34 protein-coding genes are annotated in these 41,469 nt (G+C 56.7%); 12 read left to right on the top strand and 22 right to left on the bottom strand.

The annotated features are described in order from the left end of the window. Window positions 1-86 precede the first annotated feature (86 nt). Genes IAE33_RS19795 through IAE33_RS19785 form a run of 3 tightly spaced genes read right to left on the bottom strand, consistent with a single transcriptional unit; the run spans window position 87 to window position 4,654 of the window. Window positions 87-1,469, bottom strand: a complete 1,383-nt coding sequence (locus IAE33_RS19795; protein WP_442967393.1) for a TolC family outer membrane protein — start codon at window positions 1,467-1,469, stop codon at window positions 87-89. Window positions 1,470-1,504: 35 nt separating this feature from the next. Further along, entirely contained in the window at window positions 1,505-2,830 is a 1,326-nt protein-coding gene (locus IAE33_RS19790) for an HlyD family type I secretion periplasmic adaptor subunit (protein ID WP_201164753.1), read from the bottom strand. Between the two features lie 12 nt (window positions 2,831-2,842). Further along, window positions 2,843-4,654 carry a type I secretion system permease/ATPase gene (locus tag IAE33_RS19785; protein WP_201164752.1) on the bottom strand — a complete coding sequence of 604 codons (1,812 nt, stop codon included), beginning with the start codon at window positions 4,652-4,654 and terminating at the stop codon, window positions 2,843-2,845. Window positions 4,655-5,184: 530 nt separating this feature from the next. Between IAE33_RS19785 and IAE33_RS19780 the strand changes: the two genes are divergently transcribed. The 6 genes from IAE33_RS19780 to IAE33_RS19755 all read left to right on the top strand — a co-directional run bounded on the left by IAE33_RS19780 (window position 5,185) and on the right by IAE33_RS19755 (window position 15,072). Continuing rightward, window positions 5,185-6,063 carry a hypothetical protein gene (locus IAE33_RS19780; RefSeq protein WP_201164757.1) on the top strand — a complete coding sequence of 293 codons (879 nt, stop codon included), beginning with the start codon at window positions 5,185-5,187 and terminating at the stop codon, window positions 6,061-6,063. Window positions 6,064-6,080: 17 nt separating this feature from the next. Beyond that, window positions 6,081-7,523, top strand: a complete 1,443-nt coding sequence (locus IAE33_RS19775) for a DUF4214 domain-containing protein (RefSeq protein ID WP_201164751.1) — start codon at window positions 6,081-6,083, stop codon at window positions 7,521-7,523. 145 nt (window positions 7,524-7,668) lie between these two features. Further along, window positions 7,669-10,140 (top strand): glycosyltransferase family 2 protein, encoded by a 2,472-nt coding sequence (locus tag IAE33_RS19770; RefSeq protein ID WP_201164756.1) that lies wholly within the window; start codon window positions 7,669-7,671, stop codon window positions 10,138-10,140. After that, on the top strand, window positions 10,137-12,563 hold the full coding sequence (locus IAE33_RS19765) for a glycosyltransferase family 2 protein (RefSeq protein ID WP_201164750.1): 2,427 nt from the start codon (window positions 10,137-10,139) through the stop codon (window positions 12,561-12,563). The genes IAE33_RS19770 and IAE33_RS19765 overlap by 4 nt, the downstream gene beginning before the upstream one ends. Window positions 12,564-12,565: 2 nt before the next feature. Continuing rightward, window positions 12,566-13,981 carry a glycosyltransferase gene (locus IAE33_RS24820; RefSeq protein ID WP_201164749.1) on the top strand — a complete coding sequence of 472 codons (1,416 nt, stop codon included), beginning with the start codon at window positions 12,566-12,568 and terminating at the stop codon, window positions 13,979-13,981. Further along, entirely contained in the window at window positions 13,978-15,072 is a 1,095-nt protein-coding gene (locus IAE33_RS19755) for a hypothetical protein (RefSeq protein WP_201164748.1), read from the top strand. Before IAE33_RS24820 ends, IAE33_RS19755 begins: the two co-directional genes overlap by 4 nt. Before the next feature lie 149 nt (window positions 15,073-15,221). On the opposite strand, the gene IAE33_RS19750 is transcribed toward IAE33_RS19755, so the two are convergent. Together IAE33_RS19750 and IAE33_RS19745 are read right to left on the bottom strand one after the other, a co-directional pair. After that, window positions 15,222-16,127 carry a glycosyltransferase subfamily GT2 protein gene (locus IAE33_RS19750; protein WP_236406989.1) on the bottom strand — a complete coding sequence of 302 codons (906 nt, stop codon included), beginning with the start codon at window positions 16,125-16,127 and terminating at the stop codon, window positions 15,222-15,224. Continuing rightward, the gene (locus IAE33_RS19745) at window positions 16,102-17,100 is read right to left on the bottom strand and encodes a hypothetical protein (protein ID WP_201164747.1); all 999 of its coding nucleotides are present in this window, start codon (window positions 17,098-17,100) and stop codon (window positions 16,102-16,104) included. The genes IAE33_RS19750 and IAE33_RS19745 overlap by 26 nt, the downstream gene beginning before the upstream one ends. Before the next feature lie 679 nt (window positions 17,101-17,779). On the opposite strand from IAE33_RS19745, the gene rfbB reads away from it, so the two are divergent. The 4 genes from rfbB to rfbC are packed head-to-tail and all read left to right on the top strand — an operon-like array spanning window position 17,780 to window position 21,193. Next, window positions 17,780-18,856 (top strand): dTDP-glucose 4,6-dehydratase, encoded by a 1,077-nt coding sequence (rfbB, locus tag IAE33_RS19740; protein ID WP_201164746.1) that lies wholly within the window; start codon window positions 17,780-17,782, stop codon window positions 18,854-18,856. Next, on the top strand, window positions 18,853-19,758 hold the full coding sequence (gene rfbD, locus IAE33_RS19735) for a dTDP-4-dehydrorhamnose reductase (RefSeq protein WP_201164745.1): 906 nt from the start codon (window positions 18,853-18,855) through the stop codon (window positions 19,756-19,758). Before rfbB ends, rfbD begins: the two co-directional genes overlap by 4 nt. Further along, the gene (gene rfbA, locus IAE33_RS19730) at window positions 19,755-20,645 is read left to right on the top strand and encodes a glucose-1-phosphate thymidylyltransferase RfbA (protein ID WP_201164744.1); all 891 of its coding nucleotides are present in this window, start codon (window positions 19,755-19,757) and stop codon (window positions 20,643-20,645) included. Before rfbD ends, rfbA begins: the two co-directional genes overlap by 4 nt. Further along, window positions 20,645-21,193: a dTDP-4-dehydrorhamnose 3,5-epimerase gene (gene rfbC, locus IAE33_RS19725; RefSeq protein ID WP_201164743.1), complete on the top strand. Its 549-nt coding sequence runs from the start codon at window positions 20,645-20,647 to the stop codon at window positions 21,191-21,193. Before rfbA ends, rfbC begins: the two co-directional genes overlap by 1 nt. A gap of 30 nt (window positions 21,194-21,223) precedes the next feature. On the opposite strand, the gene IAE33_RS19720 is transcribed toward rfbC, so the two are convergent. Continuing rightward, window positions 21,224-22,156 carry a KpsF/GutQ family sugar-phosphate isomerase gene (locus IAE33_RS19720; RefSeq protein WP_201164742.1) on the bottom strand — a complete coding sequence of 311 codons (933 nt, stop codon included), beginning with the start codon at window positions 22,154-22,156 and terminating at the stop codon, window positions 21,224-21,226. Between the two features lie 465 nt (window positions 22,157-22,621). Between IAE33_RS19720 and IAE33_RS19715 the strand changes: the two genes are divergently transcribed. Together IAE33_RS19715 and IAE33_RS19710 are read left to right on the top strand one after the other, a co-directional pair. Then, on the top strand, window positions 22,622-22,864 hold the full coding sequence (locus tag IAE33_RS19715) for a hypothetical protein (RefSeq protein ID WP_201164741.1): 243 nt from the start codon (window positions 22,622-22,624) through the stop codon (window positions 22,862-22,864). Window positions 22,865-22,949: 85 nt separating this feature from the next. Further along, window positions 22,950-23,213 (top strand): DUF3077 domain-containing protein, encoded by a 264-nt coding sequence (locus IAE33_RS19710; RefSeq protein ID WP_201164740.1) that lies wholly within the window; start codon window positions 22,950-22,952, stop codon window positions 23,211-23,213. A gap of 117 nt (window positions 23,214-23,330) precedes the next feature. Here IAE33_RS19710 and IAE33_RS19705 read toward each other — a convergent pair whose 3' ends face one another. The 16 genes from IAE33_RS19705 to IAE33_RS24655 all read right to left on the bottom strand — a co-directional run. Continuing rightward, window positions 23,331-25,397, bottom strand: a complete 2,067-nt coding sequence (locus IAE33_RS19705) for an ArnT family glycosyltransferase (RefSeq protein WP_201164739.1) — start codon at window positions 25,395-25,397, stop codon at window positions 23,331-23,333. A 57-nt stretch (window positions 25,398-25,454) separates the two neighbouring features. Then, window positions 25,455-25,793, bottom strand: coding sequence for an EamA family transporter (locus IAE33_RS19700; RefSeq protein ID WP_201164738.1), 339 nt, complete (start codon window positions 25,791-25,793; stop codon window positions 25,455-25,457). Continuing rightward, window positions 25,790-26,833, bottom strand: coding sequence for a glycosyltransferase family 2 protein (locus tag IAE33_RS19695; protein ID WP_201164737.1), 1,044 nt, complete (start codon window positions 26,831-26,833; stop codon window positions 25,790-25,792). The genes IAE33_RS19700 and IAE33_RS19695 overlap by 4 nt, the downstream gene beginning before the upstream one ends. Window positions 26,834-26,900: 67 nt before the next feature. Then, window positions 26,901-27,290 carry a GtrA family protein gene (locus IAE33_RS19690; RefSeq protein ID WP_201164736.1) on the bottom strand — a complete coding sequence of 130 codons (390 nt, stop codon included), beginning with the start codon at window positions 27,288-27,290 and terminating at the stop codon, window positions 26,901-26,903. Then, window positions 27,287-28,237, bottom strand: coding sequence for a glycosyltransferase family 2 protein (locus tag IAE33_RS19685; RefSeq protein ID WP_201164735.1), 951 nt, complete (start codon window positions 28,235-28,237; stop codon window positions 27,287-27,289). The genes IAE33_RS19690 and IAE33_RS19685 overlap by 4 nt, the downstream gene beginning before the upstream one ends. Beyond that, the gene (locus IAE33_RS19680; protein WP_201164734.1) at window positions 28,237-29,874 is read right to left on the bottom strand and encodes a DUF6311 domain-containing protein; all 1,638 of its coding nucleotides are present in this window, start codon (window positions 29,872-29,874) and stop codon (window positions 28,237-28,239) included. Before IAE33_RS19680 ends, IAE33_RS19685 begins: the two co-directional genes overlap by 1 nt. A 34-nt stretch (window positions 29,875-29,908) precedes the next feature. Further along, window positions 29,909-32,434, bottom strand: a complete 2,526-nt coding sequence (locus IAE33_RS19675; RefSeq protein ID WP_201164733.1) for a glycosyltransferase family 4 protein — start codon at window positions 32,432-32,434, stop codon at window positions 29,909-29,911. Further along, entirely contained in the window at window positions 32,434-33,855 is a 1,422-nt protein-coding gene (locus IAE33_RS19670) for a class I SAM-dependent methyltransferase (protein ID WP_201164732.1), read from the bottom strand. Before IAE33_RS19670 ends, IAE33_RS19675 begins: the two co-directional genes overlap by 1 nt. Next, on the bottom strand, window positions 33,848-35,068 hold the full coding sequence (locus IAE33_RS19665) for an ABC transporter ATP-binding protein (protein ID WP_201164731.1): 1,221 nt from the start codon (window positions 35,066-35,068) through the stop codon (window positions 33,848-33,850). The genes IAE33_RS19670 and IAE33_RS19665 overlap by 8 nt, the downstream gene beginning before the upstream one ends. After that, on the bottom strand, window positions 35,065-35,859 hold the full coding sequence (locus tag IAE33_RS19660; protein ID WP_201164730.1) for an ABC transporter permease: 795 nt from the start codon (window positions 35,857-35,859) through the stop codon (window positions 35,065-35,067). Before IAE33_RS19660 ends, IAE33_RS19665 begins: the two co-directional genes overlap by 4 nt. Window positions 35,860-35,861: 2 nt before the next feature. Beyond that, window positions 35,862-37,223 (bottom strand): phosphomannomutase, encoded by a 1,362-nt coding sequence (locus IAE33_RS19655; RefSeq protein ID WP_201164729.1) that lies wholly within the window; start codon window positions 37,221-37,223, stop codon window positions 35,862-35,864. 126 nt (window positions 37,224-37,349) lie between these two features. Then, complete coding sequence (locus IAE33_RS19650) at window positions 37,350-38,792, bottom strand: mannose-1-phosphate guanylyltransferase/mannose-6-phosphate isomerase (protein WP_201164728.1); 1,443 nt, start codon at window positions 38,790-38,792, stop codon at window positions 37,350-37,352. A 317-nt stretch (window positions 38,793-39,109) separates the two neighbouring features. Then, on the bottom strand, window positions 39,110-40,543 hold the full coding sequence (locus tag IAE33_RS19645) for an MBL fold metallo-hydrolase RNA specificity domain-containing protein (protein ID WP_201164727.1): 1,434 nt from the start codon (window positions 40,541-40,543) through the stop codon (window positions 39,110-39,112). 102 nt (window positions 40,544-40,645) lie between these two features. Continuing rightward, the gene (locus tag IAE33_RS19640) at window positions 40,646-40,909 is read right to left on the bottom strand and encodes a lipopolysaccharide assembly protein LapA domain-containing protein (RefSeq protein ID WP_201164726.1); all 264 of its coding nucleotides are present in this window, start codon (window positions 40,907-40,909) and stop codon (window positions 40,646-40,648) included. Window positions 40,910-40,928: 19 nt separating this feature from the next. Then, the gene (gene ihfB / locus IAE33_RS19635) at window positions 40,929-41,225 is read right to left on the bottom strand and encodes an integration host factor subunit beta (RefSeq protein WP_003252675.1); all 297 of its coding nucleotides are present in this window, start codon (window positions 41,223-41,225) and stop codon (window positions 40,929-40,931) included. 29 nt (window positions 41,226-41,254) lie between these two features. Then, window positions 41,255-41,469: hypothetical protein (locus IAE33_RS24655; protein WP_236406988.1), on the bottom strand; the 215-nt coding region annotated here is incomplete at its 5' end.

Here is a 41,469-nt window from a genome sequence, read left to right as displayed (position 1 = left end):
ATCGAGCGCCGCCCGCGCGGCGCATCGCGAGCTGCGCTCGCTCCTACGTTTTTTTCGGGCCAATTAGGCCTGCGCCATGTGTGCGCTTACCCCTTGGCGCGCGCATCCAACCGAGCTACATCGCCCCCGGGCAAGCTGGTTTCCGGCACCGGGCTCAGCCACACATTCACGTTATCCACACTTTCCTGATTCAACTCCCCCGCCCAGCGGTTCAAAAGGAACAGGTTGGTGATGAAGTCATACTGGGTTTTAAGCAGGTCGCGCCGGGCCTTGAATTCGTTCTGCACGCTGGTCAGCACATCCACCGCGTTCACAACGCCGAAACTGAACGCCTTTTGTGCCGCGACGCTGGATTGCTGCGCAGAAGACAGCGCGTTGCGGTTGGCGCGGATTTTCTCTACAGCAGCCTGGGCGGTGAGGTAGGCAGTGGTGGTTTCTTTCACCACCTGACGGCGTACGCCTTCAAGCTGCTCTTCCGCTGCCAGTTGCTCATCGTACAGGCCGCGCACCCGGGCAGAAGTGGAACCACCGCTATAGATCGGGACTTTCACACCCAGCGTGGCCACGTAGCTGTCGCTGCGAGGGGCCTGGGTATTGTCGTAGCCCTGGTCGCTCTGCTGAGCGCTGAGGCTCAGCGTCAGCTGCGGGTAATGTTCGCCCTTCCCTTCGCGCACTGCAGCCATGGCCGCTTCGGCACCGCTTTTGGAGGCTTTGAGAGACGGGTTGGCTTCAACCGCCTGAGTGATCCACTGCTGCAGTGGGCGCGTGGGCGCCTGCAACGCCACATCGTTACGCACACGGCTGAGCGGTTCGGCGATCGGCCGGCCAACGATCTCGGCCAGCGCCTCACGGCTCACCTGCACTTGGTTGCGCGCTTCTACTTCCTGGGCTGCCAGGAAGTCTACACGCGCCTGCATGTCCAGCTTGTCGGTGATCTTGGCCATCTGCCGGTCGAACATGCTGCTGACACGGTCCAGGTTTTTCTGGGTGGCGCGGCGCTCGGCTTGGACCAGGGCCAGCTCATCGTCGGCTGCCAGGGCTACGAAATAGCGCTTGGCGAGGTCTACTGTCGCTTCGGCCAGCGTGTCTTCGGCCTGCTGGCCCTTTTGCTCGTTGACGCTTTTGGACTTCTGGTAACGCTCCCAGGCCGGCTTGTTGTACAGATACTGGGTAAGGCTCAGGGAGTAGGTTTCGTTGTTGTAGATGTCACGATCGACCTCGTTTTTGCGAAGCACGCGACTTGTGTTCGCATTGGCCGACACCTGCGGCAGCAACTGACCGAGAGCTTCGCGCTGCTGAGCGGTAGCGGTGCGCGCGCGGGCGTAGGCTGCGAGCACCCTCGGGTCTTCCAGGCGAGCCTCGCGATACAGACCCGCCAAGTCCAGCGCATAAGTCGAGGCCGAAACTGCCTTCGGCTGCTCACCGGCCGTTACCTTCCCTTCGGCGGCCACAGCTTGCCAGGCGACCATGCACATCAGCATTCCAGGTAGCAAACGCAGCACAATCATTCCTCGATTAGCGATTCGGCGAACATATTTCGGGCAGGTCTAAGCAGGTATTGCAGCATGGTGCGGTCACCGGCGTTTATCAGGACATCAGCCGGCATGCCGGGATGAAGTTTGCGGCTGCCAAGCTTCTTCATACCGTCCTCAGTCACTTGCACTCGCACTAGATAGTAGGTGTCGCCGCTACGCTCTTCGGTCAAGCTGTCCGCTGAAATGCGAACCAGCTTCCCCTCAATCACTGGCGTGGTGGCTTGGTTGAACGCCGTAAAGCGAATGTCAGCGGTCTTACCCAGCTCCAAGCGATCGATATCGCGGGTGGCTACTTTGGCCTCCACCACAAGTTCCGACTGCGCTGGTACGATATCCAGGATGGGGGTAGCCGCGCTAATAACACCGCCAATTGTATGCACCTTCATATCAAGCACCATCCCGCTCTCTGGCGCTCGAATCACGATACGGGATAGGCGGTCACGCAGAGCGGCTTCTTTCTCCTGAAAATCGAAGACCTGTGCCTGGACATCCGACAGCTCCTTCGCCACGTCAGAATCAAACTTCTTTTTCAACTGGACAATCTGCAGTTCGGTCTCGCCGATCTGCAGTTTAGTCTGGGTAATACTCGACTGATGATCAGCAACGTCGGTTTTGAGCATGTCCAGTTTGCGCTCCTGTTCAAGCATGCGCTGGTTATCTACGAAACCTTCGGCCAGAAGCTCCCTGAGCTGCTTGATTTCACCGGTATAGGACTTTTCCAGCCCGCTTTTGGTACGGATCATGTCGTTCAGCCCAGTAATTTGCTGTTTCATCTGCTGAATGCGCTCGCGGTTAACCGAGATCTCACCTTGCAGGGAATTGCGACGCGCCATGAATACCTGCTGCTCACCCGCCATCGCTTCCTGGGCGCGATCAGAGTCAGTACCTTCCATAGTTACCGGCGGTATGGAATCCAGCCCATCACGTTCGGCGCGCAGCCGCGCTTCTTTATACCTAGCCACGATCAACTGGTTACGGGTGGACTCGTATTCGGCGCTGAGCTGGGACTCGTCCAGCACAATCAGTGGGTCGCCTTTCTTGACTAGGTCACCCTCACGAGCGAGCAATTCTTTTACGATGCCCCCTTCCAGGTGCTGCACGGTCTTTCGGTAGCTCTGCACAGTAACGACGCCTGAACCATGCACAGCATTGCTCAACGGAGCCAACGCTGCCCAGCCGCCGAAAATACCGAAGGTGATAAGCACAATAGTTAGGCCGATACGACGAATGCCCCGATCAGAGGTGGGCATGTCATCGAAATTGTGGTCGAACGTGCTAATTGCTTTACTGCTCATCTAGAAATCCTTTCACGCGCCAGTGCTGGTCGAAGGGGCAGGCGCAGGCGCCGGTGCCGCAGGTGGGGCAGAGCTGGGCGCATTAGAAGATGCTGCTGGCGGCTGCGGCCCTGTCGGCGGAGCTACGCGCTGTTGCGCCTTGGCCTGCTGGGCAGCCAGCTCGGCAATGACGCGATCGCGCTCACCGTACAGCGAGATAGTGCCGCCTGCCATTACCAGGATGCGATCCAGACGCGTGAGGATGTTGGGACGGTGCGAAACGATAAATACCGTGGCTCCGGTTTCTTTCAACTTTTGCAGGGCAACGCCAAGGGCACGCTCCCCCACATCGTCGAGGTTGGAGTTAGGCTCATCGAGCACAATCAGGCGCGGGTTACCATAAATTGCACGTGCCAGGCCGATGCGCTGGCGCTGCCCACCCGAGAGGTTTACGCCTTCGCTACCGATAACCGTGTCGTAGCCATCAGGCAGCATGAGAATCATCTCGTGCACGCCAGCCATCTGCGCCGCGTTTACGACCTTGTCGGGGTCAACCTTGTCGAAGCGCGCGATGTTTTCACTAATGCTGCCTTCGAACAGCTCAATATCCTGAGGTAGATAGCCCACATACGGCCCAAGCTCCTGCTTGTCCCAGCTGGCGATATCTGCGCCGTCAAGACGTACCACGCCATGCTGCGGTGGCCAGATGCCCATCAGTGCACGAACCAGCGTGGACTTGCCAGCAGCGCTGGGGCCGACGACGCCGACTATAGACCCAGCAGGTGCTACGAAACTGATACTGCGGATTACGGCTGCTTTGGCACCAGGAGGGGCGACTACCAAGTTCTCTACCTGAATGTGCCCTTCTGGCGCAGGCAGGGGCATACGCTCAGGCTCATTTTTCAGGTCGTCCATTACTTTATTGAGGCGGTCATACTGAACCTTGGCGGCCACGAAGCCCTTCCAGCTGCCGATCATCTGGTCGATAGGTGACAGCGCACGCCCCAGCAACAGCGAGCCCGCCATCAACAGCCCAGGGTTGATTTGATGAGTAACCACCAGATAAGCACCGATCGCCAACATTATGGACTGGGACCAGATACGGAACGTCTTGGACGTAGAGCTGACAATCCCACCCTTATCGCTGGCACCGGACTGCAAAAGCATGATGTTACGCTGACGCTTGGCCCAACGGTTCATTAGCGTGTCCAGCATGCCCATGGACTCGATAACTTCTGCATTGCGCAACGTTTTGGTGGTGACCACGTTGGACGCGACGTTTTCCTTGTTGGCGGTGGCCAGAGCGCTACCTGTCACTTTGTGGTTTACCACCGCCAGCACCGCCAACACCAACCCGCAACCTAATGTCATCCAACCGAACCACGGATGGAACAGGAACATGACAACAGTATAAATCGGGAACCACGGCGCATCGAAAAACGCGAAAAGCCCAGGGCCCGTGAAGAACTGCCGTAACGAGGTAAGGTCGTTGAGCGACTGAGCCGTAGCGTCAGCACCACCGCTGTTAAGTGCGCGCTTGAAGCTGGCCCTGTACACATCACGGCTTAAGAGAACATCCAGGCGGTTACTGATGCGCACCATAATCCGCGACCTCACCCACTCCAGCGCACCCATGGTGATCACCAATAGGGTCATGATGAGGGTGAGCATGACGAGCGTGGACGTACTGCTGGAGGGAACGACGCGGCCAGACACCTGAATCATGAAAAAGGTAGGCACCAGCATCAGCGCGTTGACAAAGAAACTGAAGAAGCCTACCGAAAGGAAGCTGCTTTTGCAGGCTTTGAGGGCGGCTTGCAGATTGTTTTCGGATTGATAACTCATGGCGTCCGTACTGAGAATGGCGAAAGCGGCGGGCAGTGTACCACCCGGCCGGGAGGGCAGCGTGTCAGATTGTTCCCCTGGCCACTTCGTTCAGCGACGAACTGCACCTTTTAGATGAAATTTGCCGAACAGGGTTGTTATGGCTTCCCAACTACGACTAAACGGTGACCAAGCGACAAACGGCGGCAGCTGCCAGAGCCGAGGAAAACCGGCGCCAAAAAAACCACGATCACCAGAAAAAAACCACCCCCTCAAGATAATGCTCTGACTCCGTAGAACTTTTTGGAGCGCCAAACTCTCCAACCGAAACGATCAGGTATAGCCAGAACTGCGCTACCGATCACCGCGGTTATAGCTAAGTTCCGCACACATATGAAATTTTTTTTAGATTTCTTGGTTGACATCCCCTCCCCCGGGCGGCATCTTCGCCTCTCGCAGGGAGCCTTCAATGGCCGTTTAGTGTATGCACGGGTTTGAGCACGTTAGCTACCAGTGTCACTGCTTAAAAGGAGCTTAACAACGCCATGTCTATGCCTTCGCACACCCTTGATGGCTTGAAAATCAGCTCTCGGGTCACACTGCTCGAACCGGGCATGTACATCTTCAGGTACGCCTCGCAGCCCCCGGCAGACAAGCCCGTTTGCATCGCCCTGCAGCAAGCGCCCCTGGGCAAAGGCTCTATCGATTTCTTCCCCGCCGAAGGCGTCAGCAAGAACATGCTGACCAAGCTGGGCGACACCATCGTTGCGCGCGTGAAAGCCGGCGTAACTACTGTGCTGATCACTGAATACCACATGTTCGACGCAGTGATTGACCCGGTTGACCTGCGCATTGATCGCATCGACACCTCGCCGGCCATCATGCGTACGTTCGCCGTGGTTGCCACCGAACCCGCCCAGGCGCTCCCCACCGACGCTACCCCGCTTCCCGTTACTATTACTGCACACATGCAGCAATCGGGCGAAGTTGAGTCTGCGCATGGCTATGTGGGGGCACCTAACAGCAACGAATTTATCGAATGCTTTGCAATCGACCTGCCGAACAAGCCTGCCGGGGTCGACCTGCTTTATACCTGCATGGTGGCCGGCTCCGGCCCCAGCCGCAATGTATCCACCGGCACCACCGTGGGTGCCCGTGGCCAGGGCCTGCCCCTGATATGCGTAGGCTTCAGCCTGGTAGGCCCCCTGCGCAAGCACTACGAATTAACCGGCCTGCTCGCATTTGGAAGTGCGGAACCTCAGCGCCTGGTCACCAATCAGATGATGCACGGCCCCACCGGCAATGAGCCGCTGGTGGCGTTGCACCTCGCCGTAACCCCCGTAACGAAGATGAACGCTGCCCGCCTTAAGTCTCCGTGGGAAAACTCTGCGTCACAGCAGAATACTATTGCAGCAGGCCAAACGGCTTGAAGTAACAGGAAGACATCATGCAATACGATAGCCCTCAATCGAGCAGCGATCTGCAAGCTACCCTGAGCGCAGACAGCGCCAACCTGTCCAACACCACCCTGGCGGCCATCAACAGCCTGCTGAACCTGGACACCGTTGACACCGTCGGCATCGCCGGCATCACCGGCAACACCGTTCAGCTGCCAACCACCGGCACTGCCGACATCGTCCTGGGCGAAGTCGAAGGCGCCAAAGGCGACCAGGTTTCTGTTGACCTGTCCGCTGCAGAAGCTGCTGGCGTCAGCGCTTACGTGCTGCAGAGCGATGCCAACCTGGTTGTTGACCTGCAAGGTCAAACTGCCGCTGGCGACGTTCAAACCCTGGCTGCTGCCATTGCCCCAGCCGCTGTCGACACCTCGGCCATCGAACTGGTAGTTGCTACCGGTAACGGCGACGACGTGATCACCGTCAAAGGCGACCAGAACACCCTGATCGATGCTGGCGACGGCAACGACACCATCGTGACTGGCAACGGTAACAACACCGTTATCGCTGGCAACGGCAACAACAACATCACCACCGGTTCGGGCGATGACACCATCATCCTGAGCGGCAGCAACCACGCTGACATCGTCAAGGCCGGCGCTGGCTACGACATCGTGCAGCTGGACGGCTCGCGTGATGACTACACCTTCACCGTTGGCAACAACTACAACGTCAACCTGACCGGCAACCAAACTGCCTCGATCACCGACGCTGAGTTCCTGACCTTCGTGAACGGTGACACCACCGAAACCGTAGCACTGGCTCACAGCGACGAAGAAGCTGCTGCCCTGCGCCTGTACCAAGGCATCCTGGGTCGTGACGCTGACGCTACCGGCGCCAAAGACTTCACCGGCCTGGTAAGCGAAGGTACTTCGCTGACCGACATCGCCAACCAGTTCCTGAACTCGGCTGAGTTCGCTGGCGCTGCTTCGGCCCAAGACATCAACGAGCTGTACCAGGCTATCCTGGGCCGCGCTGCTGATGCCGATGGCTCGACTGCATGGCAGGCCGTACTGGCCAATGGCGGCACTCTGAACGACGTAGCGGCTGGTATCGCTCTGTCCAACGAGGCTATCCAGCTGGATCAGTCCAACGGTGACTTCGTCCGCGAACTGTACGAGAACGTACTGGGCCGTGAAGTTGAACAAGAAGGCCTGGACGCTTGGGTATCCCAGCTGTTCAACGGCACCAGCCGTGCCGAAGTGGCTGCTGGCATCGTTGGCTCGGCTGAGGCTGCTCAGAAGTCCAACAGCGACTTCATCGACTCCCTGTACCAGTCCGCACTGGGCCGCGAAGCTGATGCAACTGGCAAAGCTGCTTGGGAAGCTGTCCTGGACAACGGCGGCACTCACGCCGACGTGGCCCTGGGCATCGTTGGCTCCAACGAAGCCATCGCTCACATCGACAACGTCGTTGTGCTGCACGGCCAGGTGTAACTAGCCCTGTCGTAGCGAAGCGTATGCCCGGCCGCAAGGCCGGGGGTATGTGCAAGGGGGCGGCTTTCGGGTCGCCCCTCTTTTTATTATCTGTAGCCAAGCCAAGCTTATGTCCAGACAACTCGACCATGGGCGAGAGACGCTCATGGACATCTTCCACCGCCACCGTCAGGCCAACGAGCACGACGCGGCGGCAACTGCACTCGAACGTGCGTTGCAGATTCCCGAGTACCGGGGCGAAGCACTCGTATGGAAAGGCATCGCGGCGTTGCCGCAGACGCCCGAGCTGGCTTTTTTATTTTTTGCCAATGCCGCCAAGGCATTGCCCGAACGGGCCGATGTTCACGCCCTGGTGGGGCGCAGCCTTCTGGCACGAGACCAATGTGAGATGGCCACGCGCTACCTTACGAATGCCTGGAAACTGCAACCCAACGATCTCGCCCTGCGGCTGACCCTTTGGGAGGCCCGTAGCCGGTCCGAAACGCCTGCTGAGTTGCGGCGCATGATTCTGGCCCACTTGCCCGATATCCATACTGGTAAAGAGCTTGGGTTGGTACTCAAGCTGCTGTCGGCGCAGACCGACGCTCCAGGCACCATTGGTGTTGTGCGCTATCTCCCGGAACAAAAGGAAATCCAGGGCTGGGCGATCGACTTGCAGAATCTGCACGTGCCCGCAGCGCTGCAGATCGAAGCCAATGGCGCTCACATCAACGCGACTGCTAGCGCCAGCCATCCGCTGCTTAGCGCTGCGGGGCTGCCGGCTACCCACGGCGGATTGCGGGTGAGCGTGCCGAACCCCACTCCGGCGGTGCACCTTCAGTTTGCCAACGGCACGCCCCTGCTTGGCAGCCCGGTTTACGCAATGCCGGTCTTCGTTCCACCTGCCAGCGTAGGTGGCGGCGAAAACAACCCAGTGGACGTCCTGATTCCGGTCTACAACGGCCTTGAGGAAACCCTGGAGTGCATCAACAGCGCGCTGGACGCTCGCAAGCTGAACCGCACCCCGCATCGCCTAGTGGTCATCGAAGACAAGACGCCCGTCCCTGCGCTGGCCAAGGCACTCAAGGTGCTTGCTGCCAAGGGCAAGATCACGTTGATCAACAACGCGGTGAACCTCGGTTTCATCCGTACCATGAACCGCGCCATGGCACTTAGCCCGAGCAAAGACGTGGTGTGGCTTAACGCTGATACCCGTGTGCATGGCGCCTGGCTGGATCGGTTGCGTGAAGTGGCTTATAGCGACGAACGCATCGCGTCGGTAACGCCATTCACCAATAATGGCGAGTTGATGAGCTTCCCCCGTAGCCAGATCTGCCATGAGATGCCCAGCGCCAAGGCCCAGGCCGAACTGGATGAACTCGCTCGACAGGTGGCCAGCCCACCCATCGAAATCGAAACAGGCTGCGGCTTTTGCCTGTACATCAAGCGGGCTGCACTGGACCAGGTAGGCTACCTGGACGAAGTACACCTGGCGCGGGGCTACGGTGAAGAAACCGACTGGTGCCTGCGAGCCCGTAGCCACGGCTGGCGCCACATGGGGGCGCCTAACGTATTTGTGGCGCACCAGGGCGGTATTTCGTTTGGTGCCGAGAAAGTAATGCGTGTGGCGGTGAACAACGCAACATTGCGCAAACGGTACCCCGATGCATCCAGCCGCTACAAAGCATTTTGCCTGCGCGACCCTATTAAGCCTGCCCGCCAAGCGCTACAACGTGCGCGCCTTGAGCACTTGGCAAGCAAACCGGCGAACGAGCAAAGGTTGAGCTGGCAGGCTGGGGTGGACACAACGCTCTACGTTCACGATGGCTCCAGTAACGATGCCGACTTCAGCCTTGCTTATCACCAGACCAGCCACCGTCGGTATGTATTGCTTACTGCCCCGCTGCACCCTCTGACGTTGAATTTGGAATTCGAACTGCCAGACGATTTCAATCGTTTGGTCGAATGCCTGCGGCAGCTACCCATGCAGGCAATCGTATTCCAGAATCTCGCCCGCTGCCCGCTGAGCTTATGTGACCTGCCGGCTATGCTGGCCATTCCGTATAGCATCCAGTGCAGCGACGACCGCCTGCTCGATCAACGCAGCGGTTATGACTGGCAGCGTTTTGCGCACAAGGCTGCGAACGTTCAGTTGCCGTGGTCAGCGTTGCGGCCCAGTTACAGCAATTCGCTGCCCGATGCCAAGCTGACAACCAGGGTCGCCACGGTACCAAGCGCTTTCCCATCACATCTGCCTCAGTCGCTCGTAATTGGTGACAACCTGCGCGATGCAACCATTGCCCACCGCTGGCTGGAGGTTGCAAGGCATATCAAGCGCACGAAATTGTCCACCCGCCTGGTTGCACCAAGCGATGGCCCTTTGCTCAAACAGTTCCAAGCCAGCGGAACCGTTCATGTACTACCCGACCTGGATGGCTTCACCTTGGCCGAGCGAGCCCAAGCCGCGGGATGTGATGCTGTGCTCAGCCTGGCTGAAAACCCTGGCAGCGACTGGGCGGCCCCTGGCTTGGCAGCCCAGCTGGGTATACCGCTGTTCGCCCCCTCCAATTTGCTGGCAAACGAAACAGGGGCCGCTGCCCTTACCTCTTTGCCTTTCACCCCGAGCCTGGCCCGATGACCGAACACCTTCTGGATCAACCGCAAACGGCTCAGCCCGTCACCCTACCCGCCTTCAGTGGCGCCATTCTTGGTCTTCAGGGGGATGTACTGCACGGCTGGGCAATGGACAACACGCAGCCGGAACAACGCCCTGTCATCGAGGTGTTCATCGATGGGGCGAGCGTTGCCCTAGGACGCGCCGACCAATATGAGCCCAACGCCCCAGCGGGCGACCAGTACCATGGCTTTGCCGTGCAATTGCGTCAGCGCTGGCTTGATGACGCACGGTTGATCACCGTACACATCGCCAACCAGGCATTCGTGTTGGAAGGGCAATTGTCGCTCCCGGCAGCTCCTAGTGAGGACAGCGCCTCGATTGCGTCCCAGGTCTGGCATACGGGTGGCCTGCGTGTCGGAGGTTGGTGCTGGGACCCGAAGGCACCTGATCGACACGTGGAGGTTACGGTTCGGGAGGGCGAGCATGTGGTTGGTCGGGCCGTGTGTAATGAGCACAACCAGGCTTTGGCGTACCGCGCCACCAGCGACCATGGCTTCTCCATCGACCTGCCTTGGGAATTGGCCGATGGCAAGGTGCATGTGCTGGAAATCATCAACGACCTTGGCCAGCCACTAGCAGGTAGCCCTATTCGCTTGTGCTGCTGGCCAGAGGGTGTAGAAGGGCTGCTCCAAAAATTGGATCCGGCACACGACGCCGCAACGCTGGCCCTGCTGACTGAGGTGGCCAAGGACCAAACCATGCGCCTGCCGAAAAGCGCAGGCTGGCATCACTACCCGCAATGGTTCGAAGCATTCCAACGTCTCGATTCCCTTCCGGTCCCGCAACTGCAAGGCAAGTTGGGTGTGCTGCTGCTAAGCGATGGCGATGTTGCACGGGAACAAATAAGCCTTGAAAGCCTACAGGCATTCGATACCAGCGAGCCACTAGTGGCCATTGCCGGCTCTGGTAATCTGTTGCCCGCGCTGGCTCAACTACTCGAAGACGGCTGCGATCGTATCTTGCCTGTGTGGGCGGGAGACCGTCTGGCGTCGCTGGCTCTGGCGCACCTGAGTGCCTTGCTCGACGATGGCAGCGCATGGGCATTTGCCGACTGCGACCGCGACGGCCCGCAGGGCGAGCGCAGCTTCCCGTGGCTAAAACCTGTGTGGGATATCGACCTGTTCATCGGTGCCGATATCTTCACCCCTGGGGCGATTTACGGCGCGAGTATCGTCAAACAAGCCTTGGCGCTGCTTAGGGCCCGTGGAACCGACACGCTCATAAATTGGGACGACCTGACAGCCGGCATCGCATTGGCCACGGAAAAATCCGCAGAACGCGTTACTCACCTCCCCCGCGTTCTTTACCACCGCGCCGCAAACACCCCCGCTAGCCCGGAGCAAGCCCAGCCATCCCTACAGCGTCTGCAAGCAGTTGAATGGTTGTGCCAGCAGTTGGCCCCTGGCGCCACGGTGAGCCAAGTAACTGACTATCCGGCACTGTTGAGAGCCCACTGGCCACTGCCTGCGCGGCTACCCCGGGTCAGCCTTATCGTGCCGACACGGGATCAGTACAAGCTGCTCCATGCCTGCATCGAAGGGCTGCTGAACGATACGGATTACCCCAATCTGGAAATCATTGTCGTTGATAACGAGTCCAGCGACCCGCAAACCCTGACCTATCTGACCGAACTGACCACGCGCGGAGTAACCGTTCTCCCCCATCCCTATCCGTTCAATTACTCGACAATCAACAACCGTGCAGCAAGCGTCGCGACTGGCGGGCTGATCGGACTTGTGAACAACGATATCGAAATCATCGAAGCAGGTTGGTTGAGGGAGATGGTTGCACAGGTACTCCGACCTGGGGTTGGCGCTGTTGGCGCAAAGTTGCTTTGGCCGAATAGAATGGTGCAACACGGGGGTGTTACAGTTGGAGTCAACGGTCTGGCGGCGCACAACGGCAACAATTTGGACCAGCGAGATGCCGGCTATCTGGGCATGAACCAAATTACCCGCCGGCAAAGTGCTGTAACAGCAGCATGCTTGCTACTACACAAGTCAGTTTTTGATTCGGTAGGCGGATTGGATGAGAGAGCGTTCCCGGTCGCGTTTAACGACGTAGATCTATGCCTGCGAATTCAGCAAAAAGGCTTTCATGCAATCTGGAGTGCGTTTGCACAGCTGATTCATGCGGAGTCAGCGAGTAGGGGTAAGGACGGCACACCTGAGAAAAAGGCACGTGCAGCCAGAGAGCAAAAAACATATATAGAAAGGTGGACAGATGTAAGCTTCTGCGACCCTTTCTATAACCCGTCGATATCCCTAGACTACTTGAGCGGTCCTTATGGGGCGCTGGCACTGCCACCGAGATGTGCCATAAAGAGCCGGGAAAGCGTACGATTTTTTTTCACAACTAACTCAGCCGCCAGGGCAAAGGATTAATCGTGACAATCAAGAAAACATCAAGTCCCTTGCAGTCCAAGTCGTCTAGCGTGTCCGGCGCACTTAAAGATGCCCGCACTGCGAATAGCGAGCCCCCCAAGCTCGAACAAGTGGCCCCACAGGTTGCAAACGTTGCCGCAAAAGTGAAATCCTTGAAATTTATACCCTCGCTCGACCCAAATAAAAAGTTTGTCGAGCAACTAATGCGCGACAGACAGGACTTAGAACCTGATTATATTTACCGATGCATCATCAATCAGCAAAAATATTTTGACAAGTATCCAGACGTTCAACACAGCGGCATGCTGGCTGCTGACCATTACTTTACCTATGGCTGTAACGAATCCCGCGAACTCAAACGACCTGGGCTATTGAGCAACACTCAAGAATTCAATATCGATCACGAAGCCACGCTATTTCTATCGAGCGCCCCACGTCGTGATGGATCGTTTGTATACCGATGCCTCTTTCAATCTAAGAAACTGAAAAAGAATCTCGTTTATCACGGAAAAACTGAAATCTTAAAGCTTGTTCGCGCGATCTTCAATTGCAAAGAATTGATATTCTCCCGACCTGAACATAATGAAACCTCTCTGTACCTCATCGAACTTGCAAAGAATATTGGGGTCAAGGTCATCCTTGACTACGATGATCTCTTAGTACCTGAGCATGCCGAATATCTAGGACATGTCAGATCAAGCGACGGCCGATCTGTCGACGCTGCAAGAAACAACATTATGGGGAAATCCGCCTTCCTGCTATACGCAGACGGCTTCCGTTGTAGCACGGAGCTCATTGCAAAAGCCATGCGTCATTTGTCAAAGCCTATAGAGGTTCATAAGAACCAAATTGTGGCGAGTATGGTACGCGCCAAACAAGATTGCGTCGTTAGACTGAGCGATTTGCCTAGCCGGAAGCTAAAGATCCTTTATCTATCCGGTACAGCAACGCATAAGAAAGATTACTCGATCGCTCAGGGGCCTCTGGTTAAATTAGCCCAACTTTATCCTGATCGCTTCGAAATTACATTTTTAGGCAACACTGGAAGTCACTCAGCACCCATCGAAATTTTCAACCCATCTGTTAAAACCATTTCCCGCGTCGATTTTAATGAGATGCTCAACGTCATTTCGCAGCATGACATCGCGCTTGCCCCACTGGAAAATACTGTTTTCAATAACGCAAAGTCAAACATTAAGTTTATCGAATGCGGTTCTCAAGGTGTGCCTGTTATCGCCAGTCCTCGTGACGAATTCAAAGCGGCGATAACCCATGGTGTAAACGGATGGCTTTGCGAATCTCAAAGCGAGTGGTTTGCCCAGTTGGAAAAGCTTGTGAAAGATCCAAAGATCCTGCACCGTGTATCTTTAAAAGCAAGGGAATCAGTAATCAAAGAACATGTAGTAGGTGAAAAATGAGCACTCCAATCAAATCCTATACGCCTCATCGAAAAATCTCGAAACAGACGATTCTTTATATCACCAACAATTTCTCCCAGGTGGAACTTGCAATTCTTTCCGCCACGGGCTCGAAATTTGATTATCTGATATATAACAACTCACCGCAGCGTGATTACAACTTAGCCACTGACTATAATCTTCCCTCAAATATCAAAATTACATCAGACGCAAAATCGGCAATCATGCTCGTCGGTATTTTTTCTGCCGCTATTACTACCGTCGGACACATCAGCCCCGTGCTGAATCCAGATATCTTGTCGGTTTTGAAAGCCTGTGCAGTGATGAATATGCCCATCATTGAGGTACCACACGGGCTATTCCAGATTGGATTCAATCTGTCGGACGACTCAGTATTTGTCAATACCGCGTCACATACGCTAGGCGCAGGTTTCCCGGTTCCCTCTTTCGCCGATCATCAATTGAGTTGGTTCGACAATGCCGAAGTGGGTTACCCGCGTTGCCGAGAAGTTTCTCTAAAAAAGATACACTCCCCTGTTGTACCTGATTACACAGTTATCACAACAAACACAAATTGGTACCTCTATAATTTTGAGGACCAGCGCACCCTTGCACAGGCTTTATTCGAACTAGCGAGAGCCAATCCGCAAAATCTGTATATATGGGCTGCTCACCCAGCAGAGCTTAACAAACAGAATTTGATCCATTATATGCTGGACGCTAAACCCTCCAACCTTCTACGCTATGGCCATGACAGGGAGATTTACTTCCATTCGATCGATACAACAGAAGAACTGATAAAACATGCGAAAGCAGGTATCTCAACGGTTTCGACCTGCATTCTTGAATACGAAATGTATAATATACCTCTTGCCATTTATCGAAATAAATCACTTGAGGATGTGACAAACTCACTTCAACACGCGGTTTTCTTCAGCTCTCCAGATGAGCTTAAACAAGCGGAATTCCAAGTTCCTGTAACTGGTAAACTGCACAGCTTTAGCGTTGAGGGGTTTGATTTGGCAATAAGCCAAATTCTTGCCGGCCCTCAGCATCGCAACCCTATTAGAAATGTGTTAGCGATACTGTGAGCGCGCTAAGCAAGCTAGGTGGGATGCAAAGCCCATCTGGCTTGCCTAAGCAAAGAAGGCACTGAGCTCGGATTGAGTGATGCGCTTCACCCAAGTTAAGAAATGTACTTCGGGGAGGACGAACGGTAGTCATAGCAGTGCTTTCGATGTCATATTAATAATTCCATTACCCCACCTGCCTTCGAAGTACCCATCTCGCTCGTTGCTCCATACAATTTTTTTATACGCACCAAGCTTTCACGCACCTCAGCTTCAGAAGCAACGGGAAACTCGCTTGGTGCGCAGCCGTGCTTACCAGTAAATATTTTCACTGCCTCGGCGACGTAATACTGATGACGCTCGCTTGTACTGATCGTGGACTGCTCCAAGCTCCATTCCTCATCCCCTATATATTGCTCAGAATCGACTATATCCGCGAAATACCAAAACGGCGGATGCATGGAACCGTTTATAATATTCAATGTATGATCGACATGTTCAAAGGCATTATGGTAGTTAACATCCATAAGACCACACTCAGTGAGTGAACGCCTGGAGTAATAAGAAAAAGCACCGACGCAATGGCGATACAGCCTAATTGTTTCGACCCCGTCATATATCACGCTTGCAATAGGTTTCGGAGCACCATCACTGGTTTTATTCATCCGACCATGCTGACTAAAATTCAGGTGTTGCACGCCGGATCGTCTCGATGCCTCGACATAAGCCTCAAAAGCACTTGAATCCCTAATAAAGATATCATCTTCTATTAAAAAAATATGCTCGCACCCCTGCGCTAACAAGTACTGCAAGGCAGTATTTTTCGACTTGCCAACACCGATATTTTTGGAATTATGATGAATTTGATTTTTGGGAATGTCGTTAAAATCCTCATACCATCCGCCGTCATTCACGACATATATAACGTCCAGTACCTCCTGCGGTAGCGATTCGTACAATTTCAACATCAACTGAGGACGATTGAATGTCAGAATGCCACAGCCCGTCTTTTTCTTATCAATCATAAACCTTACGCCCCATTTGCTTCCATCAACCAAAATCAGAAGCTGTTGCAATACTTCGCTCTATGGCTTGCTTTGTTAGATTTTTTACCTTGGAAGACCTCACCTTCCCAGACTTGTCCAGCGCTTGGACAGCTGCGACAAAGGCACTACCATCGCCTTTGAGCAAGCAGCACTCGATATAATGCTCAGTTAGATCAACATTGATTAACTTTCGATTGGAAAAGCGGCTATACATATCACAAAACAGGGCATAGTTTCTTGTAGAGAAGCAGTACTCTACGAAACTAAGAAGCGTCATCTTCGCCTTTGCTGCATCAATGGTGAGGCCATTCAGCTTTCGCCATTCAATTACGTCTATCGCTTTCTTATAGAGCCGGCCAGCCGAGTCTGCACGGTTTCTAGCGAGTGAGTTACGCGCAGCATACATCCAGGACACGCCTGACTTTGCGCGATTTCGCCTGTATTTTGAAAGCAGCTCTGCGTGATTTGCATTTGCGCTTAGGAGCGAAAAGACGAAATCAGACAGAATGCCGGATTCATTTAGAACTGCAAAGACTTCATGACCAGAGAATGGTAAGCTAATGAGCTTGGCGTGCCTTATATGCTGTGAAATAAGACGAGCATGACGACCGTCTTCATAGTGATACCGGTCATAGAAGATGGTTATGTTCAGCGGAAAATTCTGTTCCGCATGCCAACTGTCAGATTTATGATTAATCTTATTCCAAAACTGAAGAAATCTTGTATCGAATTCAGACTGCGGGCCGGTTACCGCAGCTTGAGGCGATATCGAAATCACATCACAGGCATTCAGATAATTTGCATATTTTAGAACACCATATCCACCCATACTCACGCCGTATAAAACGACTTTCTTAAATCCTTTAGCCAAAACCCTCACAATCTCAAGAGCGTCTTTCATATACTCGTATTGATACCAGTGATTCCAAGTAGGTATCACATAAATGCAGGAGATTTTTTTATTCTCAAAAAAAACCTTACCAAACCCGCTGTCTTTGGTCATCGTCTGCCTCTCATCAATCAGAGGACAGAAAGATATTACTAAGAGTTCATTATCATAGAAACTATTAGAAATGATTACGTCATCGTTTTTATAAAAAATTTCCATTACTACCCTGACCTAATCCTTAAAGTTTCAACATACATTACATTCCTAGAACTGGCAACGTTTAAGCCAGCAATCTCAGAACATTTTTTGGGCCTAGATACAGCTGCAATTCTCTGGCACAGCTTGTCATCCCTCGTCAAATTTACGTCAGTTTTTTGTTCTTTTCGTATGCGCCTACTCTCTTGTCATTCTCATGGACTACATACGCATGGGCGATCTCAACAAAGGTGCTGATAGGTTGATTTCTGATTGATCTACAAATGCCCTGTCACCTAGGCGAAACAGCAGGTAAGACGTCAGCCACAGGGGCGGGCGTCGTAATTTGAGGCAGGGTCGTGAATCCTGATGGATGTCACCCCCCTTGGCAAGCAACGTCTCAGTACTGACTGAACCCACGCATAGCGCCAGTGTCGTGATTAGTTGCTAACCGAGCGGAATTGACTGCTACTGACGTTGTCGAAGTGAGTCGCCGATCGGGTATACTTTGGCACGATTTGTTTTTAAACAAGCCATATGCGTATCGAATACGCCGGGTTTCTCACTTCCTATCAGAACGTCAAGGTAGAAAACTCTCGTGAAGATTTTAGTAACAGGTGGTGCCGGCTTCATTGGCTCGGCAGTCGTGCGACACATTATTTCCAACACCGCAGACTCTGTTGTCAACGTGGACAAGCTCACGTATGCAGGCAATTTGGAGTCCCTTCAGTCGGTCGATCACAGCGATCGCTATGCATTCGAGCGCATCGACATCTGTGACCGCGCTGGGCTGGACCGCGTTTTCCGCGAGCACCAGCCTGACGCTGTTATGCATCTTGCTGCTGAATCACACGTCGACCGGTCAATCACCGGCCCCTCAGAGTTCATCCAGACTAACATCCTCGGCACCTACGTATTGCTTGAAGCGGCGCGTGGTTACTGGAGCTCGCTGGAGGATAACCGCAAGGCTGCCTTCCGTTTCCACCACATCTCCACCGACGAAGTCTACGGCGACCTGGAAGGCCCAGAGGACCTCTTCACTGAAACCACCCCTTACCAGCCAAGCTCGCCCTACTCGGCCAGTAAGGCCAGCTCGGACCACCTGGTCCGCGCTTGGGCGCGCACCTACGGCCTGCCGACGCTGGTGACCAACTGCTCGAACAATTACGGACCGTTCCATTTCCCGGAAAAGCTGATCCCGCTGGTGATTTTGAACGCCCTGGAAGGCAAACCGCTGCCTATCTACGGCAAAGGCGATCAGATCCGCGACTGGCTGTACGTTGAAGATCACGCCCGTGCACTCTATAAAGTGGTGACCGAGGGTAAGGTAGGTGAAACCTATAATATCGGCGGCCACAACGAGAAACAGAACATCGAGGTGGTGCGCACGGTGTGCTCACTGCTTGACGAACTGCGCCCTGACTCCAAATTCCGCCCCCATGTTGAACTGCTGACCTACGTTCAAGATCGCCCAGGCCACGATCTGCGTTATGCAATCGACGCGAGCAAAATCCAGCGCGAACTAGGTTGGGTCCCGGAAGAAACCTTCGAATCGGGCATTCGCAAGACCGTTCAATGGTACCTGGACAACCCTGAGTGGGTTGCACACGTCAAAAGCGGTAGCTACCAGCAATGGATTGACAATAACTACGCCACGCGTACAGGCCAAGCATGAAAATTCTGCTGCTCGGTAAAAATGGTCAGGTAGGCTGGGAGCTGCAGCGCGCGCTGAGCGTCCTCGGTGAGGTTGTAGCACTCGACCGCCACCCAGCCTCCACACCCTATGGTGAACTGAAAGGTGATTTGTCAGATCTCGACAGCCTTCGGACCGCCATTAGCGCTGTATCGCCACAAGTGATTGTCAACGCGGCCGCCTACACGGCAGTGGATAAAGCTGAGAGCGAACGCAAGACTGCCCATACTGTGAACGCGTTGGCTAGCCAGGTAATGGCGGAAGAAGCCAAGCGTCTGGATGCATGGTTGGTTCACTACTCAACCGACTACGTTTTCGACGGCACAGGCACTACCCCGTGGCGCGAAACCGACAGCGTTGCGCCGGTCAACTATTACGGCGCGACCAAGCTCGAGGGCGAACAACTGATACAGGCTTCGGGCTGCAAGCATCTGATTTTCCGCACCAGCTGGGTGTACGCTGCGCGAGGTAACAACTTCGCCAAGACCATGCTGCGGTTGGCCAAGGACCGTCCAATGCTTAATGTCATCGCGGATCAGGTCGGTGTGCCTACGGGCGCAGATCTGCTTGCGGATGTGGCCGTATTGGCGCTGCAGCAGGCGTGGCACAAGCCGGATCTGGCTGGGGTCTACCACCTGGCTCCGTCGGGCGAAACAACATGGCATGCCTACGCCAGCTATGTTATTGAGTTCGCGCGGAATCATGGCGAAGATCTCATGGTCGAAGCCGTGAATCCGATTGCTACTACCGAATATCCTACCCCGGCCAGTCGCCCGTTGAATTCACGCTTGGATACCGCCAAGCTTTGCAACTCGTTCACGCTGCACTTGCCTGACTGGCAAAGTGGTGTCACCCGTATGCTCATGGAAGCTCTGAACAAATGAACACAACCAATCGTAAAGGGATCATTCTGGCTGGTGGTTCCGGAACGCGTCTGCACCCAGCAACGCTTTCTGTTTCGAAGCAGCTCCTGCCTGTTTATGACAAGCCAATGATCTATTACCCGCTGGGCACTTTGCTGCTGGCAGGTATTCGCGACATTCTCATCATCTCCACCCCGCAAGACACGCCGCGTTTCGAGCAGCTTCTTGGCGACGGCAGCAAGTGGGGCATCAATCTGACTTACGCCGTGCAGCCGAGCCCGGATGGCCTGGCGCAGGCATTTACCATCGGGGCTGACTTCATCGGCAACGATCCCTCGGCACTGGTGCTGGGCGATAACATTTTCTACGGTCACGATTTCCAGTCGCTGCTGCTGAACGCTGGTAAGCGCAACGCGGGTGCTTCGGTATTCGCCTACCATGTGCAGGATCCTGAACGTTACGGTGTAGCGGAATTCGACGAGACGGGTCGTGTGCTGTCGCTCGAAGAAAAGCCCGCCGTACCGAAATCCAGCTACGCAGTGACCGGCCTTTACTTCTACGACAACCAGGTTGTCGACCTGGCCCGTGACTTGAAACCGTCCGCACGGGGCGAGCTTGAAATTACCGATCTGAATAATCTCTACCTGCAGCAAGAGCAACTGCATGTCGAGATCATGGGCCGTGGTTACGCATGGTTGGACACCGGCACCCACGACAGCTTACTGGACGCTAGCCAATACATCGCAACCATGGAACGCCGCCAGGGCCTCAAAGTCGCTTGCCCGGAAGAAATCTGCTATCGCGCCGGCTGGATCAATGCCGAGCAGCTTGAGCGTCTGGCACAGCCACTGCTCAAGAACGGCTACGGCCAGTACCTGAAAAATCTGCTTAAAGAGAAGGTCTTCTAATGAAAGCGATACCTTTGGCCATCCCCGACGTTTTTCTGTTCACGCCAACGGTGTTCGGTGATGAGCGAGGTTTTTTCTACGAGAGCTTCAACGCGCGCGCGTTCAGCGAAATAACCGGCCAGCAAGCAGCATTTGTGCAAGACAACCACTCCCGCTCGACAAAGGGCGTGCTGCGCGGCTTGCACTATCAGTTGCCGCCCCATGCTCAGGGCAAGCTGGTGCGCGTGGTGCAGGGTGAGGTATTTGATGTCGCGGTTGATATCCGCCGTTCATCGCCTACCTTCGGTAAATGGGTGGGCGCTGTGTTGTCCGCGCAAAACCATAACCAGTTGTGGATCCCGCCAGGGTTTGCCCACGGTTTCGTCACGCTGAGCGAGACGGCAGAGTTTCTCTACAAGACAACCGACTTCTACTCACCACAAAGCGAGCGCTGCATCGCTTGGGATGATCCGGAAATCGCGATCGAATGGCCTATCGATTACACGCCCTCGCTCTCCGCTAAGGATTGCTTGGGCGTATCGTTGAGCAAGGCAGAGCACTTCGATTGAAGTGATCACTTGGTGTGGTCGAGATAACGACTAATCGAAGATTTCGACCACGCCTACTACTGCACCCTCCGCGCTGGTGACCGCCAGAGCCCTGATCTTATTGTCCAGCATGTAAGCCTCCGCCTCGGAGAGCTGCGCGCTCTCGAGAATGGTGTGCGGCTTCCCGGTCATGAACTGCGCGACGGTTTCCTGAGTGACGCCTTGGTTTTCCAGCAGCGCACGGCGCAGGTCACCGTCAGTCACGATACCCACCAACTGATCCCCTTCCAATACAACAGCCAAGCCAAGACGACTACGCGTCATCACCAACAGGCAATCGTGGAATCCGGTAACCCGCGTTACAACCGGGGCCGGTGAGTGCATCACATCTTTTACCCGGGTGAGCAGTTTACGGCCAAGGCTACCCCCGGGGTGGTAACGTGCAAAATCCATAGGTTTGAACTGCAGGGCTTCGATTAACGCCACCGCGAGCGCATCACCCATGGCCATCGTTGCCAAAGTGGATGTGGTCGGTGCCAGATTATTTGGGCAAACCTCACGTTCAACCGAGATATCAAGCCAAATGTCGGCGTGCGTCGCCAAGGTGGATTTGCCATTGCCTGTCATGGCAATAATCTTGTTGCCGAATGACTTGAGGCTTGGGATGAGCTTGATCACTTCCTCAGTTTCGCCGCTATAACTGATGAGAATCACTACATCCACGGGCTTCAACATGCCGAGGTCACCGTGGAAGGCCTCCGCAGGGTGCAAAAAGAAGCTAGGGGTGCCGGTGGAGGCGAAGGTCGCGACCATTTTTTGGCCAATCAGACCTGATTTGCCCATACCGCACACTACAGCGCGACCTTGACAGCTCAGAAGAAGCTCCACAGCACTTTGGAACTCACCGTTCAATCGATCAGCGAGTTCGTTGACGGCGCGTGCCTGGGCGATAAGTGCTTGCTTGGCGATATTGAGGTGATTCATATTCTTCCGTGAAGGATTTGATTAGTGGCGAACGCATGAATTCTAAGGGCTTCAGTACGCGGTGCAAAGCGTGGCAGCTGACATTTTCAGGCCTCTGGTCGTGCTAATGGCGTCAGCGTAATCATAAGCTGCGCTACGCCGCCGCAAATGATTGGATCGCTATCTAAAACGCAGAATTTTCCCCTTCCTTGTAGTCCATTTCCCAAACACACTATCACTCCCTATTTTCCGTTGCGGCCAGCCATGAAGCCACCTAGTCTCGGCCAGTCGTTGCACATCAACGACCCGGCTTTGACAGGCTGTGACGGTACATAGACAACAGCTCGTCCTTTATGGCGGCTGTACGTGCGGGCACGCTTGCGTGCGCCGGAACTTGCTATGTCCGCCGGTCTGTCAACCCACGTACAGCTGCCACCCTACTGTTTGACAGCAGAAGGAGGTCGCATCATTAGAAGGACATACGCAATGCTAAAGATCGTCCCCGACCCACCCCACCAAATCCTCTCCCTGGAAGACACCCTGATCCAAGCCACGGACTACGCGCTATGCGCCGCAACCGTCGCCCATCAGGCACTGCTACAACAGCCCAAATCACCGGCATCGATTCTGATGATGGCATCTATGCATGAGATAGAGGCGCTACGGGCTCTGCTGGAGTCGGCGCTGATACAGGTACAGATGCCAAACGGAGCTGGGGCCTTGCACTGACGCACAGGCGTTGACTGACTGGGCGAGCCCGTCGCGGGCAAGCCCACTCCACTGGAGTGCGCGGAATGATCAAGGGGGTTGAACAGTGACTACAGAACCTAACGGCTTCACCGTCGGCAAGACCAAGTTCTACCAAGGCGAGCAACAGACTCAACCGCTGTTTTGTATCGAACCGGGCATACCTTGCGAGCATGCCCGGGCGCAAGCGTCAGAGCTGATGGGTTATGCGCAGGAGCTCACCATCGGTGGTTTGATGGATGAGAACCCCAAGCTGGTTTGGGCAGCGTATTACCTTGGCGCGCTGGCCAAGACCCTGATGGATGATGCAGAGGCTGGCATGGCAAATTAAGCGGCGCGCTGACTGGGTAGGCTATTAACCACCCTGCCCAGGCCAGTACACAATGCGCATGACCAGCACACGGACGGTACCTGCCACGCAGAGCAGGCAGGTACCTTCCCAGCGGCCCTACTCCACTTCCCGGATCACGATCTGCCGAATACCGATCCCCAACAAGCGCTTATCACCATTCATGCCCATTTGCTCCGGCGATGTGGCCTGCGGCACCTTGATCGTTAGTTTGTTGACTTCGTCGGGGTTGTCGACCTTCACGCTATACGGCTCCACTTCAGCGCTGAGTCTTAGTGGGTACCGGCGGTCATCGACCTTGACCTCGAAGTTTTGATTTTGGTTAGGCCCAAATGCCTTGGCATTGATCTCCAGTACGAAGGCTTTGGGAAGTGGCCGAGCGAATTGCAGCGTGACCGTGTCGGCATTCGACCAAGCCCCCCAGCTCTCGGGATAGGAGAAGCCACGAACCAGCTCTACCGCTTCCATGTTGATCTGCGTTCGGAAGTCGAGCACCAGCGGGCTAACCTTGGGCAACTTCCTCGCCAGCGAGAAACCGTTGAGCTGAAGGACCTTGAAGTCACCTTTGGCAACCTCGACGTCCCCCACTATCAAGATCCATTTCTTGTCAGCCGGCGATTGATCGGCCGTGTAGATTGCGCCGGGCTTATAAGACAAGTCTGGCCCGGCATTCAAATCTTCCACCCAGAACAACGCGCGCAATATCGACGCCGGGTTATCCCCCACCACCAACAGGTGCGGCCGCTCGCTCACCGGCAGGTATTGACGGGCAAACATCCCGGCCTTGTCGTAGGCGTCGGCGTGCCTGCGCTCCAGCAACGAAATGCTGGCGTATACGGTGCTAACCAGTATGGAGAGCGGCAGGTAGATGAACAGAAACAGCTGTGTGCCTTTGCGCGGTTTGGTACACCACAGGATCAAGCTGATCAACGAGAGCAGGGCGAGCACAACAAACAGCTTTTTGCGGAACGTGAAGCCGCGCAGCTCAGGGTTATCAATGAAGCTCAGTGTGAACGGGTGCATGCGTGTGATGCCTGCATACAACACGGCGGCCATGATTACGATCGCGACGGCCCAGCGCACGTAGCGATGCGCCGTGAGCTGGGTACCTGCCAGTTCGGCACCTGCGGCGATGAACAGCAGGGGGAACAGGAAGTCGTAATAGCGCATGTGCAGGCGCAAGGCGGTTTCCACCGCGTTGGTACCCGCTACGGAAGCCGAGAACAATGCCACTACGGCAATCAGGTTCAGCAGCAAAAACAGCGTGAAGAAAGCGAACCTGCCGTTCTCGCCAATCTCCCGAGTTTTCAACGTGGCAATGCTGGTTGTGATAATGGCCGCCAAAGCGCAGCCGAACATCACGGCATTGCCCAACAGATGCCCGGCAGCGATGGTGGGCGCGGTTCTAAGGATGGCCAGGTATCGGTCCAGGCTGGAGGCGCTGGACTCAAGCGTCGTGGCGTAAAAGTTGCCGAACAATGTCAGGCCCGCCTTGCCTGCTACCAGGTAGCTGAAGCCGAACTTGACGAGCATCATCACACCGACGAAAACAACGGCATTTTTCAGCGCTGTAACAAACCAGCGGTCCAGGTCTTTGTAAGCAAAATAAGCGATGCACAGGCAAAAGCCCGGAATAACGAACATTGCGTGCGGCTTGACCAAGGACGAACAGCCCATCAGCACACCGAGCAGCGCCCATTGTTGCCAGGGTGCGGTCGAAGCCAGTGTCAGGAAGTACCAGGCACTCATCCAGAACGTGAGGTAAAACAGCGCCTCAGGCATGAAATACGTGGTATAGCCGTTGATGGGGCCGAGCATGCTCAAAGCCACGATCAGCACCGATGCACGGGCGCTGCAATACCGGCGCGCCACCATGAAAATGAACGGCGAGGCCAGCACGAAGAACAAGGCGTTGAGCAGCTTGGTGCACCCCATGAACCCGTCACCGCACATCAACGTGGATTTGTAGATGCTCAGGTAAAGGTAATTGGGTATGGAAGCACTCGACAGCGGTAGCACACGTGCCATTGAGCTGTATGTGTACTCGTCGCCGAAGACGGTGGGGTAGATACCGCTCGACCGCATCAGCAGGAGCACGAAGGCCAATGCCATGATCGCCGCAACTGCAACGGGCGCATTGAGGTGCGACCTGTCTATCAACTTCATACTGCCCTATCCCTTTTACTGCTATTCATTTGCATAATCTGATGCATGTGCAACCACTCAGGACTTAACGGCCAATACGATACCGAACATGATGAACGCGACGCCGATGAAATATTGGACCTGAAACCGCTCCCCCAGAATGAAATGGCTGCCAATGGGCACGAGCACGAATGCCAACGCCATCAGTGGGTAGGCTTTCCCTAGCTCGATCTTTTGCAGTACCCACACCCAGGCAATGGTGGTCACACCGTACAGCGCAAATGCAGCCCCCAGAATCATCAGGGTTTTCAGGTCAAAGATCGTGCCGGCGCGCTGCAGCGCGGTCGCGCTGAGCTTGAACATGATCTGACCGGTCGCAATACCCACAACGCACAGAATTGCAATGGCATACATCATGGGCGCTTACCTGCCTTGAACTTGGATTTCAACCGCGATAGGTGGAAAGGCCTTCTGGGCACTGAGGCGATATCCTGCCCCAGGAACGCCAGGATCAGCTGGATACCCAGGAATATCGGCAAGGCCGACAGCATGACGGTACCGGCAGAGTTGGCGACCCCGGTGTAAATGGACGACGCCCAGTGAGACAGGCCGAAGACCAAGCCCCATATGAGTAGCAGCAGGCCAGCAGGCAGCTCCAGGGACGCCAGCGACATGTCACGCAGGTAGTAGTTGTAGAAGATCCGCTTGCCGAAATTGCGCACGTGCTTGGCCAGGAACTCGCCCACAATCTTGGAAATCTTCAGGTTGCTGACTTCATCCCCGTACTTGGCGTCCATGGGCACGTCCACCACGACCGCGCGCAGGGTATTAAGCCGGAACAGGATGTCGGTCTCGAAGAAATAGCGGCGGCTGATCTTGGAAAACGGCAGGTGGCGGGCAACGTCACGGTGAATGGCGGTGTAGCCGTTGGTAGGGTCGAACAGGTCCCAGTAGCCGGAGGAAAATTTGGTCATGAACGACAGAACAGCGTTGCCAAACAGGCGAATCTTGGGCATCGCCCGGATTTCTTCCAGGTCGTAGAACCGGTTGCCCTTGGTGTAGTCAGCCGTACCCTCAAGAATGGGCGTTACGAAGTTCATCAGCAGGCCTGGGTCCATCTGGCCATCACCGTCGATCTTGACGATGATGTCCATCCCATCCTGGATTGCAGCCTGGTAACCGGTCATCACCGCACCGCCCACGCCCTGGTTTTCCGGGTTGCGCAGTACCACAACACGCGGGTCGGTAGCGTGTTCCTCGACATAACGGCCGGAGCCTTCTGGGCAGCAATCATCCACAACGTAGATGCGCTCAACCTCCGGCCCAATTTCGGCAATAACGCCCAGGATATGGGCTATCACTTTATAAGAAGGGATCACGACGGCGATGTTGGTAGCGCGATCTTCGCCAGTTGGTACGCTGCCAGGCGAAAGGTGTTCTTGCTGGCCAATTGTCATAGTTTGAGTCCTGTTACGTATTCCAAAAAATGTTCGTTGCTGTGGGCGTAGGTGCACCGCGGCGCTGTCATGACTTGGCCGGGGCAAATGCCCAGAGCTTCATCACCATGAAGTTGAGCACGGGCACAATGAACACCACCATCACCAGGCCCACGCCATAGTGCCAACCCATGTACTCGACCCACGACGTGATGAGCAACGTCAGGCCCAGCGACACGAGTGAGACCAGCAAGAAGCGCCGGTATCCCAGCCAGCTCATGGGTACACGGAAGGTAAACCGGCTGTTGATGCAGTAGGACATCACGTTGGCCACGATGAATGCACACGCATTGGCCACGGCTGCCGGGGGCGCCAGGGTCTCCATCAGGCCGATCACCACACCGGCATGCACCGCCGTGTTGACCACACCGACCAGCGCGAAACGCAGAAACTGGTAGTACTTGCCCGGAATGATCATGGGTCGGTCTTGATCACTTCGCGTACGACGTACACCGGGCGGCGCTTGGATTCGACGAAAATCCGCCCTACATACTCCCCAAGCACCCCTATGCCGATCAGCTGTACGCCGCTAGCAAACAGGATGGTGATCATCAAGGATGCATAGCCGGGCGTATCTGCGCCAAAGCACAGGGTCTTGATCAGCAGGTATACCGCATATACAAAGGCCATGGCCGATACCGCACAGCCTAGGTAGGTCCATATGCGCAGGGGGGCTGAGCTGTAGCTGGTAATGCCTTCGATGGCAAAATTCCAGAGTTTCCAGGTATTGAAGCTGGTCTTGCCGGTGCTGCGTGGCGCCACCTGGTATTCGATGGTGGCGGTGCGAAAACCTACCCAGGCAAACAGCCCCTTCATGAAGCGACGGCTTTCCGGAAGCTTTTTCAGCGCATCGACCACCTTGCGGTCCATCAACCGAAAATCGCCGACGTCAGCGGGTATGTGAATATCCGATATGGAATTGTGCAGCTTGTAGAAACCGTTGGCGGTGAACTTCTGCACCGCGTGGTCGGTGCGCCGATCCACGCGCTTGGCTAGCACTACTTCGGCGCCCTCCTCCCACTTGGCAACGAGTTCAAGCACCACTTCAGGGGGATGCTGAAGGTCGGAGTCGATAGGCACGACCGCATCGCCGGTCGCAAAGTCCAGGCCGGCCGAAAGCGCGGCTTCTTTGCCAAAATTGCGCGACAGGTCAACAACCGTTACATAGGGGTAAACCGCCTGGGCTTTGAGCAGCTCTTCGTACGTCCGGTCCTTACTGCCGTCATTGATCGCGATCACCTCCAAACCGTAGCGATCCGCCAATGTCTTCGACAGCGCGTCCACACGCTCGAAAAACGCGCAAACACCGCGCTCTTCGTTGTAGAACGGTGAGATCAGCGACAACACGCGCCTGGGTTCGCTCATCAGTGGCGCTCCTTGTTCGCGTCAAACTTGCACACATGGGCATAATCGAGTTCGCTGCACTGGGGCTGCCTGTCGGCTGGGAACAGCGCCAGCACTTGGCCCACTTCAGGGAAATCGCCCTTGACGAATACGTACAGGGAGTGGCGTGCATCCGAGCCGACAATCTCGGCCTGGGTGCTTTCCACTGCACAATTGGAGTTGGCGCGTGCCACATAGCCGGTGTTGATCTTGAGCCCATGCTCGACGGCATAACGCATGGTCGGCATCAGCGTACTGAGGATCATGTCCGAGCGCCCACAGCGGAACTTGGGGAAGAAATACAGATACTGGATGCCGTCCGCTATCTGTGCGTCCCACGCAGCCTGGGTCAAGATGGGCGTTGCCGGGCGCTTGGCACCATCAATCAAGCGGTGGCGCTGTATGGACATGTCAGCCACCTGAACCACGACCAGCACCAGCATCGCCAGTGCGAAGACAGGTTTTGGCAGCCTGCGGTACAGCAATACGATGGCCGCGATGGTCAGCGCATACCCCACAGGCCAGAAGAACCGTCCAGACGCCCGGAACTGCGTGGTGATGGCCTCCATGAATGCGGGGTAATGCACCACCAGCACCTGGTGGGTGCCCCAGTAGAGGGTGTCGGAAAGCGCATAAAGGGTGAGCCCGAGCATCACCAAAACCAGCGGCCAGTTATCCGCCGCCCACCTCAGTGCCCTGCGCCCGCCCAGTACCAGGCCGGCCAGCAGCCCCAGCAATACCCCGAGGCCCAGGTAGTTGAAGCCTTCGTACTGGCCGGGCATTTCTGCGTTTTCAATAGGGAAGAACTTGCCACCTGCAAACGGTGCCAGCAAGTTCATGGAGAACGTGCCGAAACCGGATTCCTTGGCCACGTTCGTCGAGTCCATGGGGAAAACGGTGACCCAAAGGCTGGCGCCGATAATAACGAAGGGCAACAGCGCCCTGGGCACATCGAGCCATCGATAATCACGCGGCTTGGCCAACCAGTTAGCCACGTAGATCGCGCTCGCCATCACGCACAGGTAGATGTTGATGTAGAAGCCGGCCACCAGCAGTGCCGTCCAGCCCGCCACGGGTACCTGCCCCAGGCGCTGCCCACGCAAGTAAAGCGCGATGGCCGCCAGGATGATCCAGTGCGTCATCAGCGAAATATGCGTCACGCGCGCTGTAAAGGCCGGGAAGATCAGCAGGCACACAACCAGTGCCACCAGTGCCAACCAGGACTTGACCTCCAGCTCGCGCAGTATCCACCAGGCACAGACGGCCTGGCCCAGAAACGCCAAGCCGACCCATACGCCATAGGGATTGAAGGGTGCATATGACGAGGGCACCACCAGTTTCAGGAGCAGCGCATACAGCGGAATGGTATCCATGAACGTCGCGCGCGTGCCCTGCGGGTAATTGATGCTGTCAAAAGCCAGCAGCGGATACCCGAAAGGCGCATTGAAGAATGCATGGAAGCCAGAGATATATTGCGTAACGTCGTCGACTTCCGATTGCCAGTATGTAGATGTACCGGCAATGAAACCCGCAGGAAAATGATGCCACACGAACCAGACGGCGATAGCCAACGCTAACGCCAGGCCCGTCCTCCCCGTGGAACCCAACCGTGAACCCATTTAAAAACGCCCCAGTCTGTGTGTTATAGGCGCGTTAGAACGCGCACTTATCTATTGCATCCACCAGCTGTTTTGCGCTGGCTTTCCATGTCAACCATGGCATGTCAGTGGATTGAGGGTGCTCGCCCTTTTCGAACAGCCCCAGCCATTGCTTGATCTTCTGGGCAATTTCTTCTGTGTGAGTGCCTTCGAAGTACCATGCATTATCACCCGCCACTTCCCGGAACACCGGAAGGTCCCTGGCAATGATGGGCAGCTTGTGTTGCGCGGCCTCGATCAACGGCAGGCCGAAACCTTCACCGTAAGAACCGGCCACTAGGCAGTCAGATGCCTGATAGAGATGCTCCAGGTACTCGTCGCTGGCGCCCGATAACCACAGCAGGCGTTTGCCGCGTTCTGCGTGGTGGGTAAGCCGCTGCGCCAGTTCATCAACCAGCCAGCCGTGCTTACCTACGATCACGAGGTTAGCTTGGACCCCATCGGCCCATAGCTGCTCAAAGGCATCGAGCGTCTGCGCATGCCCCTTACGGGGCTCCAATGTACCTACCATGAGGAACGTGGGGTTGTCTTCCAGCGCCTCCAACCGCATGGCGGGGTCTTCCGGGAACCCCAACGACGGCACAGATTGGTCCAGGTCCGCCCCTAAATGGAATGCGCCTATGTGGAACGGGCGCTGACGCGGTGGCATGTGTTCCAGCCGCCAGTCATGCAACTCATCCGCTACGGCCTGGGAAATGCAGATGGCCCCATCGTATTCGGCTACCGTGTGGATCCATTTTTCATAATGTTCGTGCAGGCTTTCGACGAAGCAGTGCGGTAGTTGCAGAATCAGCAGGTCGTAGACCACGAACAGTATGCTGACACCGTGGTCGCGCATCGCATTGAAGTAGATTTTTTTATGCGGCAGCACGTCCATCAACAGATCGAGACCAAGGTAGACGTCGCCGGCACGGTAGCTGATGACCTCGTCCTGCAACACCTCCCCCGGCTCCTGCCCCAGGAACTTGGCCGTAAATAACGAAGCCTCACGGTAGAAAGGCTCCCCGGCCTTCGTGTACACCGGCACCACCTTGTACGTCGAAGGCGGATTGACCAGCCACTCAAGCAAGATGCTTCGCACCACACGTTGTATACCGCTCTTGCCGTCGTGTTTACACAGCTCGGAAATGTCGACGAACAGATTGGGCACACTCGACGGCTGCTGGACAGAGTAATCCACTGCCTTGGCCAGGCGCTCCACGCAGACTTCACCCTTGAGCAGCGGCGCACTCGTACTAAGTGTTTCAATCAGCCGCTGTAGGTGGTCACGCTCTTGCTCGACGGGTAGCTTGCTGACTTCGCGCTCGGCCACTGCGTGCTCGAAGGCCTCGATTGCAGCCTGCCCTGTGCGATCCCACGAGAAGTGCTCGGCACGTTCTGCCCCATGTGCAGTCAAGGCTTTGCGGAAGGCATCGTCCAAGAGCGCTTGTTCCAGCTTGCTGGCAATGGACGCCGGATCATGCGGGTCGAAGGTTGCCGCATCCCAGCCGATCACCTCCGGCACGCTGGAGGCGTTGGCACCGATCACAGGTGCGCCGCATTTCATGGCCTCCAGTGGCGGCAGCCCGAAACCTTCGTGCCAGGACGGGAATACGTAGAGCTCGCAGAGGCTGTACAGGCTACGGAGCTCGGCGTCGCTGACGTAACCGGTGAACGCCAAATCGTCATCTGCTAACCCGTGGTCGAGGCCATGCTGACGATAAAGGTTCACATAGTACTCCGGCATCTTGCCGGCAAATACCAGTTGGGTGCTGCCAACGTTGGGTTTGACTGCCGCGAAGGCCTCAATCAGGCGAGGAAGGTTCTTGCGCTCATCTGCACCGCCTGTATAGAGAACAAAGGGCTCGCGCAGGCCAAATTGTTTCAGCAGCGCCGTACGCTCTTCATGGGCGAGCGTCACCGGATAGAACACGTCATCAGCAGCGGTTGAGACGTTAACCACTTTCTCTTCGGTCAGGTGCAGCAGAGCCAGCGCTTCCTGGCGAGCGAAGTCTGAGATCGACAGCAACAAATCGAAGTCCCGGAACGCTGCGACCTTGGCCAGGTAGTGGCTTTTGTAAGCAGGGTTGCCATCAAGGTATTGCTGTGGGCTGACAAAAGGAATCAAGTCATACAGGGTAGCGCTGACCAACGCATGCTCATGCAGTGCAGCACTGCCGATCACTGCATCGTCGATGTAGCCCTCCACGAAACTGGTTACATGGATTACATCCGGCTCGAGTGCATCAATACACGCCTGCCGGACGTGCTCCGCCGTCTGGCGACGCGCCAGGTTGTTCGAGTGGCTGTCCGCAACGGGGCCTTCAGCGTACCAAACCCGGATGTGGCTCTGCGGGAGCAGGCCGATGAACGCCGTGCGGATGGGCTCGATGCTCTCGTTCAGCATACCGTTGAGCACGAGATAAACCTCATGCCCGCCTCGATTACGCACAACGCTCTGAGCGAACGCCATGGTGTACCGACCAATGCCCCTGAAACGGCTTTCGGTCTGCGCGCCCTGCATGTCAATTACGATACGCATTACTTCTGGCCCTTGGTCACGGCAGCACGGAGCGCGCTTTCGATCTGACGCCCCCGTGGGGTCAATGGAGCATGGTCGATCAGACCGTGCTGTGGGTCGTTGGCCTCTACAGGCACTGCAGCCACGTCTACTTTCAACAGGTCACGCAGTGCAGCATGCAGCCACGGGCTACGTCGAACCAAGGACCTGACCCTGCGCTCTACGGCCGGGCGGCGCGCCAGCCACAGGCGTGCATGGGGGGCAATACGGCGCAGGGCCTGTTTGGCTGCCGCAACAGCATTTCGCGGGTGTTTGACCAGATGGCCTACCTGACGCACCGGCATTGTTGCACGCCACACCTTACTGTTGTGCAACGCCGTCAATTGCTGCTCCAGGGCAGTGGCGCGCAGGTACCAGTTGTGCGCGTTGCTGAGCGAGGCATTGATCTGCAGCCGTAAGTCGTCTGCCTGCTCGCGCATTTGATCCAGCTCATGCTGCGAGTGCAGCCGCTCGTTGTCCAGTTGCGTTTGCAAGCGCTCAAGCTCGCTTACCAACTGCCCCTGCAAACGCTCCTGCTCCCGTGCAAAGCCTGCTTCAAGCAAATGCACCCGCTCGGCCTGCTCGGCTTTGAGGGCGCCGAGTATATCGTGTACTTCTGTTGCCATTTGATTCTCGAGGGTATTCAGCCGGCCTTCCAATACCTGGTCATAGCGCGAAGCCAATTCGTCCAGCGCAACGCCGTACGCCTGATCGAACGGGGCATCGAACGCTGCCAGCACATCCTCTGGGGCCTGCTTTTGCGCTACCACGGCGTAATCCGGGCTGGTCCCGGCCAGAACATCCATGACGCCTAGCTTGCGGCCTGGGTCGTGCAAGTCCGGGGCTTCCTGCAGGCGCAGCACCTTGGAACGAGCAAAGCCTTTGAACTCCGTCAAAAACGAAAGCAGCAGGCTGGGGATCGGGCGATCATGGGTGGGGTCGACAAAGAAGTTGTTGGTGCCAACCACCACGTTTTCAGCGTTGGGCGTTTCCAGGATCAGCAAGCCGCCGGGTTGCAGCACCCGCATGGCTTCGCCAACCATTTCTTCCAGTACGGCGAAGGGAATGTGCTCGGCGATGTGAAAGCCGCTGACGGCGATCAGGCTGGCATCGGGCAACTGGCGCAGCGCGTTGAGGGCATCGTCGGTGCGCACCGGCAAGCCCAGTTCGCGGCAGGCTTCGAGCATGCCTTCGTCAAGGTCCACGCCGCTGGCGTCGTAGCCTTCGCGAATCAGCATTTCCAGCCACTCGCCACGGCCGCAGCCTACGTCCAGCACGCCGGCCTGGGAGTACAGGTCTTTGAGCGGTGCCAAAAACGGTAGGTAGACTTCGAGGCGGCTGGCGATCAGCGCCCGGGAGCCGCGGTGGCGGTCTTCGAACGCCCTGTAGAATCGACTATCCATTACTGCACTCCACGGTCGGAGGTATCCAGGCAAGGCCTACGAACGTACTTTCCGAAACGTTGACGACGTTGAACACCAAGGCCAGGTCGCGCCACTCGTAGTTGTCCACCACGTGGGCATCGGCCGCATGCAGCGCGACGGCGACGGAATAAGAACCCACGCCCAGGTTGGCGGGGAAGCGGAAACGGTACGACAGCTGCGTGCCCGGCGCGAGGTCCTTGCGGGCACACCCCAGGTGGTGGGTGTTGGTGCCGTACACATCCTGGCCCAGGCGGTCCTTGATCACATAGCCCACCACCAGTTCGGGCAATGGGGCGTTGATGGCCACGCCCACCGTCAGGCAGACGTCTTCGCCCACCGTCACGTATTCGGCGGCCGCGCCTTGGGCGTTGAAAAGCGAGACACCCTCGATACTGGCCTTGCCACTGCCCGAGCGAGTCTGGACTGCGCCGTTCTCGAGGGTCTGCACTTCGACCGTGGCGTTTTCTTTCTGGGCGATCAGGGCATTGTAGTAATCCATCACCTCTTCGGGCGGCCCGTCCTTGATGACGGTGCCGCCGTCCAGCAGGATGGCCCGGTTGCACAACGCCTGAATGGCGGCGCGGTCGTGAGACACGATCAGCAGCGTGGTGCCAGCCTGCTGGAACTCTTTGATGCGGCCAAAGCTTTTGTGCTGGAAATAGCTGTCACCCACCGACAACGCTTCGTCGATGATGAGAATTTCGGGGCGGAAGGCAGTGGCTACGGCAAAGGCCACACGCATCTGCATGCCGCTGGAATAGGTGCGCACGGTTTGGTCGAAGTACTCGCCGATCTCGGCAAACGCTTCGATATCGTCGATCACGCTGTCGATCTGCTCGGTGGAAAAGCCCATCAGGCCGGCCGCATGGTAGGCATTCTGGCGCCCGCTAAGCTCGGCGTTGAAGCCCATGCCCAGCTCAAGAATGGCAGCGATACGACCGTTGACACGCACCGTGCCTTCGGTGGGCTGCAAGGTGCCGGTGATCATTTTCAGCAGCGTCGATTTGCCTGCACCGTTCTGGCCGACCAGGCCGATGGCTTCACCGGCTTCGATATTGAAACTGATGTGCTTGAGCACCCAGTGCTCGCTGCTGGCCTTGACCGGCAGGTAGCACCAGCGCGCAATGCGCTGCCATTCAGAGCGGTAACTGCGGTAGGCCTTGCCTACGTTGGTAACGGACATGAGTGTCATAGCGAGTCCACCATCTCTGCAGAAGCCCTGCGGAACAGGAACAGCCCTAGACCCATGAGGCCGAGGGCGATGGCGACCGTGACGCCCAGCTCGGTAATGTTCGGCTCGAGTTTGTAGACCAGCACGTTGTGGTAGGCAGTGACGATGGCGTACATCGGGTTTATGTCCAACGTGCCTTTGAGGTAATCGGGCACAATGTTGACCGAGTAGACAATGGGCGTGAACCAGAACCATACCTGCATGATAATCGGCACTACCTGCCCTATGTCACGCAAGAACACGTTCAGCACGCCCAGTACCAGGCCCAACCCTACCGCAAACGCTACCACTACCACTGTCAGCGGTAGCAACCAAAGCATCTGCGCATTGGGCGCATGGCCCAGCAGGGCGAAAATGATCATGGCGGCGATAAACAACAACAGGTTGTTGAGCAGGCACGAGCCCACCACAATTACGGGCAGCGCAATGCGCGGGAAGCGCATCTTCTTCATCAGGTTGCCCTGTTCGATGAACACGGTAAGGCAACGCCCGACAATTTCTGCAAACAGGTTCCAGGCCAGGATACCGGCAATCAGGTACAGCGCGTAGGCGTACTTGTTGTCGATACCGGGCAACCGCGCACCCAGCACGTTGGACAGAATCAGCGCATAAATGGCCACCTGCGCCAACGGGTGGATGATCATCCACAGGCCACCCAGCTTGCTGCGGGCGAAGCGCGAGATGAACTCGTTCTTGATGGATGTGAGGATGAAGCCCCGGTAATCCCAGACGCCCCGAAACATGCCTAACATAGTTATCCTTGAATCAAACGGGCGATTTGCGCGACGTTTTGCGCGACCAGTGCATCATTCCCGCGGCTCTCAACGTTCAAGCGCAGCAGCGGCTCGGTGTTGGACCCACGCAGGCTGAAGCGCCAATCGGCGAACTCCACGCTGATGCCGTCGGTGCGGTCGACGGTGGGGTTTTGCGGCAGGTAATGGGCCAGGATCTTTTCGATAGTGCCTTTTACATCTGCCACCTCGTAGTTGATCTCGCCGCTGCACGGGAACTTGGCGATTCGCTCATCTACCAACTGGGCAAGGGTCTTGCCGGTAACGCTCATCAGCTCAGCCACCAACAACCATGGGATATTGCCGCTGTCGCAGTAGGCGAAGTCGCGGAAGTAGTGGTGGGCGCTCATTTCACCGCCGTATACGGCGTCTTCGGCGCGCATGCGCTCTTTGATGAAGGCATGGCCGGTCTTGCTCTGGATGGCAACGCCACCAGCCGCTTCAACCTGCTCGATGGTGTTCCAGGTCAGGCGCGGGTCGTGGATGATCTTGCTGCCTGGGTGTTTGGCCAGCAGCATTTCGGCCAGCAGGCCAACCACGTAGTAGCCCTCGATGAAACGGCCTTTGTCGTCGAAGAAGAAGCACCGGTCGAAGTCACCGTCGAAGGCGATACCCATGGCCGCCTGGGTATCCAGCACTGCCTGGCGGGTCAGGTCGCGGTTTTCAGGCAGCAGCGGGTTGGGGATGCCGTTGGGGAAATTGCCGTCAGGCTCGCCGTTGATGATGGTGATATCCAGCGGCAGGCGTGCCTTGAGCAGTTCGATCACAGGCCCAACCGCACCGTTGCCCGGGTCGGCCAGCACCTTCAGCGGCTTGAGCGATGCCACGTTTACGTAGGTGAGCAAGTGGTCGATGTAGGCCGTCTTGTCGAACGCTTCGCGCACACTGCCGGCAGTTGCTGCAGGCTCACCCAAGTCACCTGCTTCGACACGCTGGCGAATGTCGTTCAGCCCGGTGTCGCCGCTGATCGGGCGCGACTGCTCACGCACCAGCTTCATGCCGTTGTAACCTTTGGGGTTATGGCTGGCAGTAATCATCACGCCGCCATCGGCCTGGTGATGGCTGGTAGCGAAATACACTTCCTCGGTACCGCACAGGCCGATATCGATCACGTCGGCCCCGCCTTCGGTCAGGCCCTTGATCAAGGCCAGGGCCAAACCCGGGCTCTCCAGGCGCATGTCGCGCCCCACCACATAAGTGCGGCCGCCAAGCTGGGCCACCAGCGCGCGGCCGATACGGTAGGCCACGTCATCATTGAGGTCGGCAGGCACTTGGCCGCGGATGTCGTAGGCTTTGAAACAACGGGTCTGAATAGGTGGGTACATGGGTCTCACTCGGTGCGTTGATGCCTTGGCGTCAACGATCTGAACAGGGGTAGCCGGCGATGGGGGCGACCGAAGACCGGCCCGGTGCCAGGGATGGCAACGACGGGCCGACGGGAGAGCCTGGACTCAGGCGTCGCAACGACCGTAGTTGTCCTCGAAGCGGACGATGTCGTCTTCGCCGAGGTAGTCGCCGCTTTGTACTTCGATGAGCACCAGGTCGATCACGCCTGGGTTTTGCAACCGGTGCTGGTGGCCGGCGCGGATGAACGTGGACTCGTTGGTGTTGAGCATCAGTTCCTTGTCATCGTTGACCACCACGGCCATGCCGCTGACCACAATCCAGTGCTCGCTGCGGTGGTGGTGCATTTGCAGGGACAGGGATGCCTTTGGCTTGACCACGATGCGCTTGATCTTGAAGCGGTCGCCGTCTTCCAGGGTAGTGTAGGTACCCCATGGGCGGTGCACGGTGCGGTGCAGCAGGTGTGCAGAGTGGCCATCGCCTTTCAGGCGCTTGACGATATGTTTCACGTCTTGAGCGTGGTCTTTATGGGCGATCAGCAGGGCGTCGGGGGTGTCGACCACCAACAGATCCTGTACACCGACCAGCGCCGCCAGGCGATCTTCAGTGCTGACGTAGTTGTTGCTGGAACCGTGCGCGACCACTTCGCCTTCGAATCGGTTGCCGGCTTCGTCTGGCGGGGTGAGTTCGCTGACCGCGTTCCAGGAGCCGATATCGCTCCAGCCGATGTCGCACGGAATGGTGGCCACCTTGCGGGAGCGCTCCATCAAGGCGTAGTCGATGGAAATATCCGGGACGTTGGCGAAGGTGTCTGCATCCAGGGCAAGGCAGCTGTAGCCTTTGCCCGTAGTTTGGCGCGACGCTTCAAGGGTGAGTTGCACGGCTTCGAGCACATCGGGCGCATGGGCCTTGAACTCGTCGATGACCGTGCCAACCTGGAAGCAGAACATGCCGGCGTTCCAGAAGTAGTTGCCAGCTGCCACGTAGGCCTCTGCGGTGGGGGCGTCGGGCTTTTCGACAAAACGTGCCACCTTCAGCCCACCGTCCAGCGCGCCATCTGCAGCCGCCTCGATGTAACCGAAGCCTGTTTCAGGGTACTGAGGCTTGATGCCGAAGGTGACCAGCCAGCCCTGCTCGGCCAGGTGCACAGCCTTGCTGACCGCTTGGGAGAAGGCAGCTTCGTCCTGGATAAGGTGGTCGGCTGCCAGCACCAGCATGTAGGCCTGGGGACCGTGAGCCTGATGCAGTTGCAATGCTGCGGCGGCCACAGCGGCGGCGGTGTTGCGGCCAAACGGCTCAAGGATGTAGCCCTGAGGGTGGCCTTGGGTATTGATCGCGCGGTATTCGTCTTCGGTCTTGAACAGCAGTTCGCGATTGGTGACGGTAAGCACTTCAGCAACGCCGTCGAGCTTGGACGCGCGCAGGAAGGTCTTCTGAATGAGGTTTTGCCCATCGGGCAAGGTCATGAACGGCTTTGGGTGAGCCTCACGGGAAACGGGCCACAAACGGCTGCCAACGCCACCGGATAGAATTACCGGGATCAATTCCATATTCGGGTCCTTAACAGCCACTTGATGATCATTGACAAGTGACCGGCATGAGTCTTAATTCTGATCGGCACTGCGCACAGTGCAACGTCGCTAAGTTACGCGCCCAGCGTGTGAAATCCCTGGCTATCCATTAGCTCAAGACGCAAGCATCACGGGCTAGAATACCAGAGAAACCGCTTTGTAGCTTGCCCAGCGCCTGTGACCCGTGCGGGCTGCAAGCCCTGTTTATGCAAGCATTTCGCCTGGGCTGGCGAAGGGTGTTGATCCGTGGTGACTATCAGACAGCACCTGCCGTCATCGTTCCCTGCGCAGGGCGCTTATGTTGCGATTTTTACCTTGGTTGGCCTGCCTAGCGCCAGCAAACGCTGGCGCAGTACCCGTGCAAGTTGGTTTTTGGCTTGGGCTTCTCCATGCACGAGCACGACTTCCTCAGATTTAACAGACAGGCCGGTGGCAAAGGCCACCAACCCTGCCTGATCAGCATGCCCTGAATACCCTCTCAAGGTGGTGACCTTGGCCTTGACCTCATGCCTCTCCCCGTCCAAATCAACCTGCCCAACGCCATTGGAGCCTTCCAAGGCCTGTATCACCGCCCCTGGCGTACCCCTGGCCTGATACCCGACGAACATCACCTCATGCCGCCGATCGCCAAGCATGGCCTTGAGGTAATTGACGATTCGCCCACCCGAGCACATACCGTTGCCGGCAATCACGATGGCCGGGCGACCGGTGCTTTTCAGGTAATTGACCACCTGTTGGTGGCGGGCATGGGTATCCACGCAGATCAGCTGACCGAAGGCCAACGGGTCACGGCCGGCAGCACGCCGCGCCCTCGCCTCTTCATTCCAGAATGCATGTAGTTCTCGATACACGGCCGTGATGCGCTGGGCCAATGGCGAGTCGAGGATGATGGGCAGTTGCGACCAATCGACGGGCTCGCCGTCTGGAGAACCACCTTCCCTGCCCAACAGCGCTTTGCGGTACAGCACGTCTTCCAATTCGTAGAGCAGCTCTTGGGTGCGGCCCAGGCTGAAAGCCGGGATCAGAATGGTGCCCTGGTCCGCCAATGCCCGGTCGATAGCGGCTTCCAGCCTGTGTACACGGTGGCTGGGGTGCGGGTTCAGGCGGTCGCCGTAGGTGCTTTCCAGCACCAGCACATCTGCCCGCCCCGGTGGCTGCAGAGGGCGCAGCAACGGGTTGTTGCCCGCGCCGAGGTCGCCTGAGAACACATAACGCCGGCTGGCCTGGCCGTACTGGATATCGCATTCCACGTAGGCCGAACCCAGCAAGTGGCCTGCGCGCTGCAGGCGAACCCGGCAGCTTATGTCAGGCTGTTCCAGCACTGGGTGCCATTGTTCAAATGGCAGTGGCACAAGCAGGGTGCTCACCAGCTCGAGGTACCTGGACACATGGGCAGGGTCACTGCTGATAGCCAGCCTGTAGGCGTCTTCAAGTACGAGTGGCAGCAGCTGGGCAGAGGGCTCGCTGCACAGTATCGGCCCGCGGTAACCCGCGGCAAGCAGCGCGGGGATGCGGCCGACGTGGTCGAGGTGCACATGGGTGATGATCAGCGCGCATACGCTATTGATATCGAATGTGAGCGCTGCGGCGTCCGCCTGCGGTATGGCATCGGCGCCCTGCTCCAGGCCGCAGTCGACCAGCAGGCTTACACCGGTAGCAAGGTGCAGTTGGTGACACGAGCCGGTGACACCACGGACTGCTCCATGGTGGGAGAGGCTTGGGAATTCCATGCGGGGCGCGCTCGCTGGGGCCGAAAACGAAGGGGGCAATTACTCCATTTCAGCCAGCGCATGCAAAGGTGGGCGTTTCCTAAAAGAGGGTAGGAAACTTCCTTAATTACCGTTCAGGGCAGCTTCCCGGGCTGATGCCCTGATCTTGCGTTTGCTGCGTTGTACGCCGTACGCACCCAACAGTGGGCCGATTGCCAAGCCTACGACCAGAGCGGCCAGCACCACCACAGCGACCGGCACAGCGGGGGCCGTCCAGCTGAACAGGGTGAGGGCTACGGCCTGCTGGTTTTCCAGCACGAAAAACAGCACCACGGCTGCCAGCAGCAGCACGAACAGTAGAGTAAAGGCGCGCTTCAGGTTACGCATTGTATGGCTCCTTGGTTGATCAGGCTTCGGCTTCGTCTTCTTCGTTTACCCGATCACGCAATTCCTTGCCGGGCTTGAAGTGCGGGACGAACTTGCCTTCGAGGCTGACCGACTGGCCGGTCTTGGGGTTGCGGCCTACGCGCGGCGCGCGATAGTGCAGCGAGAAGCTGCCAAAGCCGCGAATTTCAATGCGGTCCCCAGTGGCAAGGCATTGTGACATCTGCTCAAGCATGGTCTTGATGGCCAGCTCTACGTCCTTGGACGAAAGCAGCCCTTGATGGGTGACAATACGTTCGATCAGCTCCGACTTCGTCATATTTTTCCCTTCGTTATCAAGCAGCTAGATCATTGCTTAATCAGGTTGTAGCACGCATGGAGGGATTTGAACAGGGTGGTTCTTGACTTAATAAAAAAATTCAAGATTGGAACTTTACGATATTGGTCTTGCGGGTGAGGGGTTGGGGGTGGCGCCGGGGTGTATGGCGGGCGAGTTGCGGTGGCTGGGAGATCGAGCGCCGCCCTGCGGCGCATCGCGAGCTGCGCTCGCTCCGACGTTTTTT

Source organism: Pseudomonas sp. S60, assembly GCF_016647865.1.
In the GTDB taxonomy this organism is placed as follows: Bacteria; Pseudomonadota; Gammaproteobacteria; order Pseudomonadales; family Pseudomonadaceae; genus Aquipseudomonas; species Aquipseudomonas parafulva.
The sequence above is the reverse complement of the archived record's forward strand: the minus strand, read 5'-3'. Positions and strand labels throughout refer to the sequence as shown.

Bases quoted from the DNA above. Each gene is read 5' to 3' on its own strand.
- IAE33_RS19795 (WP_442967393.1), bottom strand. From the start codon at position 1,469: ATGGTCGCCTGGCAAGCTGTGGCCGCCGAAGGGAAGGTAACGGCCGGT.
- IAE33_RS19790 (WP_201164753.1), bottom strand. From the start codon at position 2,830: ATGAGCAGTAAAGCAATTAGCACGTTCGACCACAATTTCGATGACATG.
- IAE33_RS19785 (WP_201164752.1), bottom strand. From the start codon at position 4,654: ATGAGTTATCAATCCGAAAACAATCTGCAAGCCGCCCTCAAAGCCTGC.
- IAE33_RS19780 (WP_201164757.1), top strand. From the start codon at position 5,185: ATGCCTTCGCACACCCTTGATGGCTTGAAAATCAGCTCTCGGGTCACA.
- IAE33_RS19775 (WP_201164751.1), top strand. From the start codon at position 6,081: ATGCAATACGATAGCCCTCAATCGAGCAGCGATCTGCAAGCTACCCTG.
- IAE33_RS19770 (WP_201164756.1), top strand. From the start codon at position 7,669: ATGGACATCTTCCACCGCCACCGTCAGGCCAACGAGCACGACGCGGCG.
- IAE33_RS19765 (WP_201164750.1), top strand. From the start codon at position 10,137: ATGACCGAACACCTTCTGGATCAACCGCAAACGGCTCAGCCCGTCACC.
- IAE33_RS19755 (WP_201164748.1), top strand. From the start codon at position 13,978: ATGAGCACTCCAATCAAATCCTATACGCCTCATCGAAAAATCTCGAAA.
- IAE33_RS19745 (WP_201164747.1), bottom strand. From the start codon at position 17,100: ATGACCAAAGACAGCGGGTTTGGTAAGGTTTTTTTTGAGAATAAAAAA.
- rfbD (WP_201164745.1), top strand. From the start codon at position 18,853: ATGAAAATTCTGCTGCTCGGTAAAAATGGTCAGGTAGGCTGGGAGCTG.
- rfbA (WP_201164744.1), top strand. From the start codon at position 19,755: ATGAACACAACCAATCGTAAAGGGATCATTCTGGCTGGTGGTTCCGGA.
- rfbC (WP_201164743.1), top strand. From the start codon at position 20,645: ATGAAAGCGATACCTTTGGCCATCCCCGACGTTTTTCTGTTCACGCCA.
- IAE33_RS19720 (WP_201164742.1), bottom strand. From the start codon at position 22,156: ATGAATCACCTCAATATCGCCAAGCAAGCACTTATCGCCCAGGCACGC.
- IAE33_RS19715 (WP_201164741.1), top strand. From the start codon at position 22,622: ATGCTAAAGATCGTCCCCGACCCACCCCACCAAATCCTCTCCCTGGAA.
- IAE33_RS19705 (WP_201164739.1), bottom strand. From the start codon at position 25,397: ATGAAGTTGATAGACAGGTCGCACCTCAATGCGCCCGTTGCAGTTGCG.
- IAE33_RS19700 (WP_201164738.1), bottom strand. From the start codon at position 25,793: ATGATGTATGCCATTGCAATTCTGTGCGTTGTGGGTATTGCGACCGGT.
- IAE33_RS19695 (WP_201164737.1), bottom strand. From the start codon at position 26,833: ATGACAATTGGCCAGCAAGAACACCTTTCGCCTGGCAGCGTACCAACT.
- IAE33_RS19690 (WP_201164736.1), bottom strand. From the start codon at position 27,290: ATGATCATTCCGGGCAAGTACTACCAGTTTCTGCGTTTCGCGCTGGTC.
- IAE33_RS19685 (WP_201164735.1), bottom strand. From the start codon at position 28,237: ATGAGCGAACCCAGGCGCGTGTTGTCGCTGATCTCACCGTTCTACAAC.
- IAE33_RS19680 (WP_201164734.1), bottom strand. From the start codon at position 29,874: ATGGGTTCACGGTTGGGTTCCACGGGGAGGACGGGCCTGGCGTTAGCG.
- IAE33_RS19675 (WP_201164733.1), bottom strand. From the start codon at position 32,434: ATGCGTATCGTAATTGACATGCAGGGCGCGCAGACCGAAAGCCGTTTC.
- IAE33_RS19670 (WP_201164732.1), bottom strand. From the start codon at position 33,855: ATGGATAGTCGATTCTACAGGGCGTTCGAAGACCGCCACCGCGGCTCC.
- IAE33_RS19665 (WP_201164731.1), bottom strand. From the start codon at position 35,068: ATGACACTCATGTCCGTTACCAACGTAGGCAAGGCCTACCGCAGTTAC.
- IAE33_RS19660 (WP_201164730.1), bottom strand. From the start codon at position 35,859: ATGTTAGGCATGTTTCGGGGCGTCTGGGATTACCGGGGCTTCATCCTC.
- IAE33_RS19655 (WP_201164729.1), bottom strand. From the start codon at position 37,223: ATGTACCCACCTATTCAGACCCGTTGTTTCAAAGCCTACGACATCCGC.
- IAE33_RS19650 (WP_201164728.1), bottom strand. From the start codon at position 38,792: ATGGAATTGATCCCGGTAATTCTATCCGGTGGCGTTGGCAGCCGTTTG.
- IAE33_RS19645 (WP_201164727.1), bottom strand. From the start codon at position 40,543: ATGGAATTCCCAAGCCTCTCCCACCATGGAGCAGTCCGTGGTGTCACC.
- IAE33_RS19640 (WP_201164726.1), bottom strand. From the start codon at position 40,909: ATGCGTAACCTGAAGCGCGCCTTTACTCTACTGTTCGTGCTGCTGCTG.
- ihfB (WP_003252675.1), bottom strand. From the start codon at position 41,225: ATGACGAAGTCGGAGCTGATCGAACGTATTGTCACCCATCAAGGGCTG.